We start from the raw sequence: 45,274 nt of genomic DNA on the forward strand, positions 1-45,274 counted from the left end.
TTCGTTGTACTTCGTTTTTTCCCTCGGCGGAAGATAGGTTAAACCTGCACTTTCCGTAATTCCAAAAAGCGCTCTTTTTGCGCTATAATACCTCCCGTAGGGTTTGTTGTCTGTAAGAGAATTAAAGGTTTCCGGAAATCCCTTTGCAGCATCTGCGATTAAAAAAACCAAATCAAATCTTAATTTACTGGAATTTGTTTCCTGAGCCTTCATGCTATGAGAAAGCAAGAATAAGGAGAGGATGACAATAATTTTTTTCATACTTTTTATGTTTTTTTAGACGACGTTGTTTTTATCTTGGGTCTATTCGACTTCTGGTTTCCAGCGGTAAATCAAAAATTCCATTGGTGATTTTCACGAGGTTCTTAGCATCCATGCTGCCGTCTTCTTTTTCTAATACACCGGTAAAGGAGAACCTGCCCTTGATTCGGTCTGTAGTGATTAGATCAATGATAATTTGTCCGCCCTTTACCCGACTTGCATCACTCCACCAATACGAGCTATTCCCATTTGCATTGGAAGAATATTCGGCTCTAACTATGAAGTTGCTTGCATCATCTTCTGGCACAATTTTATATTCTCCATTCGTAATCAGTTTGGTGGTATCTGATGGTGCAATATTCATCACGAGAATATTGGTGTTGAATATATCGGTAGATGTTTGCGCAGAAATGGAAATGGATCCGTCTTCTTTTACCCTGAAAGCAAGTAGCTTACTTGGATTGAACAACATGGGTTTACCATTTACCGAAACTGTAAAAATTCCGGGCGCGCCTTGTGGTGGAAGTGCATTCGTGTTTTGTGCGTTCGATTTCGAATGGATGGTTAGAAGTAAAAATATACTCCCGATTAAAAAAATGCTACGGCGTCTTTTGTTTACAAATTTTGATAATTTGATCATGATTATTTATTTGTTTTAATTCCTTTGCCCCCACAGTCTGTGCAGATATCCGGGAAAGATGTTCTGCCATAACGAGTAGTAGTAGTGTATCGGCCATTCAGATAGCGGTCAACCCCCACATTTTCAACAGTATTGGTAACACTTACCCTGGAATAGCCAGAAATGCCTTTGCCATTGCAGCGGGTACAGGTGGTAGGTTTTTGTGCGGCATCCATCTGGCTCATTTCTGCTTTCAGTTTGTCTGCCTTTGGATTTACAATTTTGGTGATTTTGCCATTCAGTATGGTCACCGTGGCTTCTGTATTGGGATAATAATAATTGCCAGTTTGCGGAGTACAGTCTTCATTTACTTTGCCTGTGAAGCTAACCGACTCCCTCGCATAATTGAATGTTCCTTCAACAGGCAGATCCTGATGAAATTTTCCCACGAAACTATTGCCACTTGCAAAAGTGAAAGTGCCGGTTCCATGTCTTTGTCCATTTTTAAATTGCCCGGAATATTTGTTTTTGCTCGGATAAATCATAACACCGGAACCATTTAAACAATCTCCGGAGGAACAGCCTTCTACATTAGGCATATGACCTCCTGTGATAACCATTTCTGTTTCGCGAACGATTTTTCCTTTCTCATACCAGACTTTTTTTGAAGTCCCTTTTTTATAAAAAACACCTTCTCCTTCTTCTGTTCCATTAACAAATTGGCCCTCATATTTTTCTCCATTCCCATAATCCATTACTCCGGCTCCATGAGGTTTGCCATTTTTAAAGCTACCAGTATATATTGCGTATCCGAAGTTGAAGCTGCCGGTTCCGTTGGTACAGTCCCCTTTAATGCATTGCGCATTGGCTGTAGATAGTAAAGCTAAAGAAGTAATAAATAAAATAGCCTTCATGTATTGGGTGTTATTGCTGTTTCTGCTGAAGTGATTCGGCTTTTTTTATGAACCGGTTGCCTTCATTCTGTTGACCTGTTCGAACCAGGGCCACACCGTAATAGGCATTTGCCATGATATGTTCGGGGTATTTGCTGACCATGTTTTTTGATAATTCAAGTAGTTTTTGCCAATTCTGCTGGTCAACATATACGGATGCCAGATTTCCCATTACATCCGGGTCCTCCTTGCGTTCCAATGAACCCTTGAACAATTTTTCGGCATTATTGAATTCTTTGTTTTGATAGGATGTAATGCCCATCAGGTTTAAGTCGTTGGGGGAATAGGAAGGATGATCTCCATTTGTGAAAATTTTATCAAACCAATTTTTTGCAGTTTTATAATCTGCAGGTCCAGCTGCAAAATATAATCCACGTCTGAGCCAAATCTCAGGTTTGGGGATGGAAGCAATTTTATCTGCCTCATCAAAATAACGGGTTGGATTAGCTTCTTTCAGATAGTAAGAAAAAAGTGCTGCATTGTAGTAATGTACTGGATCTGTTTTGTTAAGCAATATGGCATTTTCTTCGTCCGCTTTTGCCAAATCATAATTCTTCAATGAAGAATAGATTAAGGCTCTTTGTGAAAAAAGAGCAGCAGTTGGATTCTGAGAAATACCATTAGTGAGGTAAGACAAAGCTCTGTCCGTTAATCCCTTAGCTTCAAAGAAGAAAGCTAAACGTTGATAAGGGAGCATTTGTTTAGGCGAGAGGCTTATAGATTCCAGATACAATCTTACGGCTTCATTTTGATCGCCGGATGACCAGGCTTTATCAGCTGCCAGGTTCTTCTGTTTTGCTGCTTCACTTATTTGTGAAAAACCTGAAATATTTATGGATAATAAAATTCCTAAAGCAAATGACTTGATGTTATAAATTCCGCAGTACTTATATTTTCTCATATACGGCTGCAAAATATTATTATTTGCTCCCTAATTTATGGGCCGAACGGCCCATTTTGTATTCTGGTTATGAGAGGTAAAGGGCAATAAAAAAGCCCCATAAAGGGGCTTTGGTGGAGAGTATCGGGGTCGAACCGACGACCTCCCCGAATTCATTCGGGGCGCTCTAATTTAATTAGAGAATAAAGATTCGATGTACTTTCTGCTTTTCATTTTTTTGATATAGGCTTCTCTTGCTCTGGCATCTGAAAGTGTATTGAATTTTTCAATGTGTTTAAGTATCCACGGGATACCTGGCTTGGTTGATTTATTTCTACCTGCATTATGTTGAGATAGGCGAGTAGGGAAGTCTTCGCAGGAACCAGTATAATACTTGTTGAGCGAAAGTGAATAGATTATGTATACGTTGTAGTGCATAAAAAAAGCCCCATAAAGGGGCTTTTGAGTGGAGAGTATCGGGGTCGAACCGACGACCTCTTGCATGCCATGCAAGCGCTCTAGCCAACTGAGCTAACCCCCCGTTTATTTTAATTTCAAAAGAACTTTGTTTTTGAACCGCGACCTTCCCGATTCCATCGGGACGCTCTAGCCAACTGAGCTAACCCCCCATAGGAGTGCAAATGTAAGTTGCAGGTACTGAATGTCAAAAAATTGTTTTATAGCCTTATAATGGCCTCAAATACATGATTTTTACAATAAATAGGCTTGTTTTTCGTTGTACTTGTTAGTTAAGCATAAGCAATTACCATGAAATTCAGTCAACTGTTCATCGCATTAGGATTTACTACTGCTATCTTGCTATCGGCCTGTAAAAAAGAGGTAGATAAGCCCGCAGATGCTCAGGAAACCACAGAAGACAACAGTCCCCCGATTGGAGGGGCAACGGCTGTATTCAGGGATACAGTTTCAGTAAAAGACGGAGAAGTAACCATTACTTATGCAAAATCTGATGCCTGTTTCCCCAGCAATGAAATTTTCTCATTCACAGCAACTGCTGCAGGAATACCTGCTGGTGCAAAATATATCTGGGAATTCGGGGATGGTAAATCCTTAACGGGTACTACGGTTAGAAATATGTACAGAAACCCTGCTACGTATACCATTATTCTTCAGATTAAGAACTCGGCTGATGTTTTGCTTCATAAAGCTTCCATTTCAGTAAAAGCATTGGGGCAGCAAGTAACACCAACGGCCATTTTTTCCAGTGCTTTGCCCGATATCAATTACCTGAACAATATGACATTTACCAGTAGGTCTACAGTGCCCACTGGTACCATTGTTGATCATTTCTGGGATTGGGCGGATGGTACTACCAGCAATAGTTCCAATTCTTTTATGCCAAAGAACTTTCCAAAAGTTCCGGAAGACAAAAACTACAATGTAAAGATGATTGTTACTGCCAACTCTGGTTGCAGGGATACGGCTTCTTTGAATGTATTTGTTCCGGCTTCCTATAATATCAGCGGGAACTTTACTGCGGAGCAATTTGATGCTTGCACGAATGAGTATTTTATTTTTACTCCAACTGCAACAGGTGTTCCGGCAGGTGCAGAATACACTTGGGATTTTGCTGATGCAACTGGTGCGGTTACAGGCAGTCCAGTTAAAAAACAGTTTACTTATCAGAATGATTATGATGTTAAAATGACGGTTACCCTAAAAGGTAAAATCATTTATCAAACCCATAAACCAGTTCGGGCTTTTGGGCAGAATATTAAGCCAAAAGCACTGATGTTAAAGAATGTGGTTAGTTCTACTGCAACCAAGGAAGTATGGGCTTTTTACAGTCAATCCAATATACCACACGGATATTTAACTGGTTACAGATGGGAAATGCCATTTAACAGAGTAGACGATAATTTCAATACGATAGTTGAACAGGAATTTACAAAAGCTGCAACACCATCCAATTATTCAGTTAGATTGATTGTAACTGGTAATACGGGTTGTAAAGACACAACTGTTGCCAATATAACTGTACCGGCTAAATAAGCCTTATGAGATTGATACGTAACCATTTGTTCATTTGCCTGACTGTACTGGGTCTTTTTGCTTGTAAAAAAGACGCTGCTATTGATTTGGATAAGCTGGTGCAGGTAGACTCTGCGCAAATAACAAAAGGAGCAATTGTTACAGTATCAAGAGATACTACTACAGTAACTTACGGTAATGTTGAAGCCAAGTTTAGCCAGACTTCTACCTGTTTCCCTTCTACAGAAGTATTTACTTTTACTGCCTCTGGCGTTGCTTTACCGGCGGGGGGGTATTATAGCTGGCAATTTGGAGATGGAAATATAGCAACAGGAGCTACTACCACGCATTCTTATCAGGCTGCCGGATCTTTTGTTGTGACTTTGATGGTAATGGCCAATGCAAATAATATGCTGGCTAAAGTAAGTTTTGGCGTTAAGGCATTGGGTCAGCAAACCAAGCCTGAAGCCAGTTTTACAACTAAATTTGATTTTCCTCAGAATTTGAGTTACGTGACATTCAACAGTACATCGTCCATTAATCAAGGAGATATAGTACAGTATAAATACAGTTGGGGTGATGGTACAGAGCATATCAGTTCGGTTGGACTGGTTAGACATGAATTTCCTAAAGTCATCAATGATTCTACTTATTCTGTAAAATTGACAATTCTCTCTAATAGTGGTTGTAGTGATGATACCACGATTTTATTAACTATACCAGGCAGGTACAATATCAAAGGAAAATTCAAAACAGAGTCTATTGATGCATGTACCAACGAGAGAATATTATTTACTGCTGAAGCAGAGAATGTTCCAACAGGTGCAGTTTATGAATGGGATTTTTCTGATGGCACTGGTGTAAGAACAGGTAATCCAATCATGTATAAATATAAATTTCCCAATGACTATGATGTTATTATGAGTGTAAAACTCAATGGCAGGGAAATTTACAGAACCCATAAAATGGTAAACGCAAAAGGGGAGAATCCCAAGCCTACTGCCAAGTTTGAAGAGACTTTGGTTTGGGATTATCCTACCACTCAAAGATGGTCCTTTAACAGCAAGTCTACCATACCTACTAGTACCATTGATTCTTATCAATGGAGTTTTGGAAATGGAAATACCAATAATGAATTTTACAGCTTCATAGAAACAGTATATAATAAAGAAACAACGAGCAAATCCTATACTGTTCAATTAATTGTAACTGGAAATGGTTGCGCAGATACCGCCAGAAAAACCATCACTATTCCTTCCAGATAAATTCTTTATTGTAACTTGGTAATCTTTAAAACCAGTGCCATGTTACGATTGTTTATTTGTCTTTTTTTATTCAATACATATTCTCCATTACAAGCACAAGTGGCTAAAAGCCAACTGGTTCCGGTATCTGAAAAATCTTCTCCGAATGATTCTATGCAGCGTGCCAAGCAGATGGTGAGAATTGCTAAGATAAAAGTGAATCCTGATCAACTGGATAAATATAATATTGCATTGAAAGTTCAGATGCAGGAGGCAATTAAGAAGGAACCGGGGGTATTGAGTTATCATGCAGTTGCTGATAAAATAGATCCATCTAATATTACTATTTTAGAAATTTATGCAAGCCTTGCAGCATATCAATCCCATATACAAACACCTCATTTTCTTTTATACAAGGAAACTGTAAAAAATATGGTGCAATCTTTAGAGTTAATTGATGTTGATTTGATTGCTCGCGCAAATAAATTAAAAGATTAAAATTTGAAATAATTAGTACAATGAAAAAATATTTGACCTTACTGGTTTCGCCTTTCTTTTTTGCATGCGATTCTTCCACTTCAAAATTTTCTGAAGAAGATGGTCTTTCAGTATTCAACGCTGATACCCTTAAGAAACATATTGCTGTTCTTGCCTCTGATGATTTCATGGGTCGTAAACCATTCACGGAAGGAGAAACTAAAACCGTTAATTACCTGGTAGAGCAATTCAGGCAATTAGGACTGGAGCCAGGTAATGGAGACAGTTATATTCAATCTGTACCCATGGCTAATATTCTGGCTACAGCTGCGCCTTCCATGCAAGTGAAATCCGGCAAAGGCAGTTTTATGCTAAAAGCATTTGATGATTATATTGTATGGACAGATAAAACCGATTCCAGTTTTACTTTAGATAATGCAGATCTGGTTTTTGCCGGATATGGAGTAGTAGCTCCTGAATACAATTGGAATGATTATGCAGGTTTGGATGTAAAGGGAAAGGTTGTGATGGTTATGGTGAATGATCCGGGTTTCTGGATAGGAGATTCAAGTTTGTTTAAAGGGAAAGCAATGACCTATTATGGAAGATGGACTTACAAGTTTGAAGAAGCTGCCAGACAGGGAGCAAAAGCCTGTCTGATTATTCACAACACTGCTGCCGCAAGTTATCCTTTCAGTGTTCAACAAAACAGTTTTAATACAACTCGTCTAAAGTTAGACAACAGAGGAAAAGATATTCCGAACTGTGATATGATTGGCTGGATTCCGGAGCATGTAGCTAATCGCTTATTTGTTGCTTCGGGATTTGATTCTACACTGCTGAAGAAAGCCAATCAGTCTGGTTTTAAACCTGTTCCCCTGAATTTGCAGCTGACTACTTCTATGAAAGTAAAAGCCAGTTTTAATAAATCTGGTAATGTGATTGCAAAAATTACCGGAAGTAAAAGACCTGATGAAGTAATTATATATACGGCACACTGGGATCATCTGGGAATTGGAAGACCCAATAAAGATGGAGATTCAGTATACAACGGAGCATTGGACAATGCTTCCGGAACGGCCGGTTTGATAGAAATGGCCAGAGCATTTAAAAGCATGAATAAGAAGCCGGAAAGAACCATAGTTTTTTTAGCTGTAACCGCTGAAGAACAAGGTCTGCTAGGTTCTGCATACTATGCAGAGAATCCTTTGTTTCCTGTTGACAAAACAGTTGCTAATATCAATATGGATGGTCTGAACAGATTCGGTAAAACCAAAGATATGGTTGTGGTTGGTCAAGGACAATCTGAGCTGGAAGATTACCTGAATGATGCTATTACCAAGAAGGGAGGTTATCTTTCTTTTGATCAGCATACAGAAGCCGGGTATTATTACCGATCTGATCATTTCAATTTTGCCAAAAAAGGGATTCCTGCTTTGTTTGCAAACAGTGGAAAGGATTTTGTTGGTAAAGACAGTTCATACGGTAAAGCAATGGAAAAAGAGTTTAATGAAAAACATTACCATCAGCCATCTGATCATTATGATGAAAAGTCCTGGACGGGAGAAGGAGCTATCAACGATTTACAATTGTTGTTTACCGTTGGCAGAAGAATGGCTTTTGAATCAAGTTTTCCAAAATGGAAAGAAGGCTCTGAGTTTAAATTAACCAGAGAAAAAAAATAAGCCATGATAACGAAAGAAGAGATAGAAAAGGCACACGGGAAAATTAAACCATTTATTCATCATACCCCTGTTTTAACTAATAGCAGTATCAATGAAATGGCAGGTGCAGAATTATTTTTTAAATGTGAGAATTTCCAGAAAATTGGCGCTTTCAAAATCAGGGGAGGAATGAATGCTTCCTTAAGTTTAACTCCAGAACAACTGGCCAAAGGCTTGGCTACGCATTCTTCCGGAAATCATGCGCAGGCGATTGCTTTTGCTGCAAAGACGCTAGGTACCAAGGCATATATTGTTATGCCTAGTAATTCTCCTTCTGTAAAAGTAAATGCCGTGAAAGGGTATGGTGCTGAAGTTATTTTTTGTGAACCCAATCAGGCAGCTAGAGAAACTGCTTTGCAAAAAGTAGTGGATGAAACAGGAGCAGAATTTATACACCCTTACGACGATGATAGGGTGATAACCGGTCAGGCAACCTGTGTTAAGGAATTAATTGCTACAGTACCTGGCCTTGAAGTAATTTTTACTCCTGTTGGTGGTGGTGGCTTGTTATCTGGAACAGCATTGGGCTCGCATTATTTTCATTCAGCTGCTAAGGTATATGCAGGAGAACCAGCCGGAGCTGCAGACGCTATACTGAGCTTTCAATCAGGCAAAGTTGAAAAAGCTCCTTATGTTAATACAATTGCAGATGGGTTATTAACTACACTAAGCGAAAGAACCTTAACAATCATTCGCAAGCATGTGACTGATATATTTCTTGTGACGGAAGAAGAAATAAAGGAATCATTAAGATTGGTTTATGAGCGAATGAAAATAGTAGTAGAACCCAGTTGTGTTGTACCGCTTGCCGCAATGCTTAAAAACAAGGAACAGTTTAGCGGGAAAAGAATAGGAATTATTTTAACCGGAGGAAATGTAGATCTGAAAAAATTTTCGGAATGGTTTAATGATTAGCAATTATGCCTGAACAGAATACCAATTTTGATGCAATAGTAATAGGCTCTGGTATCAGTGGGGGATGGGCCGCCAAAGAACTCTGTGAAAAAGGGCTGAAAACGCTTGTATTAGAGAGGGGCAGGATGGTAGAGCATAAAAAAGATTATCCTACAGCCAATTACCATCCCTGGGATATGCCGCATAGAGGTAATATTCCACCTCCTGAAATGGATAAGGATCCTATTGTAAGCAACTGTTATGCTTATAAAGAGGATACAAAGCATTTTTTTGTAAAGGACAATGAACATCCATATGTACAGGAAAAACCATTCAGCTGGATAAGGGGTTATCAGGTTGGTGGTAAATCACTTTTGTGGGCAAGGCAGACCCAACGCTGGAGTCCATTTGATTTTGAAGCTCCGAAGCGTGATGGTTTTGCAGTTGACTGGCCAATTCGTTATAATGATTTGTCTGGATGGTATAGTTATGTTGAGAAATTTGTAGGAATAAGCGGTAATAAAGATGGCCTGGATACTTTGCCTGACGGAGAATTTCTGCCTGCCTGGGAAATGAATTGTGCAGAGAAAATTATTCAGCAAAAAATTATGGAAGCGTTTCCTGATAGACATGTTGTGCAGGGTAGATGCGCGCATTTAACACAACCCGGTGTTGAACATTTGTTGCAGGGACGGGGGCAGTGTATGGCAAGAAACTTATGTGCAAGAGGTTGCCCTTTTGGTGCTTATTTCAGCTCGAATAGTTCAACCTTGCCCGCTGCAGAAAAAACAGGTAATCTGAAAATTCAAACGCATGCAGTTGTTGATTCAATTATATATGATGAAAAGCTAGGTAAAGCAACTGGAGTAAAAGTGGTAGATGCGCTGACACATGAAGTGAAAATATATACTGCAAGAATTATTTTTGTAAATGCTTCCTGTTTAAACTCTAATTTGATCCTGCTGAATTCACGAAGTAATTATTTCCCCGATGGATTAGGAAATAAAAATGGACTTCTGGGAAAGTATATTGCTTTTCATAATTACCGAGGCAATATTACAGCAGCGTTTGAGGGCCCACTAGACCAGTATTATTATGGCCGCAGGCCTACTCAGCTGATGATGCCAAGTTTTAGAAATGTCTACAAGCAGAATACTGATTTTTTAAGAGGGTACATGGTACATTTTAGTGCTTCGAGGGGCCGTCCTAAGGTAGACGGGGTTGGTATTGATTTTAAAAACGCAATTTCAGAACCCGGAGCCTGGCATATATATATGATGATGCAGGGAGAAACCATACCCAAAGTAACCAATCAAGTGTATTTAAGCGACTATGAAAGAGATGATTGGGGCATACCTCAGCTGGTTGTGAATGTGGACTATGATGAGAATGATGAGAAGCTTTTGCAGGACTTTTTTAAGGAAGGTAAGGCAATGCTTGAAAAAGCAGGTTGTACCAATATCAATACCTGGGACAGTAAGCAACCTCCTGGCCTGGATATTCATGAAATGGGAGGTGTTAGAATGGGTAGAGACGAACATACTTCTCTCTTAAATGAATACAATCAGATGCATCATTGTAAAAATGTATTTGTTACAGATGGTGCCTGCATGACATCAACAGGAAATCAAAATCCTTCATTGACTTATATGGCAATAACAGCCAGGGCAGCTGAATACGCCGCAAGACAATTTAAGGAAGGTAAATTATAACAGGCTAGTGTTCTCTGTTATTAGAATTATCTGGCTTGTTTTAACTTCCATAATTGACCTTCGTAAAAGAAGGGCTTTAACTGGATATAATATTTGTCATGATCTACAATAAAATCGTACACTAAATCGAAACGATTCTGCATGTATTTATAAAATTTGGGCTTACTGTAAAACCAGCAAGTGTAGGAAGCCGGGGAACCATAATAAACCGGTGGAACATGTTGAATAGCAATTCGGTCACGGTCTTCGTCGTTGAATGCTATATAATCGATGTATAAATATTTCACGCCGCTTAATACAATCTGGTCCAGGAGTTCATAGGTTTTTTCTATATACTGTATTACACCAGAGAAAATAATGATATCTGGTTTATGATGCTGAAGGCATTCTTCCAGGGAATAATAGAAGTGCAGCCGTTCGTGTTCAAACTCTTTTCTGCCTGCGTCCACATAGTTGGGTTGTTCAACTATACACCAATTTAAATTATGAACAGATTGGAGGTAGTTTTTTTTGTGATTATAGGTTGTGCCCAAAGAACCACCAAAATCCAATACAGTCAGGTTGCAATTATTCTCAGCTGCAACAGTAAGCAGCGTAGCCAACATGCTGAAATTCATTTTCGGCTTATCGTAAACAATCCCATCTCTTTCGTAAGTTACTTCTCCATTAACAACCTTGCGGGTAGTTTCCTTGATTTTTTCAAGTATGCTCTGCTCGTCGTATCCGCTGGCTATTTTGTTGGCAGCCTCAAAACTTTCGTAATCACCTTTCCAGCCATATTTAAAACTGTACCAATAAAGCGTCCTGAAAATGGGTGGTATGAATTGTTTCAGTAAATAATGCATTAGAAATCAAAAATAGCATAAAACTTATATAAAATTAAAGGGATATATAACTTCTTTCTATTTTTAACATTGCCTTACTAGTAACCTGCAACAGAATCGTCTCCTCTTTTATCTGCTGCTGTTTCTCTGATTTTATTGGGTAATATCCGAATGCCATCGGTTCTGCCTATGCTTGAACGGTCTTTAAGCAGATAGCCCATTTTCTGGAGTGTTTCCCGGGTTTTGCTATCAAAGCCATTCTCTATCATCACTTCATCGGGTAACCACTGGTGATGGAATTTTGGCGCGTCAATCGCATCCCCCAGGGTTTTATTAAAGTCTATCACATTAATCAGCGCCTGATAAACCGAAGTGGGTATGGTAGTGCCGCCCGGAGTACCAATAACGATATAAGGTTTTTTATTTTTTAATACAAGGGTGGGGGTCATTGAACTCAGCATTCTTTTACCGGGAACAATAGCGTTGGCTTCTCCCCCTACAGCCCCAAACATATTGGGGACTCCTGGTTTTACACTAAAATCATCCATTTCATTGTTCAATAAAAATCCTGCACCGCCTACCACTACTTTTGATCCATAGCTTCCATTTAATGTTGTTGTAACTGCCACCATATTACCTGCAGCATCAACCACACTCAAATGGGTAGTTTCCTCACTTTCATTTATAACACCTGCATTCACTTCCTTACTGTTGCCTGCTTTGCCGGGTGAATAATCGTTCATACGCTGTTGTAAATATGAATCGCTGATAAGTGTTTTCACAGGCACTTTCCAGAAATCCGGATCACCCATATGTTCTGCACGATCCGCAAAAGCCCTGCGTTCGGCTTCAATCATTAACTGAACAGATTCAGGGGTTTGAAATCCCATTTTACTCATGGGATATTTTTCAACCATTTTCATCATTTGAGCCAGTAAGATTCCGCCACTGCTGGGGGGAGAAAAACTGATGATTTCGTGACTTCTATAGTTGAATACAATCGGCTCTCTTAATTTAGCAGTGTAATTTTTTAAATCAGCGTGTGAGATAACGCCTCTTCCACGTTCCATCTCAGCTACAATCAGGTCTGCTGTTTTCCCGCCGTAAAAGCCCATTGCGCCTTCCTGTTGTATCCTTTCCAGAGTATGCGCAAGCTCTTTTTGAATAAGTGTGTCACCTACTTTCCAGCGGGTTGGTTTATAAAAAGCGGTTGGTTGTGTGCTGAAACGAGCAATACCATCTTTTACGCTGCTGATACTGGCAGCCTCTTTTTCTGTTAATACAAATCCCTTGGCAGCTATGTCAATAGCGGGCTGAATCAACTCAGCAAACGGAAGTTTTGCATATGCATGAGTAGCAAATAAACCTGCCACAGTGCCAGGTATGCCCGAAGCAAGATGTCCATTCTGTGATAAGTTCAACTGGGCATTCCCGTTTTTGTCCAGGTACATATCCCGCGATGCTTTTTCAGGTGCTGCTTCTCTGTAGTCTATACCTATTAGTTCACCGTTGGTTTTGCGCGCCAGTAAAAATCCACCCCCACCTAAGTTTCCTGCATTCGGGAAAACTACTGCCAGCACCAATTGTGTTGCGATGGCTGCATCAAAAGCATTTCCTCCCTTTTTCATGATGGCCGCACCTACCATGCTGGCCAACGGGTGTGCACTGCTCACAGAAGCCTGTTTAAAGTTTCCGCGCTTAACTACAGAATAATGGAATGGGTCTACTTCCTTGTTGGGCCCTACAATAGATGTTACATGCTGTGCATTGGCAACCGGTATTAATCCCAGGAACAGAAATCCTGATAATATCTTTCTCATATTACAATTTACAATTTTATAGGGTTTTATTTCCCAATATTCCTACTTTCATGCTTCATTATTAAACTTATGAAGAAATTATTATTTGGACTATTTTGTTTGGGCATTTCTGTGTTATCATTAGCACAGTCAGTACCCAGTCCTGAACAATTTTTGGGGTACAAAGTGGGTACCCGTTTTACCCGTCACCACCGGATTGTGGAATACACAAAGTCTGTTGCTGCTGCAAGACCCGATATGGTTAAACTGGAGAAATATGGTGAAACCAACGAAGGCAGGGAATTAATGCTGGCCTTTGTGAGTACTCCGGAAAATATGCAACAACTGGATCAAATCAGAGTTAATAATTTAAGGATGGCAGGCCTGGCGAAAGATAAAGCCGCACCTGCTTTGGAAAATGCCCCGGCCATTGTATGGTTAAGTTATAATGTGCATGGTAATGAAGCATCTTCATCTGAAGCGTTTCTTTTAACGATTCATGCATTAACGGACCCCAATAATAAAGCAACCAAAGAATGGCTGAAAAATACCATTGTAGTTCTTGATCCTTGTATTAATCCTGACGGTAGAGACCGTTACATTAATTGGTATAATTCTGTAGTTGGAAAGCATTACAATGCGGATCCGGCGTCAAGAGAGCATGCAGAACCCTGGCCCGGAGGAAGAAGTAACCACTATAATTTTGACCTGAACAGAGACTGGGCCTGGCAAACACAGTTAGAAACCCAGCAAAGGATAAAAAAATACCATGAGTGGATGCCGCAGGTACATGTGGATTATCACGAACAGGGATTCAATGAACCCTATTATTTTGCTCCGGCTGCAGAACCATTACACGAAGTAATTACTCCCTGGCAGCGGGACTTTCAGGTTATGATTGGAAGAAATCATGCAAAATATTTTGATCAGAATAATTGGTTGTTTTTTACCAAAGAAAGATTTGACTTGTTGTATCCCAGTTATGGTGATACCTATCCGGTATACAATGGTGCTATTGGCATGACCTATGAGCAGGGAGGTATACGTGCCGGATTGGGAATATTGAATGAGGACAATGATACGCTTACTTTAGTAGATCGTGCGGCTCATCATTTTACCACAGGATTATCTACTATTGAAATAGCTTCTAAAAACAAAAGCAGACTGCTATCTGAATTTAAGCAGTTTTTTGATGATAGCAGGGCTGGTAAAATTGGGGAGTATAAAACTTATGTATTCACAGCAAAGGATGAAAACAAAATGGCTGCTCTCAAAAAATTATTGAGCCAGAATGGTATTGAATATGGGGTACTGAATAATAAGAATTTCCGTGGCTTCAATTATTTTACCGGAAAAGATGATGTGTTTGCAGATGAAGGAAATCATATTGCAGTAAGCGCATTTCAACCCAGATCGGTAATGGCAAAGGTTTTGCTGGAGCCAAGAACCGTAGTTACGGATTCCAATACCTACGATATTACCGCTTGGGCAGCTGCGTATGCATACGGCATTAAGGGGTATGCAGTAAAAGAAAAATTAGCAGTAAATTCAGAAAGTGCAGCTGCTGCTGCAATTGCACCGGTTAACAGCAATTACGGTGCGTTGATACCTTATACTTCATTTAACAGTGCGAAGGTTCTTGCCTATTTACTGAAACATGGCGTTAAAGTTCGCTTTGTTGAAAAACCATTTACCTATAAAAACAAAAGTTATGATCGCGGAACATTGGTGGTATTAAAAACCAGCAATACTGCCGATTGGCAATCTGTATTGAATGCAGCTTGTTCAAAATACAATGTTCAGGCAGAGGCAGTAGAAACGGGTTATATGGATAAGGGTTCAGACTTTGGTTCTCCTGATATAAAAAATATTGCAGCCACGCCAAAAGTAGCTATGTTAACCGGGGATCAAACTTCCTCTTTGGCAGCCGGTGAAGTATGGCATTATTTTGATAAGATACTTGATTATCCTATCACTCTTTTAAATGCAGCCGATATAGCCAGATACAATTTGAAAAACTACGATGTATTAATTATTCCTGATGGTAATTACAGGGTGCTAAATGAAAAATCGGTATCAGATAAAATGAAGGATTATGTTCGTGGTGGCGGAAAAATTGTGGCTTTGGAAAATGCAATGGCTACCATGAGCAGAGGAGACTGGGGAATTAAATTGAAAGAAGGAAAAGGAGATGAAAAAGCAGACTCAGTTAAGAAATATGCGGACCGTGAAAAGGATTATTTAACCAATTCCATTCCGGGGGCTATTTATAAAATGGATTTAGATAATACACATCCTCTCGGATTTGGATATCCTGATTTTTATTACACACTAAAGCAGGATGGAAATGTATATGAGTTCATGAAGGATGGCTGGAATGTAGGTACAATAAAGAAGGATGCATATGTTACCGGTTTTGTTGGAGCAAAACTGAAGCCAGGTATTAAAGATGGTATGCTTTTCGGAGTTCAGGATATGGGTGCAGGTACGGTAGTATATATTGCTGAAGATCCTTTGTTCAGAAACTTCTGGGAGAATGGTTATTTGTTAATTGCAAATGCAGTATTTCTGGCTGGGAAATAGTATTAAAATTCTTTCGAAAGTTTTCCGTAAAGGAATATAGTTATGATTGTTATAATTACAATTAAACAAAAGGGTAAGCCAGCAGGCTTACCCTTTTTAATTTGCGATTCCGAATTATAAATAGTTAACAGATGGTGCCAATAAAATATGGGTTCAACTACAATTTGATATTAAGTGCTAGCATGAAGTTTCTGCCTGCCATGGGGTAGTAGAAATTCTCTGTAGTTACAGATCCTCCGGCTACATAGCTGAATGTATATCCATTGGGTTCATATTTTTTATCAAATAAATTATTCAACTGAAAGATCAGCTGAGCTTCTTTAATCCACTTGTGTTTAATGGTGTAGATGGTTCTGAAATCCTGTGTATAAAAACCATTGAGTTTTCGATTTTCATTTTGGGTATTATCCAGGTATTGCTTGCTTACCCACTTATTCAGCAAACTGATTTCCCAATTATTCAAAGGATTAATGTTGATTGTAAGTGCTGACACCAAGGAAGGGGAAAAGGATATGTCGGTATTGTTATGATTAATGGCTATTTGCCCCCCATTGTCGTAATCATCTATATATTCTGTAAATGTGCTGATTTTATTTCTGCTAATGCTGGTGTTTCCTGAGAAGTTCAGCCATTGATTGATTTTAGCACCTGCCTGAATTTCAATGCCCGCTCTGTAGCTATTGGGGATATTGGTTCTGGTATAGGCACCCACATCGTTGATTTCACCCGTTAGTACCAATTGGTTATTGTATTTCATATAGTAGCCCGTAATACCAAAAGAATATTTTGAAGTCTTTTTTTCAATTCCGAGCTCCCAATCGTGCAGGGTTTCATAAGTTGGCTGACGGTTAACACCCGCCTGAAAATCGTCTCTGTTAGGCTCCTTCCTGGCAACAGCATAACTTAAATAGGATTGCCATCCCATTGCATTATACACAATGCCTGCTTTGGGATTAAAAAAGCCAAAACTTCTGTTTACGTTTAATGTTGGATTATCGCTGAATCCATTCATGCGGTGTCTTACCCATCTGTATTGTAAATCGGTAAATACAGAGAGTTGATTGGTTATATTGGTTTGCCACTTGGCATAAATATTCGCATCTTTTTTAAGTGCAGGCAAATTATAATAACGATAATTAGCAGGAACTGTGCCGATTGCCACAAATGGGATTGTGCCAAAGTGCACACCGTCATAGGTAGACCAACCACCACCCAGGGTAAATTCCTGCTTTTCTTTTTTGTACTGTAGTGAAAAAATCTGACCGTAGAAATGATTATCCAGCCATCGTTGCCTTACCAGATCTGTTCTCGTAAGTGTATTGCCTCCAATTACTACATTGGGTAATCCATAACGGGAAAATCGCTGATCGGCCTTGTATTCTTCGTAGTATCCTTTTCCTCTGGTATAAAACAATGCAGTGTTGAATGACCAATTGTTATTCAATGCTGTATTGTAAAAAAGTTGATAATGTGTTTGTGTGTAATTGTCCGTTTGGTTTTCGTAAGGAGTTCCGGCTTTCTCTGTTCCGGCAGGATTATTGGTTCTGTCTGTTTTTAATAAATTTTCTGCTACACCGTACCAGGCCTGGTAAGTTTTTTCGTTGCCGGAAAAAACATTGAGTCTGATTGATGATTTTTTGTTTAAATAAGCGGCGCTTACATAATAAGACTTTAGGTTACTGCTGGCCCGGTCTATAAAACCGTCACTGGTAATTCTGCTAAGTCTGGCATCCAGGGTAAAATGATTGCCAATTAAACCGCTACCAAATTTCAGCGTATTTTTTATTGTGTTGAATGATCCAACACTATTGTTGATTTCTGTGTAGGCTTTACTATTGAATTCGTTTGTTGACATATTCAACGTGGCACCAAAAGAACTGGCACCATTCGAAGAAGTACCTGCTCCTCTTTGTATTTGAATACTGTTAACAGAAGAGGAAAAGTCTGGTAGGTTTACAAAAAATGTTCCCATGCTTTCCGCATCATTATAAGGTATGCCATTTAGTGTAACATTAATGCGGGTGGCATCGGTTCCTCTGATTCTAATACCTGTATATCCCACTCCATTTCCTGCATCGGCATTGATAACTACGGATGGGGTTTGATTTAACAGAAATGGGATATCTGTTCCCAGATTAGTTTTTTCAATGGCCGATTTATTCAGGTTGGTTTTGGTAAATGGTGCCCGATCTGCTGCCCTGATTGCTTTTACTTCCAGGGGTTGCAGGAAAAGCGGGATGGGGGTCAATTCAAATTGAATATTATTTTTATTACCTATCCCTCCAATCAACTTATTTCTATCCATTGGTCCCACCCTAAGGGTTTCATAGCCCAGACTATTAATGTTAAATCCCTGTTTTGCATTGGTTGGAATACTAAAGACACCTTGTTCGTTGGATAGAGTTTGTTGGTTTCCCCAACTGATAATGGCTCCTGGAATGGGCAGTAGACTTCCTTTTTCAACAACTTGGCCCGTTTGATTTTCGGTTTGGGGACTTTGCTGTGCAAATGCCAGTAGGCTAATTAACACCAGCGCGGTTGTTCCCATGATTTTTTTCTTCATTTCATCAATGATTTTGAGTTAAAAAAATGGGAACAGGGAAATGCAATAGGAGAGGTAGTACAGTAAATTTCACCTTCCCTTCGCAGGAATTACCCTGTTCAGGTTCAACGGGTATTTCTCAGCCAAAGCATACGCTTGAGCACCCCGAGGACTACACAAAAGTAAATCAATCTTTTTTAAATGGTTTGTAACTTTTACCTTGTTGAACCGTTTTATTCAAAATTGCAGTAATGAAAAAACATGTTTTATTCCTTATAGGCCTTTGTTGGGCTTTTCTGGCCTTTTCACAGGAAGAAAAAAAGCTGGTATTCGATGCAAATGCTCAACCCAGGTCGGTTGGGTCTTTTTCCGGTATTGAAATATCAGGGGCAATTAGTTTGTATTTATCTCAGGGTAAAGAATCTGCAGTAGCGGTAAGTGCCAGCGATGCGGAGTTATTGGAAAAGATCAGAACAGTTGTTCGGAACAATGTTTTGTATATTTCTTTGGATACCAAGGGAATAAACTGGAAGAAGTGGGGAAACACCGGAATCAAGGCTTATGTAACATTTGATGAGCTTACCAAGTTAGAGGCTTCAGGTGCTTGTAATATTAAAACTGCCAGTGCCATGAAATTGGATGATCTCAAAATACAATTGTCCGGGGCTTCAGATTTTACTGGTGAAATAGAATTAGGAAACCTGAGGGTAGATCTAAGCGGCGCTTCACAGGCCAATCTGAAAGGGAAAGCAGAAAAAACACAAATGATTGCTAGTGGTGCCAGTTCTATTAAGTCATTTGATTTAGTGAGTAATTATTGTAAGATTGATGCCAGTGGTGCTTCTTCCATTCGTGTAAATGTAGCCAAGGAAATAAGTGCGGAAGCCAGCGGTGCCAGCAGTATTCAATACAAAGGCGAAGCCATCATCAAGGATTTTAACAGCAGCGGTGCATCTTCCGTTAAAAGAAAGAATGACTGATTTTTAAATATTATTTGGAAAAAGACTTGCAAAGACGTAATTTTGCAATCCAATACATCGCGAGATAGAGCAGCGGTAGCTCGTCGGGCTCATAACCCGAAGGTCGGAGGTTCGATCCCTTCTCTCGCAACAACTCAAAGGCCCTTTTGGGGCCTTTTTTCGTTTAACTACCCAGAGCCGGGCAAAATTTTGCCCGAATAATGAGTAAATTCAAAAAGTGAAAGCAGGATTTGTAAACATATTTGGAAAACCGAACGCGGGTAAAAGCACACTCCTCAATGCATTAATTGGGGAGAAGATGGCTATTGTTTCTCCAAAAGTTCAGACGACTCGTCATAGAATCAAGGCTTTTTTGAATAAACCGGGTGAGTACCAGATTATTTTTTCGGACACTCCGGGCATTATTGATCCTAAATACAAGCTGCATCAGAAAATGATGGATTCTGTAAAAGGAGCTCTGGAAGATGCAGATCTGGCTTTATTGATGGTAGATGCCAATGACAATTTAGAGGATTGCGATGCCATTTTCTCTGCTTTGAAGCTGAAAGTTCCGGCATTGGTTTTATTGAATAAAATTGATATTGCAGGCAATGGAAAAATTGCAGAAGCAGAAGCTTTTTTTGCCAATAAGCCCTATTGTAAGCAACTTATTAAAATTGGAGCATTACAGAAATTGCATTTGAATAAACTATTGAATGTAATTGTTGAAAACCTGCCGGAGGGTCTTCCCTTTTATGATGAAGATGACCTTAGTGATTTACCAACCCGTTTCTTTGTATCGGAGATGATTCGTGAAAAAATTTACGAGTTGTTTGCAGATGAGATACCTTATCATACAGCAGTTATGGTGAACGAATACAAGGATAAGGGTAACATTATAAAAATTCAGGCTGATATTATTGTGCATAGGGAAACCCAGAAAGCGATAATTCTGGGTGAGAAGGGAATCATGATTAGACAGATTGGAATTAAAGCCAGAAAAGACATTGAAGCATTTGTTCAGAAAAAAATATTTTTGGAGTTGTTCGTTAAAGTAAGACCTAAGTGGCGCGATAACGACCTTCAGTTAAAAGAATATGGTTACCAGTAATGGTAACTGATTGCCTCAACCAGAATTAAATAAAAATGAGTTACACTGTTGCTATTGTAGGCAGACCCAATGTAGGAAAAAGTACTTTTTTTAATCGCTTGTTAGAACAGCGTAAAGCCATTGTTGATGACATAAGCGGGGTTACCAGAGATCGCCAGTACGGTGTGGCAGACTGGAATGGAAAAACTTTTAACCTGATTGATACCGGCGGTTTTGTTCCCCAAAGTGAAGATATATTTGAAGTAGAAATTAGAAAGCAGGTAAAAATTGCCATTGAGGAAGCCAATGCAATCATTTTTATGGTTGACGTTGCAACGGGTATTACCGATCTTGATGAAGCAATGGCAGATTTGTTGCGCAGAACCAGTAAGCCTGTTTTTGTAGTGGTTAATAAAGTAGACAATGGTACCCGTGAACTGGAAGCCGCTGAGTTTTATAGTTTAGGTTTTGAAAATACCTTTTTCATCAGCAGTATTTCCGGAAGTGGTACTGGTGATTTACTAGATGGTGTTGTTGCGAATATTTCCGAAGAAGAAGGGGCAGAAAAATCAGTTGATGATGCACTGCCGAAGTTTGCCATTATTGGTCAGCCCAATGTGGGGAAGTCTTCTCTATTGAACGCTTTGATTGGCGAGGAGAGAACCATTGTTAGTGATATTGCTGGAACCACCAGGGATACCATTCATACACACTATAAATTATTTCAGAAAGAATTCATGCTGATTGATACGGCTGGTATCCGCAAAAAAAGCAAAGAGAAAGATGACCTGGAATTCTATTCTATCATCCGTGCTATTAAAGCTATGGATGAAGCAGATGTATGTTTGCTGGTTATTGATGCTCATAAGGGTATAACTGCACAGGATATTTCTATTTTTAGCTTAGCTGCCAGAAAGGGCAAAGGAATTGTTGTTCTGGTAAATAAGTGGGATCTGATTGAAAAAGAAACCAATACTGCCCGTGATTATGAAAAAGTATTGAAACAAAAAATGGCACCCTTTACTGATGTTCCGGTTCTATTTATTTCAGTAGTGGAAAAAACCAGAATTTTCAAAGCTATTGAAATGGGACTTGAAGTTTTTGAAAACAGAAAGAGAAAAGTAACTACTTCTGAATTGAACGAAGTGATGTTAAAGGCGGTAGAAAATTACCATGCTCCTGTAGTTAGAGGGCACTCAATAAAGATTAAGTTTGTTACTCAACTGCCAACACCGGTTCCTTCTTTTGCCTTTTTTACCAATTTCCCGGATGATATTAAAATGCCATATAAGAATTATCTGGAGAATCAACTGAGGGCTAATTTTAACTTCAAAGGGGTCCCAATTCGCATATTCTTCCGTAAAAAATAAAAATTTTAAGAAAATTTTGGCAAAAATCATCTTAAAACCCTATTTTTGCGACCAAATAAAAAACCCAAAAACAAGTACAATGAAAAAAGTATTCGCAATTCTGGCTGTAGCAGGTTTAATGACTGCTTGTAACAACGCTGAAACAACTGAAGCAACTGCTGACACTGCTGCTGCAACTGTAGACACTGCTGCTGCAACTGTAGACACAACTGCTGCAACTGTTGATACAACTGCTGCTGCTGTAGACACAACCAAGAAATAGTAAATACAAGTACTCGTTACTAATATTACTTCTTGCAAGAAGGTCCTCCCGATACAAATCGGGAGGATTTTTTTTGTGTCAGTTTGTACTTTTTCCTGGCCTCTTTGGCAGATGGCATCAATATTGTACTTTATTCTGCCCGGCCAGAAATTGGGTGGTGAGATCATTTTTGTGACATTTTGACTAAAGAAAATTATGGATAAGAGAAAAATATTATTTAAAGCAGAGGATGAAACGGATTTTATGCCGATTCTCCCTATTGGTGAGCAGGATGGAGATATGGATAATGAATTGGAAATACCAAATGAGTTGCCAATTCTGCCGTTAAGAAATACGGTTTTGTTTCCGGGAGTTGTGTTGCCTATTACGGTAGGTAGGGACAAAAGTATCAAGGCGGTTAGCGATGTTTATAAATCTGACAAATTAATTGGGGTAATTGCTCAAACAGATGCAAACATTGAAGAACCTGAGCCCAAGGATCTATGCAAGATTGGTACGGTTGCCAAAATTGTAAAACTAATAAAGATGCCTGATGGTGGCACTACCATTATTATTCAGGGAAAGAAAAGATTTGAGTGGCTGGAAATGATTAGTGACGATCCTTATTTTAAGGCAAGCATCCGTCTATTTAATGAAAATGAAGCACCAGCTAAAGACGATTTTAAAGCCTACGTAAGTACTATAAAAGATCTGGCAGCACAAATTATTCAGCTGTCTCCGAATTTACCTACAGAAGCTTCTATTATCTTAAAAAATATTGAGAACCCTGCTTTCCTGATTAACTTCGTTAGCAATAATTTGAACAGCGATTTACAAGAGAAGCAATCCTTACTTGAAATCAACGATATTACAGAGCGTGCTGTGAAACTCGTGCAAATTCTGCAAAGGGAATTACAGTTTGCAGAATTGAAAGACAAGGTTACCAATAAGACCCGAACTGAATTGGATAAGCAGCAGAGAGACTATTTTCTACAACAGCAACTCAAAAGTATCAAGGAAGAATTAGGAGGTGATACCAATGAGCGGGAAATAGCAGAAATGAAGAAAAAGGCCGAGACCAAAAAATGGTCTGAAGCAGCAAAGAATGCATTTAATACCGGTATACAGAAACTGGAAAGAATGCATGCGTCTACACCAGATTACTCGGTAGTATATAACCACCTCGATTTAATGCTGGATCTTCCCTGGGAAGAATACACCAACGATAATTATGATTTAAAAAATGCACAGAAGGTACTGGATATTGACCATTATGGCATGACGAAAATCAAAAGCAGAATTCTTGAATACCTTGCAGTATTAAAACTTAAGGGAGACATGAAAAGTCCAATTCTTTGTTTCCTTGGACCTCCCGGAATTGGAAAAACCTCCTTGGGTAAATCAATTGCACATGCAATAGGAAGAAAATATGTTCGACTTAGTTTAGGTGGTCTTCACGATGAAAGCGAAATCAGGGGGCATCGTAAAACCTATATTGGTGCTATGCCCGGAAGAATTTTGCAGAATATTCGAAAAGTAAAGACATCCAATCCTGTGATGATCCTGGATGAAATAGATAAAATTGGAGCTGATCATCGTGGAGATCCTTCCTCTGCCTTACTGGAAGTATTGGATCCTGAACAGAATCATACTTTTTATGATAATTATCTGGAACTGGAATACGACCTAAGCAAGGTATTGTTTATTGCCACTGCCAATAATTTGCAGAACATTCAACCCGCGCTGAGAGACCGTTTGGAAATCATTGATCTGAGTGGATATGCAGTAGAAGAGAAACTGGAAATTGCCAAACGCCATCTGGTGCCAAAGCAAAAGGAGGCGCACGGTTTAGGGAAAGTGAATTTTAAAATAGCTGATAAGGTTCTGGAAAAAGTTATTGAACAATATACTCGTGAAAGTGGAGTTCGTGAACTCGATAGACAGATTGCCTCCATCATGCGATACCAGGCAAAAGAAATGGCGCTGAAGGGAAAGGTAAAAATAAGTTTAAGTGCCGGAGATATTGAGAAAATTCTGGGTCAGCAGCGCTATAGTAATGAAATTTATAAAACAGCCAATATGCCCGGTGTAGTTGTGGGATTGGCCTGGACTTATGTAGGCGGGGATATTTTGTTTATTGAAACCATTTTGAGTGAGGGTAAAGGAGATTTGAAGCTGACGGGAAATTTAGGCAATGTAATGAAAGAGAGTGCAACTACAGCATTGAGTTACATTCAGGCAAATTTCAAAAAGCTCGGTATAGATCCGGAATTATTCAAATCAAGGAATATACATATTCATGTTCCGGAAGGGGCGGTACCTAAGGATGGACCTAGTGCAGGCATAACCATGCTAACATCCATTACATCTGCCTTTACGGGACGAAAAGTAAAACCCTTCCTTGCCATGACCGGAGAAATTACATTGAGAGGACAGGTATTGCCGGTTGGGGGGATAAAAGAAAAAGTGCTTGCTGCTAAAAGAGCCGGATTAAAGGAGATAGTACTTTGTCATTTGAATCAAAAAGACGTGGACGAAATTGACAGTAGTTTTATAAAGGGCCTGCATTTTCACTATGTTAAAACCATGCAACAGGTTATTGATTATGCTCTGTTATAATTGTACTTTTATAGCAGCATGCATTTTTTAAAGATTCTACTATTATTTATATTCATTGCCACTGAGCTGAAAGCACAAACGCTTGGTGGCAATGCTGTTTATAATTTTCTTACACAGCCTGGAGGTGCACAAATTGCGGCATTGGGTGGAACCAATATCAGTCATCAGTCAAATGATGTTTCTCTGGGATTAAGCAACCCCGCTTTGCTTAGAAGCACCATGCACCACCAGGTGGCTACTTCATTCAATGGTTTTTTAGCAGGAATCAATAATTATTCAGCTGTAACAGCATTCAGTCAGTCTTCTTTAAACTGGGGGGCAGGAGTTCAGTTTCTGGATTATGGTTCCATCACACAAACAGACGCCTCAGGAACTGTTTTTGGTTCCATCAGGCCCCGTGATTTTGCCATACATCTAATGGCAAGTAAGCAGTACCGTGAACGATTTTATATCGGTACTACGCTGAAATTTATACAAAGTAATTATGGCCCCTTCCAGTCTTCAGGTATTGCTGTTGACGTTGGATTAACCTATCAGGATACTGCAAATCAGTGGCAGGCAGCTTTCCAAGTAAAGAATATGGGTACTCAGATAAGTACCTACGGCGGGGGCATGAAAGAAGAACTTCCTTTTGATGTGCAGGCAGGAATCAGTAAACGACTAGCGAATGCTCCGATTCAGTTTTCTTTAACTGCCCATAATTTACACCGCTTAAGAATATTATATAATGATACGACTTTCAATAGTTCCGAAGGTGATCTAAGGATAGCAGGAATTCTTCAAAAAACCTTTGCGCATTTGATTCTCTCTGCTCAGATATATATTGGAGATAAAGTTGAGGCAACCCTTGGTTATAATTTTCTTCGCAGGCAGGATTTGAATGTATTTAATTCGGCGAGTGGATTAAATGGCTTAACTGCAGGTGCAGGATTTCTTCATAAAAAGCTGCATGTTCGGTATGCAACAGGCTTTTACCAGCAGCGCGTTTTTCATCAGTTCACATTAAATTTATCCCTCACCGGCAAAGCCCTATAAAAAAAGTCTCTGTATTGAATACAAAGACTTTTTTATTAGATAATTCACAAGTTACATCCCGAATAGAACAGAGATGAATTTGTAATTATGCTATTTAGAAATCAAATTTGATACCCTGAGCCAATGGCAAATTGGTTCCGTAATTTATGGTATTGGTTTGTCTGCGCATATACGCTTTCCATGCATCACTGCCACTTTCTCTGCCTCCTCCGGTTTCTTTTTCCCCTCCGAATGCGCCACCAATTTCGGCACCACTGGTACCAATATTTACGTTAGCAATACCACAATCACTTCCATTGGCAGAAAGGAATAGTTCTGCCTCTCTTAAATTCAGTGTCATGATAGCTGAAGAAAGACCCTGAGGAACATTGTTCTGCATTTCTATGGCTTCATTCAGATCCTTGTACTTCATAACATATAAGATAGGGGCAAATGTTTCGTGTTGTACAATAGCAAGTTCATTGGTAACTTCGGCAATACATGGTTTTACATAGCAGCCGCTTTCATAACCGGCTCCCGAAAGAACACCACCCTCCACAATAAATTTACCTCCCTGAGCCTTGCATTGTTCAATGGAATTCAGGTACATAGTAACTGCATCTTTATCAATCAATGGTCCTACGTGATTCTGTGAATCAAGAGGATTTCCGATTTTTAATTGAGCATAGGCTTTGGCAATTTTTTGTGTGAAAGCCTCGTATACCGATTCGTGAATAATCAATCTTCTGGTTGTAGTACATCTTTGACCTGCGGTTCCCACTGCTCCAAATACAGCACCAATCAATGACATGTCGAGGTCTGCGTCTTTGGAAATGATAATAGCATTGTTCCCACCCAATTCCAGAATACTCTTGCCTAACCTTCCTGCAACTGCCTTGCTTAATTCTTTACCCATTCTGGTAGATCCGGTTGCTGAAACCAGTGGAATTCTTGTATCGTGACTCAACCATTCACCCACTTCACGTCCACCCTGGATCAGGCAGTTTACTCCTTCCGGTACATTGTTGGCTGCAAATACTTCGGCAATGATATTTTGAACAGCTACTCCGCACAAAGGTGTTTTTTCACTTGGTTTCCAGATGGTAGTATTACCACAAATCCAGGCTAGTGCAGCATTCCAGCTGAATACAGCAACAGGGAAATTAAATGCAGAAATAATGGCAACAACACCCAACGGATGCCATTGCTCGTACATTCTGTGCTGCGGTCTTTCACTGTGCATGGTTAATCCATATAATTGGCGGGAAAGGCCAACTGCAAAATCACATATATCAATCATCTCCTGAACTTCACCGTATCCTTCCTGCAGACTCTTACCCATTTCATAGCTTACCAGTTTACCCAACGGTTCTTTCTTTGCTCTTAATGCTTCTCCAATCTGGCGAACGATTTCCCCTCTTTTAGGAGCAGGCCAGTTCCTCCATTCTTTAGCAGCAGCCAGGCTGGTTTGTACCAACTGCTCATAGCTTTGCTGGTCTCCACTCTTTACTTCCCCAATTTCTTGCCCGTCTACCGGAGAAAAAGATTTGATTGCATTTCCATTGGCCGATAACCATTGGGTGCCGGTTGAAACACCTTGATTTTTTTGTTGTAACCCCAGTTGCTGCAAGAATTCCATAACGAATGTGTTTTTTGCAAAGGTACATCCAAAAAATGGAATACCGGGGCTTAGGTCAGCTTCGAAATAGTCAGTAACTGATCATATACCTGATTATAACTGCTGCCAATGGGTACTTCTTTTCCTGATACCCAGATTTTTGATTTACTGAATTTTTCAATTCTGTGAGTGGGTACAATAAATGACCTATGAACCCGCAAAAAATCTCTGGCGGGCAATTTATCGCTGATGCTTTTTAATGTCATCAGGGTTAACACAGGAGAGGGCTTTATGTAAATTTTAATATAATCATCCAGCGCTTCAATTAATTCAATATCCTTTAAATTGATTTTCATGATTTCATAGTTCACTTTCACAAAAATGGAATTAAGCTGCAATTCCTGTGAACTTAAAAATTCCAGATATTCTTTTGCCTTGTAACAGGCTTTTAAAAAACGATCATATTCAAAAGGTTTTAGCAGATAGTCAACTGCGTCAACAGAAAATCCATCTACCGCAAAGTCTTTATAGGCAGTTGTGAAAATGACAATTGGTTTTATTGCTAAACTTTTATAAAACTGTAAACCATTGATATCTGGCATCTGAATGTCTAAGAACAATACATCTACTTTGTTTTCCTGCAAATAGGCTCTTGCCTCATCCGTGTCCGTAAAAGTTTTTTCCAGTGTCAGAAAAGAAATCTTACTACAGTATTCCTGTACAACCTGAAGCGCCAATGGCTCATCGTCTATAGCAATACATTTAATCATGAATGGGTGTTGATGGTTAGCTTTACAATATAATACCCGTTCTCAATCTGGTTGCTAAGGGTATATTTTTCAGGATATAACAATTCAAGTCTTCTTTTTACATTATTGATGCCAATACCTGTATTCTCCATCATATTGTTTTCGCTGTGAACAATATAATTTTTGGCATAAAAATGAATATGGTCTTTTTCAATAGTCAGGTCAAAGTCAATAGTGCTTTGTTCTTTTGTACTTACCCCGTATTTAAAGGCATTTTCCACAAAAGGAATAAAAAGGAGGGGAGCAACCAGTAATGGAGCTGTATCTCCTTTAATGGCAAAGTTCACCTGCACTTTGTCTGTAAGTCTTACCTGCTGCAGTTCTATATAATTATGAATGAATGCTACTTCATTTTCCAGCGGAACAAGCTTTCTCTCTGTTTCCGTTAAAATATAACGCATAATGGCTGAAAGCTTCAGGACTGCATGGGCCGTTTTCTCACTTTTTACAATTGCGAGGGAATAAATATTATTCAGTGTATTAAAAAAGAAATGAGGGTTAACCTGTGATTTCAAAAAAGACAATTCCGTATTGATTCTTTCATGCTCGGATTCTTTTCTGTTTTGCTCTGTCTTCAGCCATCTTCTTACAACTTCAATGCAGGCGCCAAAGGTTATAACCAATAAAAATAGAACGGTATTAAAGAAATCAGCATAGGGTCTTCTTCTGATTCTTCCTATTCGGTTACTATTTAATCTGACACCCCTGGTATTTTCCGTGATATTAGCAGGAATCTCTGGTGGGTATATCATCATGGCCACCGTTCTGGGTACATAAAGAAAAAATAAAAGACAAGCCACCAGACTAAGTATATATAGAAACCATTTTTCTTTTATTAATAAACGGGGTATTAATACCATGGTATTCAGATAGTAAAATACCATTAACATAATATTATTTAGTATGATTACAGTGAGCATATGATTGCTCATACTGAAGTCTCTGAGCCTTGGGAAAAAGACCAGATAGGGGAGAAAGAAAAAACACAACCAGGCAGCCAGGTGGGCAACCAACTGTACGGTTCTGTTCTTATCTGAAATATTTGTAATCATATGAATAATAACACTTGTATCACTTCAAATTTAAGTGGTCTATACCTGATTTAGGAAAAAAAGGGCTGAAAAGGGGCGATTCATCGGTGAATTTTGGCATATAAATGCTGCACCAGTCCATCGGCAAGTCCTATTTTAGGCACATAGATCTCATCTGCATCGGCCCAGCGCATTACGTTAATATAAATTTGCAGTGCAGGAACAATTACATCTGCCCGGTCGGTTCTGAGTTTATAGACCTGCATTCTGTCTTCCAGATTAAAACTGGATAACTCTTTATAATAATCTTTCAACAATTCAAGGCTTAATGGCTTTCCGTCTTTTTTCTTGCTGAGTGAAAATACTTTATTGATATTACCTCCTGTGCCTATGGCAATCATTTTTTTCTGCCCTTTGGTAGCCGATTTTATATAATCTTTCATTTCGTCCCAGTGATTGGTTGTAACCATATCTTTTAATAGACGAATGGTTCCAATGTTGAAAGACTTTTTAAAACTCAGTTTGCCGTCGGCAAAAAATGTAAGTTCTGTGCTGCCTCCTCCAACATCTATATACAGATAGCTATTGGCAACATCCATATTTTCGGCAATATGATTCTCGTATATAATGGAAGCTTCCAGGTCTCCGCTGATAATTTCAATATTTAGACCCGTCTCCAGCTTTACTTTTCTTATAATATCTGCTGAATTGGCGGCATCCCTCATGGCACTTGTTGCACAGGCTATAACGTCTTTTACTTCATAGGCATTCAACAGGTGACTATAGGCTTTCATGGTCTGAAGTATCATACCTCTTTTGGCCTTGGATATCTCGCCGTTTTCAAACACATCAAAGCCCAGTCTTAATGGAACCCTAACCAGGTTTAGTTTGTTGAAAATGGGATTCCCTTTGGTATCGTAGCTTACTTCTACAATTAATAGTCTTGCTGCGTTACTACCTATGTCAATTGCTGCTAGCCTCACTCTTTAAATTGTTTTTTCTGAACAGGTAATGATAAGTCTCAATCTGAGATCTTATTTTCTTTTTACCCGTGAAAGGTACATAGTTGTTCGCTAATTCACTGTTCAGAATCCGGGCTTTGACATTGTCTTTTAACTGAATGTGGATAATATCAATAATTTCCTGCTTAAGTTCATGATTGGTTACAGGAACTGCAGCTTCTACACGATGATTCAGGTTTCTTACCATCCAGTCGGCACTGGAAATGTATACCTTTTCATTGCCTGCGTTGTGAAAGATCATTACTCTTGAGTGTTCAAGGTATTCATCCACAATACTGATAGCTTTAACCGGTTGTTTGAATTTTTTTCTATCAATCTCTGCACAGAAAATACCCCTCACAATCATTTCAATTTTTACTCCGGCAGCTCCTGCTGCATATAATTTGTCTATTAAGCTTGCATCGCTAAGAGAATTCACTTTTAAAATGATACCGGCTGGTTTTCCGGCTTTCGCATTCTTTATTTCTGTTTCAATGAGTTTATACAATTCATTCCGCATATTGGTTGGGCATACCATCAATGTATTACAGGATTTCAGTATGGAAGAGCCATCCTTCCAGTTTTCCAGATAGCGAAATATTTTATTGATATCGTTCATGACATTTCTGTTCGATGTTAACAGACAGTGGTCTCCATATACGGTTGCCGTTTTTTCATTTAAGTTTCCAGTACTTACAAAACCATATTGTCTGGAACGGGTACCGCTTCTTTTACTGATTACACAAAGCTTTGCATGAATCTTGGTCTTAGGTACGCCTAATAATACTTTTACACCTTCTTCTTCTAAAATATTCTTCCATTCTAAATTCGCCTCTTCATCGAATCTGGCCTTTAATTCCAGCATTACCACTACCTGTTTGCCATTTCTGGCTGCATTAATCAGCGCATTGATTATTTTAGAATTGGGTGCAAGCCGGTAGGCTGTTATTTTAATAGAAATTACATCCGGATCCATTGCAGCTTCTCTGAGTAAGTCTATAATCGGGTCGAATGCGTGGTAAGGGAAATGCAACAGAACATCCTGTTTGAGTATAACGTCGGTAACCCTTAAAGCGGTTTGAAGTGATTTAGGAATGAAGGAGGCACGTCTTGTACTTTTATCTGCAAGAATATCCGGGAAATCCATGAAATGCCTGAAATTATGGATTCTACCACCAGGGATAATATTGCTCTTTCGGTTCAGATTTAGTTTTCTGATTAGAAATTCCAGCAATCCCGGATCCATTTCCTTGTCATATACAAATCGAACTGGTTTGCCTTTTCTCCTGTTTTTAATTCCTTTTTCTATTTTCTCAGCAAATGTGGTACTGATATCGTTATCCAGATCAATTTCAGCATCTCTGGTAACTTTGAAAACATGGGCTTCAAATATGTCGTAACCGAAATAGGAAAAGATTACCGGTAAATTGAATCGGATTACATCTTCCAGTAAAATGATATTTTGCTCATCCTTTATTTTAGGCAGCAGAATAAAGCGTCCCACTGCTTTGGTTGGAATTTCTATCAAAGCATATTTCTGCTGGTAGGCTGAATTTTTTTTGCGCATCACAACTCCCAGAAAAATACTTTTATCTCTCAGGTAGGGGAGTTGTGGCAATGATTCAATCATCAGAGGGATGATATTGGAACGTACTTGTTCATCAAAAAATTTTCTTACAAAATTTTGTTGTGTTTTATTTAATTCCTTCTCTGTAAGCAGGGCAATTTTTTCTTTTTTAATTCTTTCTGAATACCATTCCAGATTCTGTTGAATTCGTTTTGTTGCTGCAAAACGGTCATCTGAATCTGATCCAGAATTTTTTGAGGATCTTCTTCCATATACATGTTGAGTTTTTTTCTTTTCTCAGAAAACTCAATCATGCGTTTTAATGTGGCCACCCTTACCCTGAAAAATTCATCTGTATTATTAGAAAAAATGCCCAGGAATTTTATTCTTTCTTTTAAGGGAACAGTAGGATCATTTGCCTCCTGTAATACTCTTGCATTAAAACTAAGCCAGCTAATATCTCTCTGAATTAAATGTTTCTTAGACATATTCAAATATAAGTTTTACAACAAAGAATGAATGTTAAGTCTTTGTTGAATAGCAATGCTTTTAAAACAAGTTAAGAGTAAGATTTTTTTATATGAGCTATAATTCCAGTAGTGGAAAAACCATCAACCAGTTTATTAATGACTACTCTGCCTCCGTTTTGAATGACTTCTTTGGCTCCTACAATTTGCTCTACTGTATAATCTCCCCCTTTTACAATTACATCAGGCAAAATGGCTTGTATAAGTTGCAATGGGGTATCTTCCTCAAAAATGACTACTGCATCTACTACCGCAAGATTGCTCAATACAATACTTCTGCTTATTTCACTGTTTACCGGACGTTCCGGCCCCTTCAGTCTTTTTACGCTGGCATCACTGTTTACTCCTATAATGAGAACGTCGGCCTCAGCTGCTGCCTGATTTAATGAATAAATATGCCCTTCGTGTAGTATATCAAAGCAACCATTGGTAAATGCAATGGTTCTGCCCGATACTCTCCAGGCTGCAATTTGTTTGAGTAGATTGGGTAGTGTAAGAATTTTATGCTGGATTGCCTGTGTTGCTTTCATGATTTTGATTTTTTTTATTGTACCAGGGCAATAAACCCAGACTGATGAATCCCACTATTAGCACAATAATAAATTGTGCAAACCATTGCAGTGTTCCATTGGCAAAGCCAATTTCAAAACCAACCTGATTCTTTTCCAGAACCTTGGCAATAAAGTAGGCGTAGGCCCCGATACCTCCGGGTGTAATAATCATTCCAATACTTCCAAAAGCCAGTGCTGAAATGGCAACGGCAAAGCTCAGGTGACTGGTACCTTCAGTAGCCATAAGCCCTATCCAGGTTCCTGCAATATATAAGAACCAGATTAGTGCGCTGTAAATAATGAATAAACCCTTGCTCTCCAATTGACGGATACTGCTTAATCCTTCCCAGACACCTGACAATATTTTTTGAAATACCTGTATAATGGGATGGTGGGGCATTTTATTCAGAATAAACCAGGAACCCCAGATGATGATACCCAAAATACCCAACACAATGGACCACTTAAAAAGGCTTTGGTTATCTGCTGACTTATTCATCAGAGGGGCCATTAATTGTGCCGCGTAATCCCCAACGACTTCAAACTGACTAAATAAGGCAATCACAAAAACGAGTCCCAGGGCTATTACATCGAAGGCCCTTTCTACCAGTATGGTACCTATCAGTTTATCTGCCGGCACTTTTTCGTATTTGGCCAAAACCGTGCATTTTAATACTTCACCTAATCTGGGTACAGCCAGGTTGGCCAGGTATCCTACCATTACAGCAAAAAAAACGTTTCCCGGACGTGGAGAATACCCCATTGGCTTCATCAGGATTTTCCAGCGCAGCGCACGGATAAAATGACTGATTGTTAATATCAGAAAAACTGGAATAAATAGCCAATAATTGGCGTTTTGCAGGGATTTTTTAAAATCTTCCCATTTTTCAGGGGGTATTTGCTGCATACTCCACCAGACCAGGAATAAACCAATGCCCAGAAATATGGCATATTGAACAATAGCAATCCCCTTTTTTCGCATGTTCCAAAGATAGTTTTTTTGTTATTAAGCCCATTTTAACAGCCAGTCATCAATCAAAAACCCCTCTAGCCTTGAATTTCGCGCTATATTTCTTAACTTTGCACCCTTATTCAGGGTCAGGCTCTAAAAAAAATGTTCATGTCTACAAAGAAAAGGATATTATTCATTGCTACTGAAATGTCTCCGTATCTGGAATTAACGGAGTTCGCAGAAGTCATTAATAAACTGGCTATCAAAAGCAATGACAGTGGTCTGGAAGTGCGTTGTATCATGCCCCGTTTTGGAGTAATTAATGAAAGAAGACACCGTTTACATGAAGTGGTAAGATTATCTGGAATTAATGTTACAGTTGACAACGATGATCACCCGCTGCAAATTAAAGTGGCTTCTTTACCCAATGCCAGGTTACAGGTTTATTTTCTGGAAAATGAAGATTTTTTTAAGCGTAAACAAATTTTTCATGACGATGAGGAAAACTGGTTTGATGACAACGATTTAAGAACCGTTTTTTTCTGCAAGGGAGCACTTGAGACCGTGAAGAAATTTGGATGGCCCCCTGATATTATTCATTGCAGCGGATGGATGAGTGGATTGATTCCTGCCTATTTAAAAACTGCCTATAAAAAGGAACCTGTTTTTGGCAATAGCAAAGTGGTGTTTACGATTGGTCAGAATACTTTTGAAGATAGCCTGGGTCCGGATTTCCTTAAGCGTGCAGTGATAAATGTGAACGTGAAAGATAAAGACCTGGATGTTTTTAAAGATAGCAATAACACTGCCCTTTTTAAAGGGGGAGCACATTTTGCTGACGCCATTTCATTTGGTTCCGATGTAATTGATAAAAAACTGGTGGACGAATTTTCCAAAGTGAAAGGCAAAAAGGTAATTCCATTCAAAGGATGGGATTCTGATTTAACAGAGTATTTAGAATTGTACAACGACCTTGCGGGTAAGTAAAACCAGAACATGTTAGCTAATTTTAAAATGCATTTTGCGCGAATTTTCTTCTTTGTTTTTTTGATTTTCTCAGCAGCATGTACCCGAATTACCACCACTGAACTGGGAGCAGGTTTAATTCCTGTAGTAGACGGGGTAAATACTTTTGATACCATTATGGAGTTGCAGACAGACACATTCAATGAGTCTGATACAACCCGGATCTACAATGCTAATAATATGGTTATTGGAGCCATTTCCAATGACCCAATTTTTGGTACCACGCAGGCTGAATTGAATTTTGAACTTAAGCCATCATTTTATCCTTTTAAGGTTCCCGGGACGAAAGATAGCCTTGTAGTTGACTCAGCTGTACTGATTTTAAGTTATAAAGGATATTATGGCGACTCCACCCAGCCACTGAATGTTGCTGTTCATGAAATTAGCCCTACTACTCCGTTGGACCCCTTTTATAATTATCCGGTAAATTTTCCAACTGTAAAACCTGTTAGCACGATTGGTACTTTATCTAATACAATTTCGCTTGACATAAGAACATTGGGAGATTCTGTAAAGAACAGATTTGAAAATGCAAATAATCAAATCAGAATTCCATTAAGAATGGATGTTGCAAGAAGATTTTTGAAAGACTATGATTCTACAAATGCTTACCTGAACGATAGTGCTTTCCAGTCTTATTTTAAGGGCTTCTCAGTTAAAGTTCAATCTTCCAATCCTGCCAATGCGCTTTTGTATGTGAACTTACTGGACACCAACACCAAACTGGCTTTATACTATAATACCAGTACTACCGGGGCAACGGTAAGAGATACTTCAGTTATCTATTTCAAGTTTAATTCTGCCTTTGGGGGATATGCCAACTTTGTTACCAGAAATACAACTGGTGCAGAAATTAGCAATCGAATTACTACAACTTCAAGACCCGATTCCTTGGTTTATGTGCAGAGTGCCCCCGGCACCTATGTGCGCATTAGGGTTCCAGGCTTACAAAACCTGAGCAACCGAATTGTACATCGTGCAGAGTTGATAGCAGAACAAGTGCCTGATGACAATAATATCATGACACTTGATCGGTATTTTCAAGCACCGCGACTGCTATTACTTAGCGCCTTTGATTCAGCTAAGAATCAAAAAAGAAGCATCCCCAACGACTATATTGTGGGTTCATCCGGACCTAATACGGTAGATTTTGGCGGGTTCAGAACTTTCAAAACAATCAATGGCTACGATAGGGTTGCTGCCTACAATTTTGTTATAAGCCGATATGTTCAAGGTATTGTTACACGCAAAGACTCTTCGTTTACATTGCGTTTATCAGCACCGTCTAACGATTCATTGAATTATTTCCCCCCATTCCCGAATAATTTTGTTTCTCAGATGTATTATTTAAGTCCTGCACAAGGAAATGAACTGGCCAATGGCAGGGTTCGCTTAGGTGGAGGATCGCATAGCCGATTCAGAATGCGACTGAGAATTGTTTATTCAAGGATTTAATTTTACAACATTTAAAAACTATAATATGCCTTATTTATTTACCTCTGAGAGTGTATCTGAAGGACATCCGGACAAGGTTGCGGACCAGATATCAGATGCGTTGATTGATAACTTTTTAGCGTTTGATCCGCAGAGTAAAGTGGCTTGTGAGACTTTGGTAACGACAGGTCAGGTAGTATTGGCCGGTGAAGTGAAGTCTAAAGCTTATTTGGATGTGCAGGAGATTGCGCGTGGTGTTATTCGCAAGATTGGCTATACCAAGAGCGAGTATATGTTTGAAGCAAACAGCTGTGGTATTTTATCTGCGATCCATGAGCAGAGTTCAGATATTAACCAGGGGGTAGATAAGAAGAAGAAAGAAGAGCAGGGAGCAGGCGACCAGGGTATGATGTTTGGTTATGCGAGCAATGAGACCGAAGACTATATGCCATTGGCGTTGGATTTAGCGCATAAGATTCTGATTGAGCTGGCTGCTTTGAGAAGAGAGAACAAAGCCATTAAATACCTAAGACCTGATGCCAAGAGTCAGGTAACTTTGGAATACAACGATAACAATCAACCCGTAAGAATCGATGCGATTGTGGTATCTACCCAACACGATGATTTTGATACGGAAGCGAAAATGTTGGCCAAGATTAAGAAGGACATTATTGAGATTTTGATTCCAAGAGTAAAAGCGAAATACAAGAAATACGCGAAACTATTTAACAAAGACATTAAATACCATATTAACCCTACGGGTAAGTTTGTAATTGGTGGTCCTCACGGAGACACGGGTTTAACCGGCCGTAAGATCATTGTAGACACTTACGGTGGTAAAGGAGCGCATGGTGGTGGAGCTTTCAGTGGTAAAGACCCAAGTAAGGTAGACCGTTCTGCAGCCTATGCTACCCGTCATATTGCAAAGAACCTGGTAGCTGCCGGCGTAGCGGACGAAATCTTAGTTCAGGTTTCCTATGCTATTGGTGTGGCTCAGCCTACCTCCATCAACGTCAACACATTTGGTACAGCCAAAGTGAACCTGAACGATGGCCAGATTGCGAAGATAGTAGAGGGCTTATTCGATATGCGTCCTTACTTTATTGAGCAGCGCCTGAAGCTAAGAAACCCTATTTACAGTGAAACAGCCGCTTATGGCCATATGGGTCGCAAGCCGGAAGTGGTTACCAAGACTTTCAGAACACCGGATGGCAAGGAGAAGAAGGTAAAAGTGGAACTGTTTACCTGGGAGAAGCTGGATTATGTAACCAAAGTGAAAAAGGCTTTTGGGTTGAAATAGGTCTAAATATAAAAATATCATCATCCCCTGCAGAAATGCAGGGGATTTTTTTACATTAGGTTGATGAAAACCAGATTAATCGTCTTTGGTTCGCTGGCAGCTTTGTTCTTTTTTATCCTTAGAGTGCAAGGAGCGAACTTAATAACAGAAGCTACACCATTAGGGATAGTCAACCTTGAATTTGCCAGTACTGCAGAAGAACTCAATGCTGTGCTTTTTGGCTGGCCCAATGCCGACGTCAAAGCCAATATTTACATTGATTTTGTTTTTATACCTTTCTACGTGTTGTTTTTTTCTACAGCTGCATTGGGTTGCTCCCGCGCTTGGAAGAATGCTGGAATGCATTACGCAGGTAAATCTCTTTCTAAAGCAGTATATGTTGCAGGTGCACTCGATTTAATTGAAAACAAATTCATGCTCGACAGTTTTGCAGGAAGCTTTTCCGATTTTACTCTCATGTTAACCAATTGGTGTGCGGGGGCTAAATTTTTATTGTTGCTGGTGGTTATACTGTATATTGTTATCAGTTTGCCATTTATCTCTTCTATAAAAACAAATAATGGAAGCCAATCCCTGGAAAATTAATGCTGAAAAACAGATTTATAACAATCCCTGGATATCCCTTACAGAATACGATGTAATTAACCCAGGTGGTGGTAAGGGCATTTACGGAAAAGTCCATTTTAAAAACATTGCAGTAGGTATAATGGTATTGGATCAGGATTTGCATACTTATCTGGTTGGCCAATATCGGTTTACTTTAAATATGTATTCATGGGAAATGCCCGAAGGAGGATGTCCGGTGGGATCAGATACGCTGGAAAGCGCCAAGCGTGAGCTTCTTGAGGAAACGGGACTGGTGGCCAAAGACTGGACGCTTTTGTTCCGGATGCATTTATCCAACTCTGTATCTGATGAACTGGCGGTTATTTATCTGGCAAGAGATCTGCAGCAGTTTGAAGCGGAACCCGAAGAAACCGAACAGTTGCAGGTGAAGAAAATTCCATTTGCTGAAATGCTTGATATGGTTGAAACCGGGCAAATTACTGACTCTATGACGGTTGCTGCGGTCTATAAAGTTCAGCTCTTATTGCTTCAGGGCAAATTGAATTAAATACATTTGCAGATGGCTATTAAAAAATCATCCATTATCATTGGTCGTCAGCCACTGGTGGAAGCATTGCAATCAGGAAAAGCAATTGATAAAATTTTATTGCAAAAAAATGCGAACGGAGAAGTGGTTCACCAAATCAGGGCACTCTCCAGGGAACATAATATTCCTATTCAACTGGTACCGGTAGAAAAGTTAAACGGGCTTACCAAAGCAAATCATCAGGGGGTAATTGCTTTTGTTGCGTTGGTGCAATATCTGGATTTGCAACAAGTAATTGATCATGTAGTTTCAAACGGGGATGTTCCATTATTTCTAATGTTAGACGGAGTAACTGATGTAAGAAATATTGGCGCTATTGCCAGAACGGCTGTTTGTTGTGGTGCGCAGGCTATTGTAATTCCAGATAAAGGTGTAGGTGCTTTAAATGAAGAAGCCATGAAAAGTAGTGCAGGTGCGCTGGAAAAGATTCATATATGCAGGGTGAATAGTTTACTGAAGGCAGTAGATGACTTGCATCTGAATGGTATTGCAGTCTATACAAGTGAAATGCGTGCAGATAAAAACGTATATGATCTTGATTTTTCTGTTCCTTGTTGTGTAATTATGGGCGATGAGGGAAGAGGCGTGCAGCCTTATCTGGCTAAAGCCGCAGATGCTTTTTTTAAAATTCCTATGGCGGCTAAATTTGATTCCCTAAATGTTTCGGTAGCCACAGGCATGATTTTATATGAAGGCATGAAACAGCGGATGCATGCTTCCTGAATAATTGAATACTAAAACAGTTATGCTGATTTTAAAAGTAGCAGTCTAATGAAAGAAAATAAATTTACGTTGGTTGAATGTCCGAGAGATGCCATGCAGGGATGGAAGAATTTTATTTCTACCGGAGATAAAATCAAGTATCTGAATGCTCTGCTCAGGGTTGGTTTTGACGTACTGGACTGCGGTAGTTTTGTATCAGCGAAAGCCATTCCACAAATGGCAGATACAGCGGAAGTTATTTCTAATTTAGATTTGCAAGATGCTGTAACAAAGTTATTGGTGATTGTTGCCAATGAACGAGGTGCGGAAGAGGCAGTGAAATTTGAAGATATCAGTTACCTAGGTTTCCCTTTTTCAATTTCACCCAGTTTTCAAATGCGAAATACCAATAGCAGTCTGGAAGAAAGTTTTGAAAGGGTAAAATCTATTCAAGCTTTGTGCGAGGCTAATGGAAAGCAACTGGTTATTTATTTGAGTATGGGCTTTGGTAATCCTTATGGGGATCCTTACAGTGAAGATATTTTGTTGTATTGGGCCAGTAAGATAACAGACCTGGGTATACGAATTATTTCGCTGGCTGATACGGTTGGCGTAGCAACTCCAGCCCAAATCAGCAGTGCACTGCAAAGTTTAATTCCTGTTTATCCGCAGGTGGAATTCGGGGTACATTTACATGCTGATGCATTGAATTGGAAACCCAAGCTGGAAGCAGCTTTGGCTGCTGGCTGCCATCGTTTTGATAGTGCCATAAAAGGTATCGGAGGTTGTCCGATGGCACAGGATGAACTAGTGGGCAATATGGATACAGAAAAAATGGTTGGTTTTTTTGAGGAAAAAAAAATAGCGATTTCAATTGATCCAAAAGCCCTGCAAAATTGCAGCGAGATGGCTGTTCATATTTTTCAATAATTGATGCATGAAATTCCACTTTGATTTTCCAATTAAAAAAATGGATTCTCCCATGGCACATCATCATCGGATATTGATGATGGGATCTTGTTTTACAGAAAATATTGGTCAATATTTAAGGAGTCATTCTTTCCAGGTACTCGAAAATCCAAATGGAATATTATTTAATCCAGTTAGTGTTGCTGATGCCATTTATTCTTATATCAACAAAGTCAGCATTAATGAAGAAGATTTATTTCAGCTGAATGAAACCTGGCATAGTTGGAAATTTCATAGCAGGTATTCTGGAATTACAAAGGAAGAGGCGCTTACTAAAATGAATCATAGTATTGACGAAGCGCATCAATTTTTAAAGACGGCCAGTTACATGATTGTAACCCTTGGCTCTGCATGGGTATATGAATTAACTGACGCTGCTTATGGAACAGCAGGTAACATTGTAGCCAATAACCATAAAGCACCTGCTTCCTGGTTTCATCGCAGGCTTTTAACTGCTGAGGGGGTTCAAAACCTCCTGGCATCAGTGATTGATTCTTTGCGAAATTTCAATCCCATACTGAAAATTATTTTCACCATTAGTCCTGTAAGGCATTTGCGTGAAGGGGTGATAGAAAACAACCGCAGTAAAGCAGTGTTAATTCAAGCTGTTCATGATTTGGTAGCAGCATATGAACACCTTTATTATTTCCCTTCCTATGAGCTGGTAATTGATGATTTACGCGATTATCGTTTCTATGCCGAAGATCTGGTACATCCCAACTATCAGGCTACTCAATATGTTTGGGAAAAATTTGTAGATGCCTGTATTGATGAATCAAGTTCTCAGTTGTTTAAAACCATAAGGGAAATAAAACTGGCATATCAGCACAAGCCCTTTAATCCTTCAACGCAACAGCATCAACAGTTCTTAAATAAATATGAATTGGTTACTCAAAGACTGATGGAGCAATATCCTTATCTGCGCCTTCAGGTTGAACTGGATTATTTCAGATCAGGTGTTAGAAATCAGGAACAGGTGGATTAGATAATGCTGATTCAAGTGTGATTAATTTACATAAAGTGTTCAATTCCTTTTTTTGCAAAAAGCTCTCAATGTCCGATTTGTGTAAGAGTCCCGTTATAATCACAATTGTTTTATTGCTGTTTGCATTCAGCTGATCCAGTATTTTTTTATTGATGGCCGCACTTCGTTCATCCCAGAAATCAAGTTGTGCATTATACCAGTTACCGTAAGGCTGCAATGCAGCATATTGTAGCGTAAGTCTTCTGATAAAATGTTTCTCCCTATACAAAATATTCTCAATGGTATCTGTAAGGGATGCTCTGTTCATCTGGAGCAAAGAACTGTCGAGTATTTGCAAAAAAGCATTATTGATTTCTGCATATTTTTCATATTCAACCGACTCAGGGCTATTTAGTAATCCCTGCTGATACACATTGGATAAAGTTTCCTGATGGCTCTTTTCCATTGCTCTATTGTAAGCTATATATGTTTTTCTATTAGGGATAAATACATCAAAGGGAGAAATGCAAACCTGTTTATTTTTCTTCTGATATTTTCTGACAGCCCTGTATTCAATAGGATTGTTCCAGATTCCCAGCCATTCGGCAGTTTTTGCCCCCCAGACAGTTTTAATGGAGCAATTACTAATAACTGTAGAGTCCAGTTCCATTAAAATGAGATCAGGGTTTATCCGTTTGATGGCATTGTACATGCTTTTAACGGTTAACATCTTATTGCCATTATGTTTAGTGCCAATAACGATTACTCTGTTTGGCGAGGGCTCTGCCTGTATACCGGAAGAAAAAAGTAAACAGAGAGGCAGTAGCAAACTGTTGCATAATTTAAAATAGGGTTTGTACGCCATGTGCAATTTTAAATTCATGCTGTAATAACCATTTTTTTCGCCACATGCCGCCTGAATAGCCGGTTAAAGACCGGTCGCTTCCAATTACCCTATGACAAGGAACGATGATCGCAATTTTATTTTTGCCATTTGTTGTGGCTGCTGCCCTGATTACTTTTGGGTCACCCAATTTCTTAGCCAGGTCCATATAGCTGATGGTTTTCCCAAATTCAATATCCATCAGTTTATTCCAGACTCTTTTTTGAAAATCAGTTCCATCCTGATGAACGGGTAAGTCAAATTGTTTTCTCTTTCCGTGAAAATATTCAATTAACTGTTCTGTACACTGGTGCATAAGTTCTGTGATCCCCGGAATACCATGTTGCAACTGATCTTTATTGTCAACAAAACTCAATTCGCCAATATAATGGTCATTGCCGCCTATTTGTAATAATCCTACAGGACTTTCATAATACGTATAATGCAATTCACCCATTGGCATATTTTAGCTATCTAAATATACAGAACAAACCCATTCATTACCCAATTTTAGCCCCATTTACTACGGGTAAATTGGGTTCAAGTAAAATCACCTGATTCTGTTGATCATATACGCCTAATACAAGGCATTCACTAAAAAAATGGGCAATTTTTTTGGGCGGGAAATTAACTACTGCGATGATTTGTTTGCCAATAAGGTCCTTCGGTTGATAATGGGCAGTAATTTGTGCAGATGATTTTTTTATGCCTAGTTCGCCAAAATCGATACTGAGCTGATAGGCTGGTTTAATAGCTTCTGGAAACAGATTAACCGATAGGATGGTTCCTGTTCTAATATCAATTTTTTCAAAGTCTTTCCAACTAATCATTACTCATCCAATACATTGGCTAACTGAATCAATTCTTCTTGTTTATACTGATTTTCCGCATTGTTAAAACAACGTGATAATTCCTTTATCAACTTACTGATTATGGCTCTGTTGGTTCTGGGAGTGAAATAATTTGGCTCAGCTGTTTTACCCAGACGATTTAAGTAAGTCTCAATATCATTATGTGAATATGCTTGTCCATTTGTAGCATCAACAAAAAAATGAATCTGATCTCTATAATATTGAGTAGTATCAACAAAGTCTGTATCTGAATGATAGAAGGCTATCAGGGATTGTTTGGGTATTTGAATCAGCCTGGCATTGATTTCCAGCTTTTCACAAAGGATCTGATAAATGATACTATTGGCAATGGCATTACCCTTTTTTGATTCAAGCACTTTATGAATAAAGAATTCGTCGGGATTATCATACTTTAACTCAATACCTTTTAAATGGTAATAGTTATAAATAATACTACTCAGAACATTGGCCTGTTCCAGGGGAGTTAAAAAGCTGTTCAATTCGAGCCAGACATTTCGTCTTATTTTTTCGATATCCTGAATTACCGGGGTAGTTTGTAGTTCCGGGTATTGAAATTTTGCTACCAGTAAAGCACCGAAGAGTAAATCGGGGCAGGAACTATTTTTCCATTCTGTAAGGTCTTGCTGTAAATCGGTAAAGTGCAGGCGATGAATAATCATTTCAATTCTTTCCTGTACAGCCTGATTGGGAGTGGTTTCCCATAAATGTTCCAGGTTGGGTATTACAGGTTTCCCATAGGCTACCAGTCTTTCTGTAACACTGGAATAGACTAGTTCATCCGGATCGTCGATAAGGGTAAACAGGGCATTTAATTCTTTGGTCTCCTGCATATTTTCTTTTATTCAATATCAAACTAAATTCATTTTTATGAAAAGGGCAAGGATAAGTTATTCAAACCTTGTGGATATATGTTGAATTTGTGGCATAATAATTTAAACACTCTGTCGTTGTATTGTCATTTTCTGCCTAAATTAGTAATATTAACAAGGGTATCTGACAGTTAAATTCTACCTTTGAGATTATCAATTTTTTTGAATGAGTACATTTTCTATCCCCAAATTTCCTGCTGTAAAGCAATCCCTTCATTTAGAGTTAAAAAAAAGAGTACAGGCTTATTTTGATGAACGTGGCATAGACGCCACAGGGACCCCCAAGTTATTTACCAAAGCAATTATTATGGTAATTGCTTTCGTAATTGTTTACACACACTTAGTGTTTTTTACCCCTGCATGGTATTTTGCCATTACAGAATGTATTTTGCTCGGCGGTTTAGTTGCTGGAATCGGCTTTAATGTAATGCACGATGGTAGCCATGGTAGTTTTAGTACCAACAGATGGGTAAATAAAATTGCCGCATCTTCAATTAGTTTATTAGGGGCAAATCATTTTATGTGGAATATGAAACATAATATGATTCACCACAGCTTCACCAATGTAGATGGGGTTGACGATGATATTGAAATCGGAATCCTAATGCGTATGGCCCCAACTCAAAAAAGAATGAAGGCGCATCGTTTCCAGCATTTGTATTTCTGGGTACTATATATGCTGTTATATGTATTTTGGATTTTCTTTACAGACTATAAAAAATATTTCACACAAAAAATCGGAAACGTCCCTTTAAAGAAAATGAGTGTTTCTGACCATATTGAATTCTGGGCAGTTAAAGTATATCATGCTGCTGTTTTCATCGTGATTCCCGTTGCGGTTGTAGGATGGGTGAATTGGGTCATTGGATTTTTCACCATGAGCTTATTTGCAGGTTTTGTATTGAGTATTGTCTTTCAATTGGCTCATACGGTAGAGCATACTGAATTTCCAGTTGCTGATATTGAATCACACAGATTGCCCGATGAGTTTGCTGCACATCAGATTAAGACTACTGCTAATTTCGCAACTAATAATAAGTTAATTAGCTGGTTGGTAGGAGGACTGAACTTCCAGATTGAACACCATTTATTCCCTAAAATATCTCATGTGCACTATCCTGCTATCAGCGAGATTGTAAAGAAGGTTTGTCAGGAATACCAATTGCAGTATATAGAATACCCAACTATGCGCAGAGCAGTGGTGGCCCATGTGCGTTTCTTAAGAGAAATGGGGAGGGCTTAATCTGCT

General features: G+C 39.0%; 42 protein-coding genes, 2 tRNA genes and 1 riboswitch (1 of these 45 only partly in view). Of the genes, 23 read left to right on the forward strand and 21 right to left on the reverse strand.

The features are described from left to right. From F777_RS0107215 to F777_RS0107240, 6 genes are all read right to left on the reverse strand, one after another. Nucleotides 1–261, reverse strand: partial view of a hypothetical protein gene (locus tag F777_RS0107215; RefSeq protein WP_152530884.1) — the beginning only. The gene continues 537 nt to the left of window position 1, outside the view; the window shows 261 of its 798 coding nt (coding positions 1–261); the start codon lies at nucleotides 259–261; the stop codon falls past the left edge of the window. A gap of 31 nt (nucleotides 262–292) precedes the next feature. Further along, on the reverse strand, nucleotides 293–901 hold the full coding sequence (locus F777_RS0107220) for a DUF6252 family protein (protein ID WP_152530885.1): 609 nt from the start codon (nucleotides 899–901) through the stop codon (nucleotides 293–295). Between the two features lie 2 nt (nucleotides 902–903). After that, entirely contained in the window at nucleotides 904–1,794 is an 891-nt protein-coding gene (locus F777_RS17225; RefSeq protein WP_026751459.1) for an MORN repeat-containing protein, read from the reverse strand. Nucleotides 1,795–1,804: 10 nt separating this feature from the next. Continuing rightward, complete coding sequence (locus F777_RS0107235) at nucleotides 1,805–2,734, reverse strand: tetratricopeptide repeat protein (RefSeq protein ID WP_026751460.1); 930 nt, start codon at nucleotides 2,732–2,734, stop codon at nucleotides 1,805–1,807. A gap of 171 nt (nucleotides 2,735–2,905) precedes the next feature. Further along, nucleotides 2,906–3,151, reverse strand: a complete 246-nt coding sequence (locus F777_RS17230) for a GIY-YIG nuclease family protein (RefSeq protein ID WP_051408492.1) — start codon at nucleotides 3,149–3,151, stop codon at nucleotides 2,906–2,908. A 29-nt stretch (nucleotides 3,152–3,180) separates the two neighbouring features. Further along, a tRNA-Ala gene (locus F777_RS0107240) sits at nucleotides 3,181–3,254 on the reverse strand. A 227-nt stretch (nucleotides 3,255–3,481) separates the two neighbouring features. Here F777_RS0107240 and F777_RS16040 point away from each other — a divergent pair. Genes F777_RS16040 through F777_RS0107275 form a run of 6 tightly spaced genes read left to right on the forward strand, consistent with a single transcriptional unit; the run spans nucleotide 3,482 to nucleotide 10,756 of the window. Beyond that, the gene (locus F777_RS16040; RefSeq protein WP_037351671.1) at nucleotides 3,482–4,726 is read left to right on the forward strand and encodes a PKD domain-containing protein; all 1,245 of its coding nucleotides are present in this window, start codon (nucleotides 3,482–3,484) and stop codon (nucleotides 4,724–4,726) included. Between the two features lie 5 nt (nucleotides 4,727–4,731). Beyond that, entirely contained in the window at nucleotides 4,732–5,970 is a 1,239-nt protein-coding gene (locus F777_RS0107255; protein WP_026751461.1) for a PKD domain-containing protein, read from the forward strand. Nucleotides 5,971–6,009: 39 nt separating this feature from the next. Further along, nucleotides 6,010–6,447 carry a putative quinol monooxygenase gene (locus F777_RS16045; protein WP_235785902.1) on the forward strand — a complete coding sequence of 146 codons (438 nt, stop codon included), beginning with the start codon at nucleotides 6,010–6,012 and terminating at the stop codon, nucleotides 6,445–6,447. Between the two features lie 20 nt (nucleotides 6,448–6,467). Then, nucleotides 6,468–8,111: a M28 family metallopeptidase gene (locus F777_RS0107265; protein WP_026751462.1), complete on the forward strand. Its 1,644-nt coding sequence runs from the start codon at nucleotides 6,468–6,470 to the stop codon at nucleotides 8,109–8,111. 3 nt (nucleotides 8,112–8,114) lie between these two features. After that, nucleotides 8,115–9,065, forward strand: coding sequence for a threonine ammonia-lyase (locus F777_RS0107270; protein WP_026751463.1), 951 nt, complete (start codon nucleotides 8,115–8,117; stop codon nucleotides 9,063–9,065). Between the two features lie 5 nt (nucleotides 9,066–9,070). Next, the gene (locus tag F777_RS0107275; protein WP_026751464.1) at nucleotides 9,071–10,756 is read left to right on the forward strand and encodes a GMC oxidoreductase; all 1,686 of its coding nucleotides are present in this window, start codon (nucleotides 9,071–9,073) and stop codon (nucleotides 10,754–10,756) included. Between the two features lie 26 nt (nucleotides 10,757–10,782). Here F777_RS0107275 and F777_RS16050 read toward each other — a convergent pair whose 3' ends face one another. Together F777_RS16050 and ggt are read right to left on the reverse strand one after the other, a co-directional pair. Next, nucleotides 10,783–11,601 carry a methyltransferase, TIGR04325 family gene (locus tag F777_RS16050; protein ID WP_051408493.1) on the reverse strand — a complete coding sequence of 273 codons (819 nt, stop codon included), beginning with the start codon at nucleotides 11,599–11,601 and terminating at the stop codon, nucleotides 10,783–10,785. A gap of 77 nt (nucleotides 11,602–11,678) precedes the next feature. After that, nucleotides 11,679–13,400, reverse strand: coding sequence for a gamma-glutamyltransferase (gene ggt / locus F777_RS0107285; protein WP_026751465.1), 1,722 nt, complete (start codon nucleotides 13,398–13,400; stop codon nucleotides 11,679–11,681). Between the two features lie 69 nt (nucleotides 13,401–13,469). Here ggt and F777_RS0107290 point away from each other — a divergent pair, with 69 nt between their 5' ends. Continuing rightward, a complete protein-coding gene (locus F777_RS0107290) occupies nucleotides 13,470–15,962 on the forward strand; it encodes a M14 family metallopeptidase (protein ID WP_026751466.1) in 2,493 nt (830 codons plus the stop codon). A 157-nt stretch (nucleotides 15,963–16,119) separates the two neighbouring features. On the opposite strand, the gene F777_RS0107295 is transcribed toward F777_RS0107290, so the two are convergent. After that, nucleotides 16,120–18,525, reverse strand: coding sequence for a TonB-dependent receptor (locus F777_RS0107295; protein WP_026751467.1), 2,406 nt, complete (start codon nucleotides 18,523–18,525; stop codon nucleotides 16,120–16,122). A gap of 58 nt (nucleotides 18,526–18,583) precedes the next feature. Continuing rightward, a riboswitch (TPP riboswitch) is annotated at nucleotides 18,584–18,682 on the reverse strand. Nucleotides 18,683–18,755: 73 nt separating this feature from the next. Between F777_RS0107295 and F777_RS17235 the strand changes: the two genes are divergently transcribed. The 7 genes from F777_RS17235 to porQ all read left to right on the forward strand — a co-directional run bounded on the left by F777_RS17235 (nucleotide 18,756) and on the right by porQ (nucleotide 25,818). After that, complete coding sequence (locus tag F777_RS17235) at nucleotides 18,756–19,484, forward strand: head GIN domain-containing protein (protein ID WP_051408494.1); 729 nt, start codon at nucleotides 18,756–18,758, stop codon at nucleotides 19,482–19,484. 58 nt (nucleotides 19,485–19,542) lie between these two features. Then, nucleotides 19,543–19,614 (forward strand) — tRNA-Met (locus F777_RS0107305). An 87-nt stretch (nucleotides 19,615–19,701) separates the two neighbouring features. Beyond that, entirely contained in the window at nucleotides 19,702–20,574 is an 873-nt protein-coding gene (gene era, locus F777_RS0107310) for a GTPase Era (protein WP_026751468.1), read from the forward strand. Nucleotides 20,575–20,609: 35 nt separating this feature from the next. Continuing rightward, complete coding sequence (gene der, locus F777_RS0107315; RefSeq protein ID WP_026751469.1) at nucleotides 20,610–21,923, forward strand: ribosome biogenesis GTPase Der; 1,314 nt, start codon at nucleotides 20,610–20,612, stop codon at nucleotides 21,921–21,923. Nucleotides 21,924–22,002: 79 nt separating this feature from the next. After that, a complete protein-coding gene (locus F777_RS17595) occupies nucleotides 22,003–22,185 on the forward strand; it encodes a hypothetical protein (RefSeq protein WP_071790313.1) in 183 nt (60 codons plus the stop codon). 195 nt (nucleotides 22,186–22,380) lie between these two features. Beyond that, complete coding sequence (gene lon, locus F777_RS0107325; RefSeq protein ID WP_026751471.1) at nucleotides 22,381–24,783, forward strand: endopeptidase La; 2,403 nt, start codon at nucleotides 22,381–22,383, stop codon at nucleotides 24,781–24,783. Nucleotides 24,784–24,801: 18 nt separating this feature from the next. Further along, complete coding sequence (gene porQ, locus F777_RS0107330; RefSeq protein WP_026751472.1) at nucleotides 24,802–25,818, forward strand: type IX secretion system protein PorQ; 1,017 nt, start codon at nucleotides 24,802–24,804, stop codon at nucleotides 25,816–25,818. Between the two features lie 94 nt (nucleotides 25,819–25,912). Here the strand turns inward: porQ and F777_RS0107335 are convergent, their stop codons facing one another. The 8 genes from F777_RS0107335 to F777_RS0107365 all read right to left on the reverse strand — a co-directional run bounded on the left by F777_RS0107335 (nucleotide 25,913) and on the right by F777_RS0107365 (nucleotide 33,883). Continuing rightward, entirely contained in the window at nucleotides 25,913–27,436 is a 1,524-nt protein-coding gene (locus F777_RS0107335) for an L-piperidine-6-carboxylate dehydrogenase (protein WP_026751473.1), read from the reverse strand. Between the two features lie 50 nt (nucleotides 27,437–27,486). Then, complete coding sequence (locus F777_RS0107340) at nucleotides 27,487–28,185, reverse strand: LytR/AlgR family response regulator transcription factor (protein WP_026763869.1); 699 nt, start codon at nucleotides 28,183–28,185, stop codon at nucleotides 27,487–27,489. Continuing rightward, nucleotides 28,182–29,276: a sensor histidine kinase gene (locus tag F777_RS17240; protein ID WP_051408495.1), complete on the reverse strand. Its 1,095-nt coding sequence runs from the start codon at nucleotides 29,274–29,276 to the stop codon at nucleotides 28,182–28,184. Before F777_RS17240 ends, F777_RS0107340 begins: the two co-directional genes overlap by 4 nt. Before the next feature lie 80 nt (nucleotides 29,277–29,356). After that, nucleotides 29,357–30,238 (reverse strand): Ppx/GppA phosphatase family protein, encoded by an 882-nt coding sequence (locus tag F777_RS0107350; protein WP_026751475.1) that lies wholly within the window; start codon nucleotides 30,236–30,238, stop codon nucleotides 29,357–29,359. After that, on the reverse strand, nucleotides 30,219–32,030 hold the full coding sequence (gene ppk1 / locus F777_RS16065) for a polyphosphate kinase 1 (protein WP_369791998.1): 1,812 nt from the start codon (nucleotides 32,028–32,030) through the stop codon (nucleotides 30,219–30,221). The genes F777_RS0107350 and ppk1 overlap by 20 nt, the downstream gene beginning before the upstream one ends. Beyond that, the gene (locus F777_RS18345; RefSeq protein ID WP_235785903.1) at nucleotides 31,955–32,311 is read right to left on the reverse strand and encodes a hypothetical protein; all 357 of its coding nucleotides are present in this window, start codon (nucleotides 32,309–32,311) and stop codon (nucleotides 31,955–31,957) included. The genes ppk1 and F777_RS18345 overlap by 76 nt, the downstream gene beginning before the upstream one ends. Nucleotides 32,312–32,382: 71 nt before the next feature. Beyond that, a complete protein-coding gene (gene rfaE2 / locus F777_RS0107360; RefSeq protein WP_037351668.1) occupies nucleotides 32,383–32,880 on the reverse strand; it encodes a D-glycero-beta-D-manno-heptose 1-phosphate adenylyltransferase in 498 nt (165 codons plus the stop codon). Next, complete coding sequence (locus F777_RS0107365; protein WP_026751477.1) at nucleotides 32,852–33,883, reverse strand: lysylphosphatidylglycerol synthase transmembrane domain-containing protein; 1,032 nt, start codon at nucleotides 33,881–33,883, stop codon at nucleotides 32,852–32,854. The genes rfaE2 and F777_RS0107365 overlap by 29 nt, the downstream gene beginning before the upstream one ends. Nucleotides 33,884–34,021: 138 nt before the next feature. Here F777_RS0107365 and F777_RS0107370 point away from each other — a divergent pair, with 138 nt between their 5' ends. From F777_RS0107370 to F777_RS0107405, 8 genes are all read left to right on the forward strand, one after another. Continuing rightward, nucleotides 34,022–34,840 (forward strand): glycogen/starch synthase, encoded by an 819-nt coding sequence (locus tag F777_RS0107370; RefSeq protein ID WP_026751478.1) that lies wholly within the window; start codon nucleotides 34,022–34,024, stop codon nucleotides 34,838–34,840. 9 nt (nucleotides 34,841–34,849) lie between these two features. Then, nucleotides 34,850–36,334, forward strand: coding sequence for a DUF4270 family protein (locus tag F777_RS0107375; RefSeq protein WP_026751479.1), 1,485 nt, complete (start codon nucleotides 34,850–34,852; stop codon nucleotides 36,332–36,334). A 25-nt stretch (nucleotides 36,335–36,359) separates the two neighbouring features. Further along, a complete protein-coding gene (gene metK / locus F777_RS0107380) occupies nucleotides 36,360–37,613 on the forward strand; it encodes a methionine adenosyltransferase (protein WP_026751480.1) in 1,254 nt (417 codons plus the stop codon). Between the two features lie 63 nt (nucleotides 37,614–37,676). After that, nucleotides 37,677–38,198 carry a hypothetical protein gene (locus F777_RS0107385; protein ID WP_026751481.1) on the forward strand — a complete coding sequence of 174 codons (522 nt, stop codon included), beginning with the start codon at nucleotides 37,677–37,679 and terminating at the stop codon, nucleotides 38,196–38,198. Further along, nucleotides 38,173–38,727: an NUDIX domain-containing protein gene (locus F777_RS0107390; protein WP_037369198.1), complete on the forward strand. Its 555-nt coding sequence runs from the start codon at nucleotides 38,173–38,175 to the stop codon at nucleotides 38,725–38,727. Before F777_RS0107385 ends, F777_RS0107390 begins: the two co-directional genes overlap by 26 nt. Nucleotides 38,728–38,739: 12 nt before the next feature. Further along, a complete protein-coding gene (gene rlmB / locus F777_RS0107395; RefSeq protein ID WP_026751483.1) occupies nucleotides 38,740–39,489 on the forward strand; it encodes a 23S rRNA (guanosine(2251)-2'-O)-methyltransferase RlmB in 750 nt (249 codons plus the stop codon). A 48-nt stretch (nucleotides 39,490–39,537) separates the two neighbouring features. Then, nucleotides 39,538–40,398, forward strand: a complete 861-nt coding sequence (locus F777_RS0107400) for a hydroxymethylglutaryl-CoA lyase (RefSeq protein WP_026751484.1) — start codon at nucleotides 39,538–39,540, stop codon at nucleotides 40,396–40,398. Nucleotides 40,399–40,405: 7 nt separating this feature from the next. Beyond that, nucleotides 40,406–41,422 carry a GSCFA domain-containing protein gene (locus tag F777_RS0107405; RefSeq protein WP_026751485.1) on the forward strand — a complete coding sequence of 339 codons (1,017 nt, stop codon included), beginning with the start codon at nucleotides 40,406–40,408 and terminating at the stop codon, nucleotides 41,420–41,422. Here the strand turns inward: F777_RS0107405 and F777_RS0107410 are convergent. From F777_RS0107410 to F777_RS0107425, 4 genes are all read right to left on the reverse strand, one after another. Then, a complete protein-coding gene (locus F777_RS0107410; protein WP_152530886.1) occupies nucleotides 41,397–42,131 on the reverse strand; it encodes a hypothetical protein in 735 nt (244 codons plus the stop codon). The genes F777_RS0107405 and F777_RS0107410 overlap by 26 nt on opposite strands. Before the next feature lie 112 nt (nucleotides 42,132–42,243). Further along, on the reverse strand, nucleotides 42,244–42,741 hold the full coding sequence (locus F777_RS0107415) for a methylated-DNA--[protein]-cysteine S-methyltransferase (protein ID WP_026751487.1): 498 nt from the start codon (nucleotides 42,739–42,741) through the stop codon (nucleotides 42,244–42,246). Nucleotides 42,742–42,784: 43 nt separating this feature from the next. Continuing rightward, nucleotides 42,785–43,114, reverse strand: a complete 330-nt coding sequence (locus F777_RS0107420) for a tRNA-binding protein (protein ID WP_026751488.1) — start codon at nucleotides 43,112–43,114, stop codon at nucleotides 42,785–42,787. Further along, nucleotides 43,114–43,986, reverse strand: a complete 873-nt coding sequence (locus F777_RS0107425) for a transglutaminase family protein (protein ID WP_026751489.1) — start codon at nucleotides 43,984–43,986, stop codon at nucleotides 43,114–43,116. Before F777_RS0107425 ends, F777_RS0107420 begins: the two co-directional genes overlap by 1 nt. A gap of 205 nt (nucleotides 43,987–44,191) precedes the next feature. Between F777_RS0107425 and F777_RS0107430 the strand changes: the two genes are divergently transcribed. Further along, nucleotides 44,192–45,268, forward strand: a complete 1,077-nt coding sequence (locus tag F777_RS0107430; protein WP_037369201.1) for a fatty acid desaturase family protein — start codon at nucleotides 44,192–44,194, stop codon at nucleotides 45,266–45,268. Nucleotides 45,269–45,274: the final 6 nt, after the last annotated feature.

Origin of the sequence: Sediminibacterium sp. C3 (assembly GCF_000508085.1) — a bacterium.
GTDB lineage: Bacteria > Bacteroidota > Bacteroidia > Chitinophagales > Chitinophagaceae > Sediminibacterium.

Coding starts and splice junctions, on each gene's coding strand:
- F777_RS0107220 (WP_152530885.1), bottom strand. CDS start 901: ATGATCAAATTATCAAAATTTGTAAACAAAAGACGCCGTAGCATTTTT.
- F777_RS17225 (WP_026751459.1), bottom strand. CDS start 1,794: ATGAAGGCTATTTTATTTATTACTTCTTTAGCTTTACTATCTACAGCC.
- F777_RS0107235 (WP_026751460.1), bottom strand. CDS start 2,734: ATGAGAAAATATAAGTACTGCGGAATTTATAACATCAAGTCATTTGCT.
- F777_RS17230 (WP_051408492.1), bottom strand. CDS start 3,151: ATGCACTACAACGTATACATAATCTATTCACTTTCGCTCAACAAGTAT.
- F777_RS16040 (WP_037351671.1), top strand. CDS start 3,482: ATGAAATTCAGTCAACTGTTCATCGCATTAGGATTTACTACTGCTATC.
- F777_RS0107255 (WP_026751461.1), top strand. CDS start 4,732: ATGAGATTGATACGTAACCATTTGTTCATTTGCCTGACTGTACTGGGT.
- F777_RS16045 (WP_235785902.1), top strand. CDS start 6,010: ATGTTACGATTGTTTATTTGTCTTTTTTTATTCAATACATATTCTCCA.
- F777_RS0107265 (WP_026751462.1), top strand. CDS start 6,468: ATGAAAAAATATTTGACCTTACTGGTTTCGCCTTTCTTTTTTGCATGC.
- F777_RS0107270 (WP_026751463.1), top strand. CDS start 8,115: ATGATAACGAAAGAAGAGATAGAAAAGGCACACGGGAAAATTAAACCA.
- F777_RS0107275 (WP_026751464.1), top strand. CDS start 9,071: ATGCCTGAACAGAATACCAATTTTGATGCAATAGTAATAGGCTCTGGT.
- F777_RS16050 (WP_051408493.1), bottom strand. CDS start 11,601: ATGCATTATTTACTGAAACAATTCATACCACCCATTTTCAGGACGCTT.
- ggt (WP_026751465.1), bottom strand. CDS start 13,400: ATGAGAAAGATATTATCAGGATTTCTGTTCCTGGGATTAATACCGGTT.
- F777_RS0107290 (WP_026751466.1), top strand. CDS start 13,470: ATGAAGAAATTATTATTTGGACTATTTTGTTTGGGCATTTCTGTGTTA.
- F777_RS0107295 (WP_026751467.1), bottom strand. CDS start 18,525: ATGAAGAAAAAAATCATGGGAACAACCGCGCTGGTGTTAATTAGCCTA.
- F777_RS17235 (WP_051408494.1), top strand. CDS start 18,756: ATGAAAAAACATGTTTTATTCCTTATAGGCCTTTGTTGGGCTTTTCTG.
- der (WP_026751469.1), top strand. CDS start 20,610: ATGAGTTACACTGTTGCTATTGTAGGCAGACCCAATGTAGGAAAAAGT.
- F777_RS17595 (WP_071790313.1), top strand. CDS start 22,003: ATGAAAAAAGTATTCGCAATTCTGGCTGTAGCAGGTTTAATGACTGCT.
- lon (WP_026751471.1), top strand. CDS start 22,381: ATGGATAAGAGAAAAATATTATTTAAAGCAGAGGATGAAACGGATTTT.
- porQ (WP_026751472.1), top strand. CDS start 24,802: ATGCATTTTTTAAAGATTCTACTATTATTTATATTCATTGCCACTGAG.
- F777_RS0107335 (WP_026751473.1), bottom strand. CDS start 27,436: ATGGAATTCTTGCAGCAACTGGGGTTACAACAAAAAAATCAAGGTGTT.
- F777_RS0107340 (WP_026763869.1), bottom strand. CDS start 28,185: ATGATTAAATGTATTGCTATAGACGATGAGCCATTGGCGCTTCAGGTT.
- F777_RS17240 (WP_051408495.1), bottom strand. CDS start 29,276: ATGATTACAAATATTTCAGATAAGAACAGAACCGTACAGTTGGTTGCC.
- F777_RS18345 (WP_235785903.1), bottom strand. CDS start 32,311: ATGTCTAAGAAACATTTAATTCAGAGAGATATTAGCTGGCTTAGTTTT.
- rfaE2 (WP_037351668.1), bottom strand. CDS start 32,880: ATGAAAGCAACACAGGCAATCCAGCATAAAATTCTTACACTACCCAAT.
- F777_RS0107365 (WP_026751477.1), bottom strand. CDS start 33,883: ATGCGAAAAAAGGGGATTGCTATTGTTCAATATGCCATATTTCTGGGC.
- F777_RS0107370 (WP_026751478.1), top strand. CDS start 34,022: ATGTCTACAAAGAAAAGGATATTATTCATTGCTACTGAAATGTCTCCG.
- F777_RS0107375 (WP_026751479.1), top strand. CDS start 34,850: ATGTTAGCTAATTTTAAAATGCATTTTGCGCGAATTTTCTTCTTTGTT.
- metK (WP_026751480.1), top strand. CDS start 36,360: ATGCCTTATTTATTTACCTCTGAGAGTGTATCTGAAGGACATCCGGAC.
- F777_RS0107385 (WP_026751481.1), top strand. CDS start 37,677: ATGAAAACCAGATTAATCGTCTTTGGTTCGCTGGCAGCTTTGTTCTTT.
- F777_RS0107390 (WP_037369198.1), top strand. CDS start 38,173: ATGGAAGCCAATCCCTGGAAAATTAATGCTGAAAAACAGATTTATAAC.
- rlmB (WP_026751483.1), top strand. CDS start 38,740: ATGGCTATTAAAAAATCATCCATTATCATTGGTCGTCAGCCACTGGTG.
- F777_RS0107400 (WP_026751484.1), top strand. CDS start 39,538: ATGAAAGAAAATAAATTTACGTTGGTTGAATGTCCGAGAGATGCCATG.
- F777_RS0107405 (WP_026751485.1), top strand. CDS start 40,406: ATGAAATTCCACTTTGATTTTCCAATTAAAAAAATGGATTCTCCCATG.
- F777_RS0107410 (WP_152530886.1), bottom strand. CDS start 42,131: ATGTTAACCGTTAAAAGCATGTACAATGCCATCAAACGGATAAACCCT.
- F777_RS0107415 (WP_026751487.1), bottom strand. CDS start 42,741: ATGGGTGAATTGCATTATACGTATTATGAAAGTCCTGTAGGATTATTA.
- F777_RS0107420 (WP_026751488.1), bottom strand. CDS start 43,114: ATGATTAGTTGGAAAGACTTTGAAAAAATTGATATTAGAACAGGAACC.
- F777_RS0107425 (WP_026751489.1), bottom strand. CDS start 43,986: ATGCAGGAGACCAAAGAATTAAATGCCCTGTTTACCCTTATCGACGAT.
- F777_RS0107430 (WP_037369201.1), top strand. CDS start 44,192: ATGAGTACATTTTCTATCCCCAAATTTCCTGCTGTAAAGCAATCCCTT.